Here is a 53,890-nt window from a genome sequence, read left to right as displayed (position 1 = left end):
CCTCTTCCACAATTTTATTTGTAGTTTTGCTGGTTGTTTCCTATCTTGGGTGCGTTTGTTTGGGGGGCAGTGGGGGGGGGGCGCGCGGGGGGGCCCCCCCCCCCCCGCGGGCCCCCCCGCCCCCCCCTTCTCGTTCTTGAGGTTTCCTTGACGCGTGGCGCGGCAAGTCGCCCCGAAAGCAGGCGGATTCGCTTTCGGGGCTGATTTCCCGGCGCCCCTCTGCTATTGCAGCGCCCAAACCCCGATAGTCACGCAATTCTGGATGCAACGCTGCTTACGCGATTTCCTCGAATTGCCCAGAAGGCAAAGGTGCCAGCCATGACCCGGACCGACGACAGCCGCTATCTGAAAGGCGGCCCGGTTGCCAAGCGCATCATCGCTTCGGTGCGCGAAGATGCCTTGATCGCGACGGCCGAAGGTTTTCCGCCGAAGCTGGTCTCGATCACCGTCGGCGATATCGCCGCGGTTGAAGTCTATGTGCGCAACCAGCGCGCCAAGGCTGAGCTTGCCGGCATCGGCTTCGAGGAACGGCGCTTCGCCGCCGACATCACCGCCGGCGAACTGGAAGCGGCAATTCACGGCCTCAACGCCGATCCGCGCGTCACCGGCATCATCATCCAGCGGCCGGTTCCGGGGCATATCCCGATCAAGACGCTGCAGGCCGCGGTGCATCCGCTGAAGGACGTCGAAGGCATGCACCCGGCCTCGATCGGCAACATCGTCTACAACCAGCTCGATCTGGCGCCCTGCACGGCAGCGGCCTCGGTCGAACTGCTGAAGGAAACCGGCCTTGAGCTGAAGGGGCTGGAAGTGGTCGTCGTCGGCCATTCCGAGATCGTCGGCAAGCCGATCGCCTTCCTGCTGATGAGCGAGGGCGCGACGGTGACGGTGTGCCACCACATGACGCGCTCGGTGGCCGCGCATGCACGGCGTGCCGACGCGCTGTTCGTCGCCGTCGGCAAGCCCCGGCTGATCAAGGCCGACATGGTGAAGCCAGGGGCTTGCGTCATCGATATCGGCATCAATTCGGAAATCGGACCGGACGGCGAAACCCGTATCGTCGGCGACGTCGACACCGACAGCGTCAAGGAAGTGGCGTCCTGGATCACGCCGGTGCCGGGCGGCGTCGGCCCGCTGACGGTCGCGATCCTGTTGCGCAACACCATGGTCGCGCTCAACCGCCAGCGCGCACTCTACCGCGCGACCTACGGCGTGCCGGATCAGATCGCGGCGGAGTAGTTTCGACTATTCGGCGGCGGTCAGTATCGAGTCGGAAAGGCCTTCCGGCTTCGGGCCGCCATAGGCCCAGTCCAGCAGCTTGATCGTGTGCACCACCGGCAGCCTGGCGGCGGAGGCGATCTGGGTGATGCAGCCGATGTTGCCGGTGGCGACAACTGAAGCGCCGGTCGCCTCGATGTTTTTCACCTTGCGGTCGCGCAGCTTGGAGGAAATCTCCGGCTGCAGGATGTTGTAGGTGCCGGCCGAGCCGCAGCACAGATGACCCTCGCGCGGCTCGCGCACGACGAATCCCGCCTTGGCCAGAAGCTCCTTCGGCTGGCGCGTGATCTTCTGGCCGTGCTGCATGGAGCAGGCGGAATGGTACGCGACGACCGTGCCCGGCTTGCGCAGCGGCTCAGGCAGGTCAAGGGCAGCCAGATATTCGGTGACATCCTTGGCCAACGACGATACCCGCGCGGCCTTTTCCGCGTAGGCGGGATCAAGGCGCAGCATGAAGCCGTAATCCTTGATGGTCGTACCGCAGCCCGATGCGGCGATGACAATGGCGTCGAGCCCGCCCTGGTCAATCGCGCGCGTCCAGACGTCGACATTCCGCCTGGCCGAGGCAAGGGCCTGATCCTCGCGTCCCATGTGGTGGACGAGCGCGCCGCAGCAGCCCTCGCCTTCCGGCACCACGACCTCGACGCCCAGTCTGGTCAGCAGCGAGATGGCGGCGTCGTTGATGGCGGGATCGAGCACCGATTGCGCGCAGCCGGTGAGGATGGCGACGCGGCCGTGCTTTGCTCCCTGCCCGGCATGCATACCAGGCAAGGCCTTTGGCGACGCTGGCGGAAGCGACGATGGGGCCAGCTTGAGCATCGCGGCGACCGGCTTCAGCGCCGGCAGTTTCTCGAACAGTCCGATAAACGGCCGGCCGAGCCCGGCCAGTTTCAAGGCCGCGCGGAAGCGGTTCGGGTAAGGCAGCACCAAGGCCAGCATGGCGCGCGTCAGCCGGTCGAGCAGCGGCCGCTTATAGGTCTGTTCGATATGGGCGCGGGCGTGGTCGACCAGATGCATGTAGTTCACACCCGAGGGGCAGGTCGTCATGCAGGCAAGGCAGGAGAGACACCGGTCGATATGGGTGACGATCTCCTTATCCGCCGGGCGGCCGTTCTCCAGCATGTCCTTGATGAGGTAGATGCGGCCGCGCGGCGAATCCAGCTCGTTGCCTAGCGTCACATAGGTCGGACAGGTGGCAGTACAGAAGCCGCAATGCACGCATTTGCGCAGGATCTTCTCCGATTCCGCGACATGCGGATCGGCAAGCTGGGCCAGGGAGAAATTGGTCTGCACGCAAAAATCCTTACTGTCCCAGAAGCCAGCTTTGCGGGTTCTTGACGGGCTGGCCGCGCTGCAGCGCCTGGATGCCCAGAATGCAGCGGGCGATAAACCAGACGGCGACGGCCAACATCAGCACGAAGCCGATCACCAGCATCATCAGGACCACCGAGATCAGCGCGTAGAGAAGGCCGATCCAGAACGTCCTGATCAGGAACGTATAGTGGCTTTCGACGAAGCCGCCGGCCTTGCCGCGGTTGATGTAGGCAAGCACGATGCCGACAATGACGGTGATGCCGATGACGAGGCTGGCGAGGTAGAGAATGTAGATGACCAGCGCGTTGGTCTGGCCCGGCTCCAGCCAGCGATCGGTCTGGCGTGGTGCGCTGCTCGATCCGAGGTCGGTATTGCTCATGATGCTGCTCCCTCCGTTGATCGGGCGAGAGTAGCAGAGCCGGCGCCCGGCGCCATGCGGCCGGGGTTGAGGATATTCTTCGGATCGAACTCGGCCTTAAGCCGCGCCGACAATGCCGCCAGATGCGGCGGCTGCGGTTCGAACACCGGCAGCGCCGCGCGATGCGGAGCGGAGGCGCGCACCAGCGTTGCATGGCCGCCGCCATGCTTGCGGATCAAGCCGCGCAAGAGATTCGTCTCCGGATCATCCTCACGCATCGACAGCCACACCAGGCCGCCCTGCCAGTCATAAAAGGCATCGACCGCCGCCTGCATGCGCAGCGCCATCACCATATGATGCGCCTCGGACGGCGCCATCGAGACGCGCCAGACCGGCCGCGTGCCGCTGTCTGCGAACGGCCGGCAATCACGGATGTCGCGCCAGATCGTCTTCGACGCCTCGCCGGCGATCTCTTCCAGCGGCCCTGCCTTGGCGAGCAGCTTCCGCAGCGCCTCGATACGATAGACGACCGACGGACCAAAACCTTCGACGCGCAGCAATGTCGCTGCATCGCTGCCGTGCTTACCGCCGGCGACCTTCGCGGCGATGCGCTCCGGCAGATGCGCGGCGCTCGACACTTCGGCGCTGGAGCCCAGTGCCAGCGCCATAGCGGCGACCGCGGCCTCGTCGAGGAGGCCGCGGATGGCCAAAGTGACTTCGGTCTCGGCGGCCGGCAGCACCTTGAACGTGACATCGGTCAGCACGGCCAGCGTACCCCAGCTGTTCGCCATCAGCTTCGAGAGGTCGTAGCCGGTGACGTTCTTGACGACGCGCCCGCCCGACTTGAAGGCCTCGCCGCGTCCCGAGACGGCGGCGACGCCAAGAATATGGTCGCGCGCGGCGCCGGCCTTCAGCCGCCGCGGACCGGACAGATTCGAGGCCAGCACACCGCCGATGGTGCCCCTGCCCGGATCGCCGCCGACCAGCGGGCCGTAATCGATTGGCTCAAACGCAAATTGCTGGCCGTTTTCCGCAAGCAGTCTTTCGATCTCGGCGAGCGGTGTGCCGGCGCGCGCCGAAAGCACCAGTTCGGCGGGCTCGTAGAGCGTTACGCCGGTGAGCTTGGACAGGTCGAGCGTATGCTCGGTCTGCAGCGGACGGCCGATGCCGCGCTTGGAGCCGTGGCCGAGGATTTCGAGGGGCGTCTCTTCGGCTGCCGCCCATTGGACGGTGGTGAGGACCTCGGCGGTGGTGGAGGGCGTGAAGGTGGTCATTGGCGAGCGCCTTTCCTCGCCCCCGCAGCGCGAGGGAGAGGTGGCTCGGGCGAAGCCCGAGACGGAGAGGGGGCCATCATAGAGCGCTGTCTCCCGTCTTCCTGGCAGCAAAAACAAACCTGAGGTCGGTCGCAACGACGTCTTCAGCAAACCGCCCTTCCAGCGCTGCGAGGATCGTCTCGCAAACGCTCCTGACATTCTTCAAAACATCGAAGCTCCAGAACCTCAGCACCGAGAAGCCTTCGCCGCGCATGAATTCGTCGCGTCGCCTATCGTATGAACTCTCCGCGTGCTGGCTGCCGTCCAGCTCCACGATCAGCTTTTGGCTTCTGCAGGCAAAATCCGCGAAATACGGACCGATGGGCATCTGGCGAACGAATTTGTATCCGCCCAGCTTTCTTGCCTTCAGTTCGTTCCAGAGGATCGCTTCCGCCTGATTGTCTCCGTGACGAAGTTCGCGCGCACGACAGATCTTTTCGGGCGAGCGGCGGCTTGGCTGAGAGGGCGTCCCCCTCTCCGTCTCGGGCTTTGCCCGAGCCACCTCTCCCCCGCTTTGCGGGGGCGAGGAACTTTGATCCCGCGACCCCATCAAAACCTCGGAATATCCGGAAACGCTACCTGGCCCCGATGCACATGCATGCGCCCCAGCTCCGCACACCGGCGCAATTGCGGGAAGACCTTGCCGGGATTGAGCAGATGGTTGGGGTCGAAGGCGCATTTGACGCGCATCTGCTGGTCCAGATCGATCTGGTTGAACATTTCCGGCATCAGGTCGCGCTTCTCGACGCCGACGCCGTGCTCGCCCGTCAGCACCCCGCCGACTTCGACGCACAGCCGCAGTATGTCGGCGCCGAAACTCTCGGCCTTGTCGAGTTCGCCCGGCACATTGGCGTCGTAGAGGATCAGCGGGTGCAGATTGCCGTCGCCGGCATGAAAGACATTGGCGACGCCAAGCCCGTATTTCTCGGAGAGGTCGCGCATGCCGGCGAGCACGCGCGGCAGTTCCTTGCGGGGAATGGTACCGTCCATGCAGTAATAGTCCGGCGAGATGCGACCGACCGCCGGGAAAGCCGCCTTGCGACCGGCCCAGAAGCTCAACCGCTCCTGTTCCGACTGCGAGATGCGGCAGGTGGTCGAGCCGTTCCTATAGGCGATCGCCTCGACGAGGCCGATCAAATGGTCGACCTCGACGCTAGGCCCGTCCAACTCGACGATGAGCAGTGCCTCGACATCGAGCGGATAGCCGGCATGGACGAAATCCTCCGCCGCATGAATCGCCGGGCGGTCCATCATCTCCATGCCGCCGGGGATGATGCCGGCGCCGATGATGTCGGCGACGCACTTGCCGCCCTGTTCGCTGGTTGGGAAGCCGATCAGCAGCGCGCGCGCCGTCTCCGGCTTCTTGAGGATGCGCACGGTGACCTCGGTGACGACGCCGAGCAGGCCCTCGGAGCCGGTCATGACACCGAGCAGGTCGTAGCCCTCCTGGTCGAGATGGCTGCCGCCGAGCCTAACCACCTCACCATTCATCAGCACCATCTCGATGCCGAGTACATTGTTCGCGGTGAGGCCGTATTTGAGGCAATGCACGCCGCCGGAATTCTCCGCGACGTTGCCGCCGATCGAGCAGGCGATCTGGGAGGATGGATCGGGGGCATAGTAGAAGCCCTCCTGCTCGACGGCGGTGGTGATGCCGAGATTGGTGACGCCCGGCTGCGCGACGACGGTTCGATTGGGATAGTCGATTTGAAGGATGCGGCTGAAGCGGCTCATCACCAGGAGCACCGCATCTTCCAGCGGTAGCGCGCCGCCGGACAGCGAAGTGCCGGAGCCGCGCGGCACGACGCGGATGTTGCGCTCGTTACAGTATTTCAGGATGCGAGAGACCTGCGCCACCGTTTCCGGCAGCACAACCACCAGCGGCAGCTGCCGGTAGGCGGTGAGGCCATCACTTTCGAAGGCGCGCATTTCGTTCGCCGCATCGACGACGCCCTCGCCCGGTACGATGATGCGCATATCGGCGACGATCTCAGCGCGCCGGCGTAGCGTTTCAGCATCTGGCTTGGGCATGGCTAGGCCGGACATCGGTCATCTCGCTTGACTGGTCAAAATCTTTTACCAGCTTGACGGTTTTGTTGCAAACGTTGCTTTGGTCGCATCGGGCGGCGAGCGTAATGCGGAGCTTCCGCAGCGGCAATCTGCCGCTGGCGCTCTCCTCTTCGAGATATTAGTCGCCCGGATGCTTCGCCGGCTCGGAATGCATCTTGCGCACCCGGCGCACGCCCCACCAGACCAGCAGGATGGCGACCGGAACGGAGGCGGCGGTGACGACTTCTGGCGCGAAGGCGTGACCGAAGATCGAGGCGCCCTTGGCGACATAGCCGATGAGGCCGACAACGTAGTATGACACGGCGGCCACGGACAGGCCTTCGACCGTTTGCTGCAGGCGCAGTTGCAGCCGGGCGCGGTTGTTCATCGACGCGAGCAGATCGCGGTTCTGCTTCTCGACATCGACATCGACCCAAGTGCGCAGCAGCGTGGTGGCGCGGGTGAGTTTTCGCGACAGATTGGCCTGGCGCTCCTCAACCGAGCGGCAGGTGCGCATGGCCGGCGCCATGCGGCGCTGCAGGAAGCCCGCCCAGGTGTCAAAGCCCTGCACCGGCTCTTCATCCAGCGCCTCCAGTCTTTCGGTGACGATGCCGTCATAGGCGCGGCTGGCGCCGAAGCGGTAAAGGCTGGATGCGGCGTCGGCCTCGAGTTCGGCGGCGAGCTCGGTGAGATCGGCGAGCAGCGTCTGGCTGTCGCGGGTTTCTACGGCCTTCATTTCCAGCGTGGTCTGAGCCAGACGGTCCTCGATGCGGCGGGCACGGCCGGACAGCGTCAATGCCAGCGGCAGGCCAAGCATGGCCAGCGTCCGATAGGTCTCGATGTCGATCAGCCGTTGCGACAGAGCGCCGGTGCTGGCCGGCGTCAGGCCGCGATCGAGGACCAGCATGCGGGTCAGGCCGTCGCCGTCCTGGCGGAAATCGGTGATGATGGCCGCGGCGCCCCGCTCGACCAGCGAGTAGCACAAGCTGGTCGGATCGAAGCTGGTGATCAGCCTTTCGCTCGCCTGCGTCCATTTGCGGATTTCGAGGCGGATGCCGGAAATCACCGTGCCCGGGGGCGAGAAGCCGTTGCCGAAGGGCGAATCTTCCTGCCCTCTGCCATTCTCGGCCAGCGGCCCCTCCCACAGATAAGTCGAGAATTCCGTATGCCGCTCCCAACGCAGCGAGCCCTTGCCCCATTTCATGGCGTGGTGGCGCGCGTTGCGCTCCGGCGCGGCGATTCCCAGCCGCCTCGAAAGCTCCGAGAGCACGGCATGGTCGACCGCGGAGCCGGCCTCGGTCATGAAGGAAAGCTGGATGAGCACGCGCGGCTTTTCGACCAGCGGGTGCGGACGGGCATGGACCTCGCCAATCGCGCCGGGCCGCCCCTCATGCGCCGGAAACCCCAAGACGCTGCCTTGGGCGCGCGGCTGGAATTCGAGACTGGACATCTCGTCGGACACGGCTGGTCCCCCTGTTTTCGACCCTTCGTGCAACCCGGCCGTCTTGCGGCAATCGGCGAGACGCGTAAACAGCAAATATCAGCATCCGGCGGTGACGACGCGTGACAAGCGATCCGACCAGATCGAGCGAATTGGATAAATAATTTGACCAGTTGGTGATCGACGCATTAGTCTGGGCGACATACGTTCCGTTCTCCAGGCGCCCCTTTGAGCGACATTTTCTCCAGGATCGAGCATTCGCGCACCGCCGACGAGGTGGTGCAGCAGATCGAGAGCCTGATCCTCGAAGGCGTTCTTCGCACCGGCGACCGGCTGCCGGGCGAACGCGAGCTGGCGCGCCAGTTCGACGTGTCGCGACCGATCCTGCGCGACGCGCTGAAGGCGCTGGAGGGACGCGGGCTGCTGACGACGCGCCCCGGCGGCGGCACGCATGTCGCCGACGTCATCGGCCAGCTCTTCACCAAACCGGTGACGGACCTCATTTCCATGCACCGCAAGGCGGTGACCGACTATCTCGAGTACAGGCGCGAGATCGAGGCGGTGGCGGCCGAGTACGCGGCACGACGCGCGACGCCGGAGGATCTTAAGCTGCTCGACCGCATCATGGCGCGCATGGACGAGGCGCACCGCACCGGCGACTTCGACGACGAGGCTGAGATCGATGTCGAGTTCCATCATGCGGTGTGCGAGTGCGCGCACAACATCATCCTGCTGCACACGTTGCGCTCCTGCTACCGGCTGCTGTCGGAAGGCGTATTCCAGAACCGGCTTCTGGTGTTCGGCGTGCCCGGCGCGCGCGAGGCGCTGCTCGAACAGCACCGAGCGATCCACACCGCGATCAAGGCCGGCGATCCGATCGCGGCGCGCAAGGCCGCGATGGACCACATCACCTATGTCGAGCGCTCGATGGCGGAAGCCGAGCGCAGCGGCGACTGGCAGCGCGTCTCCCGGCTGAGGCTGAGACAGCGCTCCGATGCCGGCGATATCGAACCCACACGCAAACGCTCCTAAGCACAGATTTAGCGGGGACCCATCATGAGCGAAATCCTCACCATCGCCGATCTCAAGGATCTGGCACGCCGCAGGGTGCCGAAGATGTTCTTCGACTATGCCGATTCCGGAGCCTGGACGGAGAGCACCTACCGGGCTAACGAAGAGGACTTTGGCAGGATAAAATTCCGCCAGCGCGTGCTGGTCGACATGAGCAATCGCTCGCTGGAATCGGCCATGATCGGCCAGAAGGTGGCGATGCCGGTGGCACTCGCGCCGACCGGACTGACTGGCATGCAGCATGCCGACGGCGAGATGTTGGCGGCACAGGCGGCGGAAGCGTTCGGCGTTCCGTTCACGCTATCGACCATGAGCATCTGCTCGATCGAGGATGTCGCCTCGGTGACCAAAAAACCGTTCTGGTTCCAGCTCTACGTGCTGCGCGACAAGGATTTCGTGCTCAACCTGATCGATCGCGCCAAGGCGGCGAAATGCTCGGCGCTGGTGCTGACGCTCGACCTGCAGATCCTGGGACAGCGCCACAAGGACGTGCGCAACGGTCTCTCGGCGCCGCCCAAGATGACGCTTGCCAACATCATCGATCTTGCGCTGAAGCCGCGCTGGTGCCTGGGCATCGCCGGCACCCCGCGCCGTACCTTCCGCAACATCGTCGGCCACGCAAAGGGCGTGGGGGACGTCTCCTCACTATCGTCCTGGACGAATGAGCAGTTCGATCCGCACCTGTCGTGGAAGGACGTCGCCTGGATCAAGGAGCGCTGGGGCGGCAAGCTGATCCTGAAGGGCATCCTCGACAAGGAAGACGCGCTGATGGCGGCCGAGACCGGCGCCGATGCGATCGTGGTCTCCAACCATGGCGGGCGTCAGCTCGACGGCGCGCCCTCCTCGATCTCGGTGCTGGAAGAAATCGCCGATGCGGTCGGCGACAGGATCGAAGTCCATATGGACGGCGGCATCCGCTCCGGCCAGGACGTGCTCAAGGCGCTCTGCCTCGGCGCCAAGGGCACCTATATCGGCAGGCCGTTCCTTTACGGCCTCGGCGCGATGGGCAAGGACGGCGTCACCAAAGCGCTCGAAATCATCCGCAAGGAAATGGATGTCACAATGGCGCTGTGCGGCAAGCGGCTCGTCGCCGACATGGGCAAGGAGCAGCTGCGTCGCTAGGTAGAGCCAAGATCGCACGGATCGGTTGCGTCGCTAGGGCGTTGTTCATCGATCGGCACTAGGCTTGGCTCAACTGTGCCGCGGGAACATGTCCACCTTGACCGAAACCGGCATCCACTACCTCGACGCGCGCGGGCCGGACGGCTTGCGGCTTTACGCCATCGGCGATGTGCATGGACGCCAGGACCTGCTCGCCGCCATGCACCGACGCATCGCGAGCGAACTGGAATATGCGTCCGGATCCGACTGGCGCATCGTCCATCTCGGCGACTATGTCGACCGCGGTCCGGATTCAAAGAGCGTCATCGATTTCCTGATCGAGGCGCGCAAGCGCGATCCGCGCAACATCATGCTCGCCGGCAACCACGATATCGGCATGCTCGAATTCCTCGCCGACGCCGAGCCGGACGGCCTGTTCATGAATTATGGCGGCATCCAGACGGCGCAGTCCTATGGCGTGGACCTCGTCCGCGACGCCCATTGGTACGGCAAGGCGGGGACCGTCGCGCGCGGACACGCCGCGCTGGTGAAAGCGGTGCCGCGCAACCATGTCGATTTCCTGCAATCGCTGACGTTTTCGGTCAGTTTCGGCGACTTCTTCTTCTGCCATGCCGGGATAAGGCCGGGCGTGCCGCTCGACCGCCAGAACCAGCAGGACCTGATCTGGATCCGCGATGCCTTCCACGATCACCAGGAGCTTTTTTCAAAGGTGATCGTGCACGGGCACACGCCCGTCCCGGAAGCCGAGGTGAAGGCCAACCGCGTCAATGTCGACACGCTCGCCTGGAAATCGGGGATGCTGAGCGCGCTCGCCATTAACGGCGGCGACAAGCAGATCATCGAGGTGCAAGGCAAAGCGCTCTAAGCGCAGTCCCGGCGCGGCCTGCTTCCGATTTTGATCGGGCTTAGTCGAGCGAGGCGGTGACGCCGTAGCCGTCGACGGCCCGGTGGTTGGTCGCTGCGTCGGCGGCATAAATGCCAAGGCCGCAGAGCACGATGGCAGACAGCATGACAAAAGACAGGAGAGCTGCTTTCACGGACGTCATCTCTGGTTAAGCTTTTTGCATCTGGGCACGAGGCGGTTACCAATGCGTTGAAACGATAAAATGCGTCTCAATGTTTCGACGAATTCGCGCTTCTAAGCAGATTCTGTATCGCCGGTGTGGCGGCTGGATCACACAAAAGGTTCATGGCGGTTGCACCGGCGATACAAAGCGCGCCCTCTTAGGGGAGCGGCCGGACACAAACCAAGAAAGAAGAGCGTTATCCCCAGGCGCAGGCGCTGAAGCGTGCCAATTATGCCACGCTGCGGTCGATGAGGGGTTCGACCATCAGATTGTCGCCACCCAGGCGCGGGCTATCGCCAGGCCGGCGGCGTCGGCGGCGGGCCCGTTGCGGGCTATCTCGTCATCGAGCTTGCCGGCCCAATCTGGATGGCGCTCGGCGATGAGCGATGCGAAGCAACTGCTCCAGTCGCGCGCCATCGGGGTATCCACCTCGAAATGGAACTGGAAGCCATAGGCCGCACGGCCGAGGCGGAACGCCTGGTTTTCGGCGACCACGCTGCCTGCCAGCCGCACGGCGTTTTCCGGCAGACCGAACGTGTCGTCATGCCATTCGAAAATGGGGAAGCTCTCGGGCAAGGCGCCCAGAACCGGGTCCGACTTCGCGTCCGGCGTCAGCGACACTTTGTGCCAGCCGAACTCGGTGGCGCCACCGATCTGGTTCGTGCCGCCGAAGGCGCGCGCCAGAAGCTGGCTGCCGAGGCAGATGCCGAGCACCGAGCGATCCTTGTCGGCGAAATCGCGCGTCAGGTCGATCAATGCGGGAAAGTAAGGGCAAATCTGATCGTCGAGCGCGTTCTGGGCGCCGCCGAGCACGACGATCGCGTCGTGCTCGCTGCTGTCCTGCGGCAATGCTTCGCCGTGATAGGGCTTGCGCAGGTCGATGTCGGCGCCGGCTTCCACGAGCGCGGCGCCGATCTGGCCAAGGCCCTCATTGTCGAAATTCTGGACGACCAAAACCCGCATCGAAAACCTGCTGACATTAAAATGCTGTGCCGAGCGATATCATGCAGCTCGCGTTTCAGCCAAGATGCGGCTCGAGAGAGAAAGCTATGCCACTGCAGAACCGGGTCGATCCCTTCGGCGTCATCCGTGCCGTGCCGGAGCGCGGCCGGTTCACCGGCAATCGTGGCATCATCCATGATCCGGAGACGAAAACGCTGCTGAAGAAGCGCTGGGCCTTGCAGGCCTGGATCATCTGCCTGTGCCAGTTTCGAAATGCGCGGCGCGAACCGATGGGCCGCAACAGGGGAGGAAAAGCCGGCTGGACCGAGTTGTTCTTCCTCGACGAGGTGACGGCATTGGCTGCGGGCCACCGGCCCTGCTTCTTCTGCCGGCGCGAGCGGGCGACCGATTTCGTGAGCCGTTTCGGCAAGGCCTTCGGCATCCCAGAGACCCGCGCGCCGATGGTCGACAAACAGCTGCACAGGGAACGGCTGGCTTCAGGCGGACAGCCGCCTCCCGTAACCGTGCCGGAGCTCAGGGACTTGCCCGATGGAGCGATGATCGCGGACGGCGACACAGCCTATGCGCTGCGTTCCGGCAGGGCACTTGAATGGTCCTTCGCGGGCTACGCCGGTCCAATCGCCTTCGATCGCTTTGCCGGACGGCCGCTGCGCGTGCTGACGCCGGCAGCCACCATCGCGGTGCTGCGGCAAGGCTTTGCCCCGGCCTGGCATCCGACCGCCGATACTTGACGATACCCGTCGCCTCGCCCATTGGTCGGCCATGCGCGCCAACTACAAAATGCAGCGGCTGTTCGTGCGGGACGATCTTGGGCCCGGCCTCGAATTCGACGCCGGACAGCAGCAAAGTCATTATCTCGCCCATGTGCTGCGGCTCGGCGAAGGCGCCGAGGTTCTTTTGTTCAATGGCCGCGACGGTGAATGGTCGGCTGCGATTGCCGCCAGATCCAAGAAGGCGGTCCGGCTGAAAGTGCTGGAGCTACAGCGGCCGCAGCCGCCGCTGCCCGACCTCGTCTATTGCTTCGCGCCGCTGAAGCAGGGCAGGCTCGACTACCTGGTGCAGAAGGCCGTCGAGATGGGCGCCGGCATATTGCAGCCCGTCATCACCCAGCACACGCAGGTGGCAAAGCCGGGCATCGAGCGCCTGCGCGCCAATGTCGTCGAAGCGGCCGAACAATGCGGCATACTGGCGGTGCCGGAAGTGCGCGAAGCAGAGAAGCTAGAGAGGCTGCTCGCCAGTTGGGACAGGAAGCGGCGGTTGATCTTCTGCGACGAGGACGCCTCGACCAACAATCCGCTGCCGGCCCTGCAAGCGGTAAGTGAGAAGAAACTTGCGCTTCTGGTCGGTCCGGAAGGCGGATTTTCCGAGGACGAGCGCAAGATGCTGAGGGCCTTGCCTTTCGTCACCGCCATCCCGCTCGGACCGCGCATCCTGCGCGCCGACACGGCGGCGGTGGCGGCACTTGCCGCGATCCAGGCGACGATCGGCGACTGGTAATCAAATCCTGTTGAGGCGTGGCTCAGGATTTTTTGCTTGATCGGCCGCGGGCATTTCGTCCATCTAGCGCCGGCGGCCGTCCGGCCTCTGCAGCACTGCGCCTCCTTTTCGTGGAGCAAAGGGCGCTGTAACACTTAAAAGACTTGCGCAGGACGTCCAGCGGAAATCGGTCCCGGTTTTCGGAAATCATGCGCACGGAGGGGCGAGATGGCGCGCGACACAACCGATACCCAGCCCATCGAAGGCATCGACGAACTGGTCGGCTATCTGGCTGCCGGCAACAAGCCGCGCGACAGATGGCGCATCGGCACCGAGCACGAGAAATTCCCCTTCTATATCGACGGCAACGCGCCGGTGCCTTACGGCGGCGAGCGCGGCATCCGCGCCATCCTTGAAGGCATGCAGCAAAAGCTTGGCTGGGACCCGATCATGGACGCCGGCCGCATCATCGGCCTCGTCGAGCCGACAGGACAGGGCGCGATCTCGCTGGAGCCAGGCGGCCAGTTCGAGCTTTCCGGCGCGCCGCTGGAATCGATCCACCAGACCTGTCGCGAGGGCAACGCGCATCTGGCGCAGGTGCGCGAGATCGCCGAGCCGCTCGGCATCCGCTTCCTCGGCCTCGGCGGTAGCCCGAAATGGTCGCTGGCCGACACGCCGAAAATGCCGAAATCGCGCTACGAGATCATGACGCGATACATGCCGAAGGTCGGCACCAAGGGCCTCGACATGATGTACCGCACCTGCACGATCCAAGTGAATCTCGACTTCGAGAGCGAAACCGACATGCGCCGCAAGATGCAGGTGTCGCTGAAGCTGCAGCCGCTGTCGACGGCGCTGTTTGCCAACTCGCCCTTCACCGAAAGCCGGCCGAACGGGCTGCAGAGCTGGCGCGGCGACATCTGGCGCGACACAGACAACCAGCGTTCCGGCATGCTCGAATTCTGCTTCTCGCCCGATTTCGGCTTTGCCGACTATGTCGAATGGGCGCTCGACGTGCCGATGTATTTCGTCATCCGCGACGGCCATTATCACGACATGACGCGCTACACCTTCCGCCAGTTCATGGCGGGCGCGGCGCACAATGAAATCCCAGACGGCCTGCCGACGATGGGCGACTGGGCAAATCACCTGTCGACCCTGTTCCCCGACGTGCGGCTGAAGCGTTTTCTCGAAATGCGCGGCGCCGATGGCGGCCCGTGGCGGCGCATCTGCGCGCTTCCCGCCTTCTGGGTCGGGCTGCTTTATGACGAGCAGGCGCTGGACGCCGCCGAGGCGCTGACCGCAAGCTGGACCTATGGGGAAGCACTGGCGATGCGCAACGCCGTGCCGGAGCTTGGCATCGCGGCGCCGTTCCGCAACGCCAGCTTGCGCGACGTCGCCCGCGACGTGCTCGCAATCTCCCGCATGGGACTGAAAAACCGCGGCAAGAAGAATCGCGACGGTTACGACGAGACGTCGTTCCTCAACACGCTGGATGAAGTCGTGTCGCGCGGCACCACCAGCGCCGAGGAGATGCTGTCGGCCTACCACACGCGCTGGGGCGGTTCGATCGAGCCCGTGTTCATGGAATATGCCTATTAACCGTCGGCTACTCGCTACGCGGTTGGTTGGCAAAAGCCGCTTCAATCAGTGATCGAAACGAACTAGTCTTTTCCGGCGAGGACACTGCCGGAGGAGACCCCATGCCTTCCCTGTTCGACATTTTTGCCCAAGCCCAGAATGGCGCCGGCATGCAGGCGCTGGCCCAGCAATATGGGCTTTCGATGCAGCAGACGCAGGCCGCGGTCCAGGCGCTGCTGCCCGCCTTCTCGCAGGGGCTCCAGCGCAACACCGCCGACCCCTACGGGATGGGCGCCTTCATGACAGCGATGGCGAGTGGGCAGCATGCCAAATATTTCGAGGACGCGACAAGAGCCTTTTCGCCGCAAGGCATCGATGAGGGCAACGGCATTCTCGGCCATCTGTTCGGCTCGAAGGACCTGTCGCGCGCCGTGGCGAGCCAGGCCGCGCAGGCGACGGGGCTCAGCCAGCAGGTGTTGCAGCAGATGCTGCCGGCCATGGCCACGATGATGATGGGCGGGCTGTTCAAGCAGACCAACAATCAATTGACCGGGGGGCAGATGCAGGCCGGCGGTTTCGGCGGCACCGGCAATCCGCTCGGCGAGATCATCGAGCAGATGATCCGACAGAGCGGCCTCGCGCCGGCACCGCAAACGCGGCAGGCGCCGGCGCCCAATCCTTATGGCGAGAATCCGCTCGGCAAGGTGCTGCAGGACATGTTCGGCGGAGGTGCGGCGCAGCCGCAAGGTCAACCACAGCAGGCGCCCAATCCCTATGGCGAGAACCCGCTTGGCAAGGTGCTGCAGGATATGTTCGGCGGCGGCGCGCAGTCGCAAGGCCTGCCCCAGCAGACGCAAAGCCCCTATGGCGACAATCCGCTCGGCAAAATCTTCGAGGAGATGTTGCGCCAGGGCGGCGGCTTCGGCGTGCCGGGCGGGCAGACGGCGCCGCAGCCGCCACAGCGCCAGCCGCAGCAGAGCGCGCCGCAACAGCCGCAGACCAACCCGAGCGGCCGGCCGCGAAATCCCTTCGACGACATCTTCGGCAAGATGTTCGAGACGGGCGCGCAGCAGCGCGACGAATATGAGAAGAGTGTCGGCACGATCTTCGACCAGTTCAAGCGCGACATGGATCGGCGGTAGGTCGCGCGCCGACCGCGAGGTCGTCATCCACGGGCGGAGCGACGCGAAGCGGAGCGTAGACCCGAGGATCCATGCCGTTACCTTCCCCGAAGGGTGCCGCGGAGCAGAATTCTGCACAGTTGCAGCACGTCAAGGGTCACGGCATGCCTGCGCTGCGTCGCTTCGCCCCTTGCTCCGCCCTAGAACGACGAACCAAAAGAAAAATGCCCGGTCCTGGAGGAGGAACCGGGCAATGTGCAGGCTGGCCGGCGGGGAACCGGCAGGGAGTGTGGGAGCCTGCATGAACTTGGTCGCGCCAAGCGGCGAAAAGGTTCAGCGCGACCGGAAATCCAGGGAAAAGCCGCCCTTCAGCCTATCTGACGGGCAAGGTCCTCGATCGTGTCGGCGCGCTCGCTGGCGATCGCGCGCAGCTTCGCAGTCGGATCGCGGCCGAACGGCACGGCGACGGCGACATGAAGGTCGCCGCGCGTCAGGCCGATATCGGCAAGCTCGGCGTCCGACATCTCGCCGAGGCGATAGAAGGCACGACGGTTTTTCCAGGCGCGGTAGCTGTTGGCGATAGCATTGACCACAAGCATCGCAACGGCCGGACGCGTGGTGATGCGCGGGGTCTCGGAGGCGAATTCAATCGTGGTCATGTCAGTCTCTCCTTCCAGGAGTCGAGCGGACGAAACCGGGCAAGCGGCGCCTTGGGAGAAGCGCCGCTACGGTTTCCATTCACATGCCTTCATGTGGACAATGGCAATTTGCCATCGTGCGATTGATTAATCCAACGAATGTTTTTAATCTCTAGCATCAACATCAATGATAGGTTGGACCGATGAAAGCGCCGCTCGACCTCGATCAGTTGCAAACCTTCATCTCGATTGCCGATACAGGAAGCTTCACCCGCGCGGCCGAAGAGGTGCATCGGACACAGTCGGCCGTGTCGATGCAGATGCGGCGGCTGGAGGAGCGGATCGGCAAGCCGCTGTTCGAAAAGGACGGCCGCACCAACAAGCTGACCGAGGAGGGCGACCGGCTGCTTTCCTATGCGCGGCGGCTGATTTACCTCAACCGCGAGACCTTGGCCGCCTTCGACGACCAACGCCTCGAAGGCACGATCCGCATCGGCACGCCGGACGACTATGCCGACCGCTTCCTGCCCGAGATCATGGCACGTTTCTCGCGCTCCAACCCTCGTGTCGAGCTGACGGTCGTCTGTGAGCCGACGCCGGGGCTGGTCGAACACATCAAGCGCGGCAATCTCGATCTTGCGCTTGTCACGCATAACGACACGCGCGGCCAGTCGGAGGTGGTGCGGCGCGAGCCGCTTTTGTGGGTCACGTCGGCCAACCACGCCACGCATGAACAGGAAACCCTGCCGATGGCGTTCGGGCGGCCGAACTGCATCTGGCGGCGCGCCGCGGTCGACGTGCTCGACCGGCAGAACCGCGACTATCGCGTGCTGTTCTCCAGCTTCTCGGCCACCGTCATCACCGCGGCCGTGCTGTCCGGCCTGGCAGTCTCGGTGCTGCCGGAATGCGCGCTCCGCCCCGGCATGCGTGTGCTCGGCGAAGCCGACGGCTTCGGCCAATTGCCGGACTGCCGCATCGGCATCATGCGCGGCCAGACCTCGCAGCCTGAGATCGTCGACGCCTTGGCCCGTCACATCGCCGAAAGCCTCGACAACATTTCCGTGCCGGTGAGTGAAGAGGCGGGAAGCTTCGACTTCGCCGCGCTCGCCTTTGCCAAGATGAAACGGGTCAAGGCGAACCAGATCATGCCTGGATGGTAGATCAGGCGCGAACGGCGGAACGCTCCTGGTCCGCTGACGAGATACCCGGCAAAGCAAGCAACTGGCCGGGCTCCAGCGGCGGCGACAGCAGATAGCCCTGCATCTGGTGACAGCCCATGCCGACCAGCAAGGCCTTTTGCGCGTCGGTCTCGATGCCTTCGGCGGCTACCTCGACCCTCAGGGTCCGCGCCAGCTCGATCAGCGTTTTGGCAATTGCGCGGGCGCTTTCGTCCTCTTCGAGCAGACGCACGAAGGAGCGGTCGATCTTCAGCTTGTCGATCGCGTGGCGACGCAGATAGCTGAGGGAAGAGTAGCCGGTGCCGAAATCGTCGAGCACGATGCGCACGCCGGATTGGCGCAGCGCGGCAATCACGGTGCCGATCGTGTCATTGTGCTCGAGCAAAACGCTCTCGGTGATCTCGAGCTGCAAGCGGGATGGGTCGAGCCCGGTTTCCTTCAGGATGCCAGCGACCAGTTCGGCAAAGCCGATATCGCGCAGCTGCATCGGCGAGATGTTGACGGCAATCCAGGGCAATCCGGTTCCGGCGGCGAAGCGGCAGGCTTCGCTCAGCGCCCATTTGCCAAGCTCGCCGATGAGGCCGCGCTCCTCGGCGATCGCGATGAATTGCGCCGCGGGCAAGGCGCCGTGCACCTCATGCCCCCAGCGGATCAGCGCTTCGGCCCCCAAAATCCGGCGGCCGTCGGCCGCGAAAACCGGCTGATAGGCGAGCTTTATGCCGCCGTCGCCATCCAGCGCCTTGCGGAGTTCCGACTCGACCTTGCGCTTGCGCAACAAGAGATCGTCCATGTCGCCGGCGAACACCTCGTAGCGGCCGCGACCGTTCTTCTTGGCCTCGTAAAGCGCGATATCGGCCTTGCGCAGCAGGTCGTCGGCATGCGTATCCGATCCGGTCGAGAGCGCGATGCCGATGCTCACGCCGACGAAGACCTGGTCGCCGATGAGCCTGAATGGCTCACGCAGCTTCATAAGCAGCCTATCCGCGATATCTTCAGCGCTTCCGGCGTGGGGAATGTCGTGCAGGATCACAGCGAACTCGTCGCCGCCGAGCCGCGCGACGGTATCGGCTTCTCGGATCGTGTGCTTGAGCCGCGCCGCCGTCTGGCGCACGAGCTCGTCGCCGGCCGGATGACCGAGGGTGTCGTTGATGTGTTTGAAGCGATCGAGGTCGAGGTAAAGCAGCGCCACGTGGCTTCCGTCCTGGCTGGCGAAGAGCAGCATGCGCCGCAGCCGGTCCTCGAACAGCGCCCGGTTGGGCAGGCCGGTGAGCGTGTCATGGAAGGCGAGATATTGCGCCTGGTCCCGGCTGGTCTGCAGCGCGGCCGAGGCGCGGCGCAATCGGCGCAGAAGGAACACCAGAACGCCGCCCGCCACGAGCAGCGCGATCGCCAAGGCCGGGGCGATCTTGCGTACCAAGGTGAGGCTAGGTCGCAACTGATCCCAGCCGATGTAGCCCAGGATGACGCCACGAGAGTCGACCAGCGGCACGGCGGCCGGGCCAATCGGCTCGGACAACGGTATCAGGCGCGCGCCATCGAGCAGGTATTCGGCCGCGATCTTGCCGATGACGGCATCGTTGATCAACTCGGCCGAGACATGCAGATATTCCGTGCCAGGCGCTTGGCTGACGCGATCCGTGCTCGGCATCAGCGGCATGACGCTCAGGATCGCGGGCTTCCCTTGGAGCGAAACAAGATCCTGCGCGACCATCTTGGCCGGCTGGCCGGAGGCGTCGGCCTTCGGCGGCTCAGCCAACATGCGGCGCAGCTTATCGATGGTTGGCCGCAGTTCGGGCTCATCCTCGCCGAAAGCCGACGCCGCGACGATCTTGCCCTCCCGCATGGCATGGATCGCATGGTTGGCGGCGTCGAGGATGTAAACCCGGTTGTGGCCGTAGTAGGTGTACATCCAGGTGCTGAGGTTCTCCTCGATCCAGGCCTGATTGCCGGCCCTCACATTGGTTACGGAATCGTCCCAGACGGTCACGCTTTCCTGCTCGCGCTGGACCGCGGCAATCTGGTCGTTCAGCCCATCGGTGATGAAAATCTTCTGACGTTCGAGCGAAGCCTCGTCGGCCTGATTGGCGGCGTAGAAGCCGAAGCCGACGACAATAGCCAAAGTGAAAGCAGCGAGCGTCAGCACGGTCAGCGTGACCTGGTGCGTCAACGGGCTGCTGTTGTGGCGTGCGCTCATGCGTTCCGGGCCGGCTCTCCTGCCGCCTGTCAAAGCAAATCGGGCTTAAGATCACGTTATAATATTAGAGGAGTTTCTCCCTGCTTGACGCCAGCCGATAAGCGTTCCCCAATCCGGCGATGAATGAAACAGCGACCGAATCACGCAGCAACGCCACCGAATACACGGTGAGTGAGATCTCCGGCGCGCTGAAGCGCACTGTCGAGGACGCCTTCGGCAATGTGCGAGTGCGCGGCGAGATTTCCGGCTATCGCGGCCCACATTCGTCCGGCCACGCTTACTTCGCGCTGAAGGACGACCGGGCGCGGATCGATGCCGTGGTCTGGAAGACCACCATGGCGCGCCTGAAATTCCGCCCCGAGGAGGGCATGGAGGTGATCGCCAGCGGCCGGCTGACGACCTATCCCGGCAAATCCAACTATCAGATCGTCATCGACAATCTTGAGCCGGCCGGCGCCGGCGCGCTCATGGCGCTCTTGGAAGAGCGCAAGCGCCGGTTACAGGCCGAGGGCCTGCTCGATGCCGGCCGCAAGCGGCGGCTGCCGTTCATGCCTAAAGTCATCGGTGTCGTCACCTCACCGACCGGTTCGGTGATCCGCGACATCATCCATCGCATCAAGGACCGGTTCCCGCTCCATGTGCTGGTCTGGCCGGTGCGGGTCCAGGGCGAGACGACGGCCAAGGAAGTGACCGCGGCAGTCAACGGCTTCAACGCAGTGACATGGGACGGTCCCATCCGCCAGCCCGACGTTTTGATCGTGGCGCGCGGCGGCGGCAGCCTGGAAGACCTTTGGGGCTTCAACGACGAAGGGCTGGCGCGAGCGGTGGCGGCGTCCGGCATCCCGGTGATCTCGGCCGTCGGGCACGAGACCGATACGACCCTGATCGACTTCGTCGCCGATATGCGCGCGCCGACACCGACGGGCGCGGCCGAGATCGCCGTGCCGGTCAGGGCAGATCTGGAGGCTACCTTAGCCAGCCTCGGCGCGCGGCTCAATGCCTGCGCCTCCCGGCACCTGGAGCGCAAGCGCCAGGCGGTCCGCGCCGCGGCGCGCGCGCTCCCTTCGCCCGACCAGTTGCTGGCAATGCCGCGCCGCCGCTTCGACGATGCGACCAGCCGTCTTGGTCGCGGGCTGACGGTGAATATCGAGCGCAAGCGGGCAACTCTGGAGCGGCAAAGACTGACGCCGGCGACCCTTTCGAGGCGCCTCAATGAAGCGCGTACGCTGACCGGCCGGGATATCGCGCGAGCGCGGGCGGCGTTTTTCGCCATCGTGCGCGAGCGACGCGCGCGCTTCCAGCGCAATTCGACGCGCCTGTCGCCTGCGCCGATCGTCCGGCGCCAGAAGCTGCAGGCCGATGCGCTGGCCGGACTGTCGCGGCGCCAAGACCAGGGGTTGGCGCGGCGTCTCGACAGGCTGCGCGCCGCGCTGACACAGGCCGACCGGCTGCTGTCGACGCTGTCGCACAAAGCCGTGCTGGCCCGGGGTTTCGCGCTGGTCAAGGATGCCGACGGCGCCGTCATCAAGCGGGTCGTGGAGCTGGCGCCGGGCGCGGCGCTGCAGTTGGAATTCGCCGACGGCACTGCCGAGGCCATCGCCACCAGCGGCGGCGCGCGGCCGAAGCTTGCCGGGAAATCGCCCGCGAAAGCCAAGGAGCAAGGCAATCAGGGCTCGTTGTTCTGAGGACCGCATGAGCTGCCACGACCCTCATCTTCGCACGCCTTCCGGCAAGCCGCGCCTGCGCTCCATCGGCATCGCGCTCGACGGCACGCCAGGCCGTTTCAACGCCATCACTGATGTACCGGGCGTATCGGTGGGCTACACGACGCTGATTTCGGGCGACGGTCCGCTGCGTGTCGGCAACGGCCCGGTCCGCACAGGGGTCACCGCGATCCTGCCGAGGCCGATTCAGGAACTCGCAACGCAGGTTTTTGCCGGCGTGTTCAGCCAGAATGGCAATGGCGAGCTGACAGGAACACATATCATCGAGGAGACCGGCGCCTTCAACTTCCCGGTCACCATCACCAACACGCATTCCTGCGGCGTCACCCGCGACGCCACGCTGCGCTGGATGCACAAAGTGCTGCCGGCCGCGCTGGACACAGGCTGGGGCCTGCCAGTGGCGGCCGAGACCTATGACGGCTTCCTCAACGACATCAACGGCCATCATGTGAGCGTTGAGCATGTCGCGGCGGCGCTCGACAATGCTGCTGGCGGCGCCATCGAGGAAGGCAGTGTCGGCGGCGGCACCGGCATGATCACCTTCGGCTTCAAGGCCGGATCCGGCACCGCCTCGCGCGTCGTCGAATGGCAGGACAGGCGCTACACGCTAGGCGTGTTCGTGCAGTCGAATTTCGGCAAAAGGCAGAATTTCACCATTCGCGGCCGGCGCATCGGGCAGGAGCTTGTCGGCCCGGCGATCCGCGAGGCGACGGCACGCGCCGAAAAGGGTTCGATCATCGCCGTCGTCGCCACCGACGCGCCGTTCCTGCCGCACCAGATGAAGCGGCTCGCTCGGCGCGTGCCGCTCGGCATCGCCATGACCGGCGGCTATGGCTATCACAGTTCGGGCGATATCTTTCTGGCGTTCTCGACCGCCAATCCAGAGGCGGCGCCTGGCGCTTCCGGGCGCATCGGACGGGCGGAGTTCATCCCGGACGTCGACATCGATCCGTTCTTCGACGCGGTCGTGCAAAGCGTCGAGGAGGCGATCCTCAACGCGGTGGTTGCCAATGAGGATATGACGGGACGCGACGGCAATTTCGTACCGGCGCTGCCGAAGGACTGGTTGAAGCAGATGTTTGGCTAAGAGGTGTCGCCTGCCCGCGCCGGCACGGGCATTTTCACTCCGCCGCCTTGTCAGGCATTGCCTCGCTGCTGCCCTCTTCGGCGGCTTCCTCGAGGCGCGACGCGATCAATTCCTGGATGTCGCCGACCTCTTCCTGGATGTCCTCGAGCAGAATGCCTGCCTCGGCGGCTTTGGCGCAGCACTCCTTTGCCAGAGTCTCGGCCTGCTCGATCTTGATCGGCGAATGCTGGCATTGGACTTTCTCGCCAATCCATCCGCGCAAGAACTCGATCGCATGTTCACTCATACTGCTTCTTCCCTGGCGGCAAAGCCGGTTGGTAGCCATGAACGTCCGCACCCTGCAAAGGACGCGTGCCCATTCGAACCGAGTCGCCCTCGACCGGCAAGACATCTTGCCCACAGGACAGGAGAGCTTGCCCATAGGACAAGACATCTTGCCCAAAGGACGCAGAGCCGCAGGAATGGAGGGGTTCGAGGTGCACGTTCAGATCATTGAGAATGATGGAATGGTGAGCCGGGATCGACGGAAGGCCGCCGTTGTTGTTATTGCTTGCCTTTTTCTAACTTTGACAGCGCATTTGTATCACAAACCGTATCGCAGCTTCCCGGTCGATGCTGCCCTGGCCTCAGCCGGAGCAGGCGCTATATAGTGGTATCCTCATGCAATGTCGACTCGGGCTCCGCTATCCGGGCGGCTACCTCCCCAGAAGATTGCGCTCGACGGCTCTGAGATGCGTCAGCGTGGCATCGCTGGCGCCTTCGGAGGCGCGTGGCAGGACGCATCCGGGGCAGGTGCTCGCTGCAAACAGATGGCCCCCTCTGAAAGCGAACGTATCTCCTTCACCAGCATCGGTGATCAGGGTTGGGGTTAATCCGCGTCAGCCAACAATCGCAATCCGATACCTGCGTCGAGGACAAAACGCTGACAGGGTTCGTCGTCGGAAGCGTCAATGAAGCTCTCCATATGTTTGAAGCCGACCTTCGCCAGTATCCGCAACGACGCCAGATTGCGCGCCGCCGCCTCGGCCGTCACCTGTTCAAGCCTCAGAGTTTCGAAGGCGTAGCGGAGGACTTCGCGGACCGCCTCGCTGCCCAGTCCGCAGCCCCAATGTGCACGCGCCAGCACAAATCCCAACGCGGCCGCCTTGGCGCCGCTTGCGCTGAAGGACAGGGTTATCGTCCCGATCGCGTCGGATACTCCTGGTTGGTCCATGGACCATTGAATCGCCTCACCGTCAGCGAACCGCCGACGGGAGCGGGCGAACCACCTCTCGCCTGCCCTCATGTCTTCGGGAACGGGATCGCCGGCAAGAGAGGCGGATTCGACATCCGTCGCGCGCGCAAACCATGCCGGGACATCCCTTTTGCTCGGTTCTCGAAGCAGGAGTCTCGGTGTCGTGAGCTTGGGAAATCGGACTGCTTCCATGGAGGAGCATTGTCGACCTGAGGCGGCACGGATGCAACGGCGTCGGCAGGCCGGCGTCCAACAACCAAGCACGGCCGGTGAGCCACCGGACACCGAGAGAGCGAAACCGGAGGATTATCTTGACGTGAACGGCCCGGAAAGATGATGTCTGCGCAGCAAGGTCGAGAGCCGGTTCGCCGCCTCGGCGAAGAGTTCGCCTTCCGAGAAGAGCAGCGCCTGACGTTCTTGCGCGGACGCAGCCAGAAGACGCTCCCAGAAGTCTGCCACGACGGCGCTCACACGGGCCAAGTCGGCGGCAGCCGGCTGGTCCTCGGCGAGTACCGCCAGGTGCCGAAGAGTGATACCGCCGATACCGGGCGGGACCTTCGCACCCATATCAACAAAACCCGGAGGTAGCGATCCTTTCAGGTTGTAGATGCGGTGCTCGCAGATAGCCGCAAAGATCTGATCGACCGCCTGCTTGGCGCCCGCGACACGGGAAGGATGATCTGTGTCGGCGGCGGCGTGAGGGAGAAGCTCCAGTCGCTTGCCATATTTTTCGACAAGTCCGAGGTAAGGCAACATCGGTCCCGAAAGCGTGCCGCCGTCCCTGAACAGGTCCGCATCGATCGCCGCATGGGAAATGCGCCCTGATGCAAGCGCGCGCTCCAGCGCTGCAACATCGACCAGCTCGCCGCGATCATAGTTGATGAGCACGGCGCCTTGGTCGAGCAGGGAGAGGACGTCATCTCCGATCAGTCCGGCGTTGGCGTAGCGTTGCGCGCCGGGATCGAAAGCACCCAGCCCAAGGTGGACCGAAAGCGCGTCGGCGCCGCGCGCCGCCTCTTCCATGGTTGCGGCGTAGTCGAAGCCTTCCAGCTCGATCCATTTTTGGTGACGGGGACGCGCATGAATTGCGACCCGTATGCCGAATGCCTGGGCGAGCCTGGCGAATTCCCGGCCGATGTTGCCATAGCCGATCACGGCCAGTCTTTTGCCTTCGAGCTTCTCGGTCGGGTAATGGCGCAGGTCCTTTCCCGTATCGAACTGCCCGCTAGCGACCAGGGCGTTGAGCTTATCCACTGGCAGGTCCGGCCTGACTTTCAGCAGCGCCTTCATGGCCATCTGAGCGGTGGCGCGGCTGTTGATGCCGGGCGTGTTCATCAGAGGCGCTTCGCCGCCGTCTCCGCTGCCTCCACCCCAGGATGCCGAGCCCATATTGCCGGTGCCGGCGCCGATACGCACGCCGCCGAGGCGGAACCTGGTCTCCGCCGGAATGAAGGTCGCGGCGGCAATGACGGCGTCGTAGCAGCCGTCGCCGGTCTCTGCCAGCAATTCGTCGCGCGTGCTCAACTGCGGCTGGTAGAAGAAATGCAGCTTGCCGGGGTCAAGGGCGCCGGACTTGGCGATGCCTGTCTGGTGGAACACGCCACCCTTGGCTTCGATGTAGGCCTTGACCTCGCTATGGTCGGGATTGCCATCAGCCCCAAACCGGAGCCCGACAAAATCGCAGATCAGAATATTGGCCGATGTCATGACGCGTCGTTTCCCTGCAGCTGTCTCCAGCTACTCCAATCCATTGCTAGATGGAGCGACGTGAAGCGGCATATCCGGGTCGCAAGCGAGAGATTTGCCGCACGAGCCTGGAACCTGTCGGCTCTGAAACGACGATAGGTCGACCATCAGTCTAGTCGGCCGGAAACGGCGAGATTCCAGGTTCGACAATCTCGTTTCCCTCGGCTGTCGAAGAACGGCCCCTCTTCGACAGATGAAAGATTGCCATCGCTGTGTACTTGGAGCGGTGCGCCTTCCATCCAGAACCGGCCACCCGCTCCAAGTCTTTCTGCTTCCTGCCAGTCCTAGCCGTGCCGGATTTCCGTGCCGAGCACTTTCAGGCATTCCCGAATGAAGGCGGCGAGAGCCGTCCAGCCTTTGGCCGAAACCATCGTGCCGTCGACATAAGCCTCCGTGGGTGACAGGTCGATATAGGTGCCGCCGGCGAGTGTCACTTCCGGCTCGCAGGCCGCCAGTGCACCGACCTTCTTGCCGCGCACGACGCCATCGACCGCAATCAAGATCTGCACGCCGTGGCAGATGGTGAAGATCGGTTTCTTCGCTTCGTGGAAATGGCGCACCATGGCCTGAATGCGCTTATCGGTGCGGATATACTCCGGCCCGCGACCGCCGGCGCAATAGACGGCGTCATACTGGTCGAGCTGCTTCTCCGCGTCGGCGAACGTCTTGTTGATCAGGGCATAGTGGCCGAGCTTCTCGGTATAGGTCTGGTCGCCCTCGAAATCGTGCAGCGACGTCTTGATCACGTCGCCGGCATTCTTATCGGGGCAAACGACGTGGACTGTGTGGCCGACGGCTTCCATCGCCTGCTGATAGACAAAGATTTCGTATTCTTCGGTGAACTCACCGGTCAGCATCAGTATCTTCTTGGCTGGCATGATTTGTCCTTTCGATTTTGGGAATGCCAAGGCGCTGCCGCGCCCTGGCTGTCGCAAAGTTGGGTTTGCCGATTGTCAGAAGGCAGAATCCGGGAAGTAGTATTCCTTGGCACGTGACGGCGCCGCGCTGCTTGGAAAGGCCCTCGGCGCGCAGCACCGCGGGGCCAACCGGAAGACCGGCTGCGGGCGCAACAGCGCTATCTCCGTCGATGCGAGCGGCAATGGACATGGAAGCGGTTACCCGAAGGCGGGCAGGAGGCGGTCCCGCGAATTCTCGATGTGCACTTGCATCGCCTTCTCGGCGGCATGCGCGTCGCCTGCCGCGAATGCGGCGAGAATCGCCTCGTGCTCATCCAGCGCTTCTTCGGTGACGCGCGAGTGATACATCAGGCGGAAGATGTGGAAATGCGTATGCTGGTGATTCAGCGTCTCGCGGATGAGCTCGTTCTGCGCGAACTCCATGATCTTGTCGTGGAAGATCGCGTCCTGCCGCGCGAAATTGGAATAGCGCAGGCGCTCGTCCTTGCCCACCCGCCGCGCCATCACGCCTGCCGCTTCCTGCAAGATCGCAAGGCGCTCTTCATCCAGCGCCGCCGTAGCCTTGGCGGCCGCAGCGGGCTCCAACAGAAGGCGCAGTTCGTAAAGTTCATCGAACCGGCGCCGCGTGATTTGCGGGGCCGCGCGATAGCCGATCAAATGCGTCTTGACGACCAGGCCCTCGCCTTCCAACCGCCCGAGCGCTTCGCGGATAGGCGTGTGCGAAACGTCGAATTCCCTGACAAGGTTATCGACGGTAATGCGCGATCCCGGCGGAATCTTCAGCGACATCAATTGCGCGAAGATTGCTTCGTAGACATCGCCCGCCAAGCTGTTGGCGCGCTGGATGCGACCGCTTGAGCGAGCTTCGGTTTCAGCCGTCAGGTCGGGACTTTCCATCGGTTACCTCTTGACAGGGGCAAGCCCTAACATGATGCTCCGGCCAATTCAATAGGATATCCTATACGATTTTATAGAGGATACGAGCTGATGGGCTAGGAACCGTATCGCCGCACTCAACCACGCGGGTAAGAAGCCGACAAAGCACCAGCTTCCGAGCTGAAGGCCCCATTGATGAACACGACGTTTTCCATCAGTCTCTTTCGAAAGATCGCTGTCCATGATCCTTTTTGCAGCCGCGCGCCTGCCGCGTGAAATCCTCTTCGGCAAGGGTCAGCGCCATGCGCTGCCTGCCATTGCCGGACGATATGGCCGGCGCGCATTCATCTGCACCGACGAACGGCTCGCCGGGACGTCAGAGTTCATCGAAATGCTCGATGGGCTGAAGGCTGCCCGGATCGACACACTCGTCCACGACCGCACCTTGCCGGATGTGCCGCGCGACAGCGTCGGCGTCTGTATCGCGGAGGCGAAGGGTTTCGAGCCGGAGATGGTGATCGGCGTCGGAGGAGGCAGTTGCCTCGACATGGCCAAATGCGCCGGGCTGCTCCTCAGCCATGGCGGCAAGCTCCAGGATTATTATGGTGAGTTCAAGGTGCCAGGCCCCACCCTTCCCCTTATCGCGGTGCCGACCACGGCTGGCACGGGCTCCGAAGTCACCCCCGTCGCGGTGATCTCCGACCCGGAGCAAACGCTGAAGGTCGGTATCTCCAGCCCGCATCTCATCGCCGCGGTGGCGTTGTGCGATCCCGACCTGACGGCGAGTTGTCCTCCATCGCTGACAGCCATTGCCGGCGCCGACGCGCTGACGCATGCGATCGAGGCCTTCACCGCCGCAAGACGCGGTGCAGATGCCGATCTGGCGCAACGCCATGTCTTCGTCGGCAAGAGCGCGCTGACCGATCATTTCGCCCTTCTGGCGATCAAGCTCCTGGGCCGAAGCCTCGAAGCAGCCTATCGCGACGGGTCGAATGAGGACGCGCGCGCCGATGTCATGATGGGAGCGTTGGCCGCCGGCTGCGCCTTCGGCACGGCGGGAACCGCCGCCGCCCATGCGGTGCAGTATCCGGTCGGCGCGCTCACCCACACGCCGCATGGCCTGGGTGTCGCGACGATGCTTCCTTATGTGATGCGCTACAATCTGCCGGCCGCAAGCTCGGAGATCGCGGAAATCGGAATTGCGCTTGGCCTGCCGCGCCAAGACCGCAACGCCGCTCAGTTGGCCGATGCCACAATCACGGAAGTCGCGCGACTGTTCAACGCGATCGGCATCACACGAACGCTGGCCGACCTCGGTCTCCCCGAGGACAAGATCGACTGGACGGCGGAACAGGCGCTCGGCATCGACCGGCTGATCAAGAACAATGCCCGCCCCTTCGACCTGCCCGCGATGCAGCGTCTGGTCAGGGCTGCTTATCGTGGCGACATGCCGGCCGCGGCAATGTGAGGGAAGGAGCCCGTTACCAATGAACATTTCCCACCTAACATTCGATCAGGATTCCGACTTGTCCGAATACATTCCGTTCTCGCAAGGCCTTTACATCGGCGGGAAATGGCGATCCTCCTCCGACGGCCGCGTCATCGAAGTGGTCGACCCGTCGACCGAGGCTGTGATCGCCGCGGTTCCGGACGCCACGCTCGCCGACGCCGCGGCGGCGGTCGAGGCGGCGGCACAGGCAGCGACCAGCTGGCGCGAGACCCCGCCGCGCAAGCGCTCGGAGATCCTGAGGCGCTGCTTCGAGCTGATGACCGAACGTGCAGAGACCTTGGCCACGTTGATTTCGCTGGAGAACGGCAAGGCCCTGCGCGATGCGCGCGGCGAAGTCGCCTACGCGGCCGAGTTCTTCCGCTGGAACGCCGAGGAAGCGGTTCGCATCAGCGGTGAGTTCGGCCTTGCGCCGTCGGGCGCGAACCGGATCGTGGTCGACTACCAGCCCATCGGCATTTGCGTTCTGATAACGCCGTGGAATTTCCCGGCGGCGATGGCCACGCGCAAGATCGCGCCGGCGCTTGCCGCCGGCTGCACCGTCATCCTGAAGCCGGCCAGCGAGACGCCGCTGACGGCCTACGCGCTTGCCGCCCTCTACGAGGAGGCCGGGGTGCCGCCCGGCGTCGTTAACGTCATCACCACCTCGAATCCGAGGCCGGTGACGGCGGCCATGCTGGCCGACGCGCGGGTGCGGAAGCTCTCCTTCACCGGCTCGACCGGCGTCGGTCGCTTGCTTCTCGCCGAAGCGGCGAAGCACGTGATCTCGTGTTCGATGGAACTTGGCGGCAATGCGCCGTTCATCGTGCTCGACGATGCCGATCTCGAGGCGGCACTCGACGGCGCGATGATCGCCAAGATGCGCAATGCCGGCGAAGCCTGCACGGCAGCCAACAGGCTCTATGTCCAGGCGGGCATCCATGACGCGTTCGCGGAAGGCCTGCGCAAACGCATGGCGGCGCTCGCCATCGGCCCGGGCACGGATTCGGAGACCGAATGCGGGCCGATGATCACCAGGAAAGCCGTGGACAAGATCGATCGGCTCGTCCAGGACGCGGTCGCGCGCGGGGCGAAGGTTCTGTGCGGCGGCGCGCTCGCCGAGGGCCGAGGATTTTTCTATCCGCCCACGGTTCTGAGCGACGTGCCAGCCGACGCCGTCATGGCTCACGAGGAGATATTCGGTCCAGTGGCACCAATCAGTCGCTTCGGGGACGAGGCGGAGGTCATCGCAAAGGCGAACGATACTGAATATGGCCTTGCAGCCTACATCTACACGCGCGACCTTGCGAAGGGCATGCGCATGGCGTCGAAGATCGAGTCCGGCATGATCGCGCTCAATCGCGGCCTGATGTCGGACCCGGCCGCGCCCTTCGGCGGCGTCAAGCAGAGCGGGCTTGGGCGCGAAGGCGGGCAGAAGCACGGCATCGCCGAGTTCATGGAGGCGAAATACATCGCCGTTACGATCTGATGAGATAGATGGCGCAAGATCCATTCCGTATTCGCGACCATGTCCCCGAGTTCGACGATATCGTCGCCGAGATCGCACGGCGCAGCGCCGAGACCAGGGCGAAGGTTCCGATGGCCGCCGACGTGCCTTATGGACCGGACGGCACGGAAACCGTCGACCTGTTCTTCCCGCAAGGCAAACGCGATCGCCTGCCGGTGCACATGTTCATTCACGGCGGTTACTGGCGCATGTTCTCCAAGCGCGACTATTCCTACGTGGCAGACACCGTCACCAGCGCCGGGGCGATTGCCGTGATCGTGGATTACGCGTTGATGCCGAGCGTGAGAATGGCGACTGTCGTCGATCAAATACGCCGCGCTGGACAATGGACATATGACCGCATCGCGAGCTATGGCGGCGATCCCGACCAATTGACGGTAAGTGGCCATTCCGCCGGGGCGCATCTCGCAACGATGCTCTTTAACGACAACACCCGGTCTTCAGGCATCAAAGGCGCGCTTCTGCTCGGCGGTATCTACGATCTAAGACCGTTGCAGCAGTCGTTTCTCGCGGCTGAGATCGCGATCACCGACGACGAGGTTGAGCGGTTCTCGCCGATCGATCACAGCTTCGATCCGGACGTGGCGGTCGCAGTATCCGTCGGCGCCGAGGAAACGCCGCCCTTCCACAGCCAGGCCGCCGCTTTCGCGGGGAATCTCGAACGGCAAGGGCTGGTCGTTTCACGCACGAGCCTTGCAGGGGCCAACCACATGAGCAGCGTCCGCGACCTCGGCATCGCCGGCACAGGGGCCGCATCATCCCTGGCTCGCCTGCTGGGCGTATGAAGGCCATATCGCCGGAAGTCGGCAGGTCCGCCTTCGTCGACATCACCATGCACCGATATGACGCCTCGACGGGTTCATTCAGGGGGCTCGTTGTTTGTATAAAGGACGCGCCCGCCAACGCGGCGCCGCCAACCGCTATCCCTGTCACGCATAACAGGAAACATTGAATGCCGGAATTTTCATTTACGTCGTCCAGTCCCGGCGCCTGGCGTGATGCGCCATGGCACCGCGCCTGGCTCACGAAGCAGGCAGATATCCTGTTCGACCTTTTCGATCCGGCCGCCGTCAACCCGCGGGGCGGCTTCTTCGATCTCGATCCAACAGGCAAGCCGCTGCCGGGCAAAGCCGTCAGGCCAATCCACACCACTGCCCGGGCCGTCCATTGCTACGTCATCGCCAGTCTGCTCGGTCGGGAAGTGACCGCATGATCGACCATGGAATGCAGTATCTCTGGCACTGCCATCGCGATGCAAAGCATGGCGGCTACATGTGGTCGCTCGACGACGACGGGCCCAAAGACACCATCAAACAGGGTTATGGCCACGCCTTTGTGCTGCTTGCCGCATCAAGCGCGAAGCTGGTGGGCCACCCTTTGGCCGACGGGATGCTGGCAGACGTCACGACGACCCTGAACGAGCGGTTTTGGGAAGAGCAGCACGGCGCCATAGCCGAAGAGTTCGAGCGCGACTGGGCGCCGACGCGCGGCTATCGCGGCCAGAATTCCAACATGCACCTGACCGAGGCGTTGATGGCCGCCTATGAGGCGACCGCCGATCAGGAATACCTGCGCAAGGCGGAGCGCATTGCGGACCTGATCATCAACCGCTGTGCCCGCGAGTGCGATTTTCGTGTCGCCGAGCATTTCGATGAGCAGTGGGCAATCGACCGTTCCTACAGGGCGGTCAACGAGATGTTTCGTCCGTCGGGGACGACGCCGGGTCATTGGCTCGAGTGGGCGAGGCTGGCCCTGCAGCTGTGGGTGCTGGGCGGCAAAAAGCACGACTGGATGCCGGAAGCCGCGGAGATGCTGTTTCGGCGCTCCGTGGAACTGGCATGGGATGGAACCAAAGGCGGCTTTTTCTACACCCTCGACTGGGCTGACAAGCCGTCGTTCCGCTTCAAACCCTGGTGGCCGATTGCCGAGGCCGCGGGTGCTGCCTCATTCCTGGCGGAGCATCGCCCAAGCGCCTTCCATGAAGAATGGTACCGGCGCATCTGGAATACCATCGCCGAGGTCTATATCGACCGCGAGCATGGCGGATGGTTCGAAGAACTGGATGAGGACCTGCAGCCGGCGCATTCGCTGTTTGTCGGCAAAGCCGACTTGTACCACGCCCTTCAGGCCTGCCTGATACCGCTTTATCCGGCGCAGGGGAGCCTGACGAACATGATTCGTCAATGTTATGACGCTTCCACCGCGAAGGCTTCCATAGACGGCGACGTGTAAATCCGGGTTCGAAAAGTGCGCGGTTTAAGGAAAATCAATACATTAGCAGGCAGGCAGCGACCAAGATCGTGCTCTTCGCGCTTTCGTACCTGCCATCCGTTTTGCACCACAATAGGGCACAATTTGTGAGGCAAATTGCAAGCAGACACGAAGCTTACAATCGAACTGCCCGATTTAAATCGAACAACCAGCCGCTTACGCGAGAAGGCGATGGTACCGTTGGCTGGGCTCGAACCAGCGACCCCCAGATCCACAATCTGGTGCTCTAACCAACTGAGCTACAACGGCCCGCCTGCCTGAACTGGATCAAGGTGAAAGCTTCCTCTCCGTGATCCGCTCTGTCTTTCGGCGATGCGTCCAATACGGGCTATCGGATTCTAATTCAAGGCCCTTAATAAGGCAAAGGACGGTTGTCCTCGTCGGACCTGTCATAAGCAAAAGAAAAGGCCGGCGGGAGGAGGTGCCGGCCTTTTCCTGTTACGAGCCAGCGGGAGGAGGTGCTGGCTGGTCACCCCGGAAACGGAGGGAGGAGGTTCCATTCCCGGGTATCTGATTGCTCAACCCTATCGCATAACTATTTGTCTGACGAAATGCGACGTTTTGATGCATCGCAGGGTTGTGCCAGAAAATTAGGCGGCCTTGACGTCCTTCATCGCCTTCTCGAAGGCGCTCTTGATCGGCTTGGAGACATCCTCGGCCGCCTTGGTGGCTGCGGCCTGAAACTCCTTGGCCTGCTCCACGGCCATTTCGGCGCGCTTGCGCAGGAAAGCGGTCTGCAATTCGACGACTTCCGAAAGGGTCTTGGCGCCGACCAGGGCTTCAAGATGCGAGAAGCCGGCTTCGGCATTGGCGCGCAGCGCTGCGATCGTCTTGAGCGAAACGTCGCTGGAGACGGCCTTGGCGGTCTCGTAGGTCGACTCCAGAACCTTCTGGGTCTCCTCGGCGCCGGTCTTCAGCTTGGCATAGGCCTCTTTCGACTGCTCGACGCCCTTCTCGGCAAAGGCGCGGATCTGATCGGTGGCCTTGGAAGCGTCGAAGCTCGGGAATTCCACGTTTTCGATGGTCTCGGCAGCGGTCTTAGCGGTGGTCTTGGACATTTTCCAACCTTTTCGGGATAGCGGCTTTGACAGAAAGCCGTCTCGTTCATGTATGGTGGCAGTATAGAGAATTTTTTTGTGCATCGCAACATCTTTGTTGCACTGCACCATAAAATCTTCCCTGACGGCAACCGTAACGTCAGTCCTGGGCCGTTAACCAAGAGCCCAGAGATTTCGACCTATGCAAGCCAAGGCTTGTGGACCTTCGGACCGCGGGCTTTTATTAACAAAGCGTTAACTGAAATGCTCCGGAGGGTTGCCCAGCGCATGCCGCCTGAAAACTACTCCTTCCTCGACGTCGCCGTGCTCGACGCGGTGCGCCAGCGCTTTGCGGCCGGAGACGCCCTGACCATTTTGTCAGCCGACCTCGAGCAGGTGATCTGGGCGAACGGACCGGGCGCATCGGTGTTCGGCTATCCGGATATCGAGGCCATAATCGGCGCGTCGGCGCGGCTGCCGCTGATTGCCAGGCGGCAGATCATGGCGACCAGCGGTTTTCCCGAGATTGGCAACGACCGCGCCATCACGGTGAGACTGGCGACGGGCATGGTGAGCCGGGCAGTGGGTTTCCTGGCCAGCGCCGTGACGATGCCGGACGGCGAGAAGGCAATCATGCTGGCGGTGCCGGCGGCGCAGACCAGTTCACGCAGCGCCGGCGAGATTGCCAGCCGCGCCATCGGCGGTTTCACGGAGGCAGGCCATTTCATCGCCTTCGTCGACGCGCAGGGCGATGTCGAGGCGGCTTCGGACGGCTTCGCAGCGCTCGGCATCGAGCCGCGGACCCTGGCTGCGCTGGTAGCGGATGTCGCAAGCAGCGGCGACCGTGTCGTGAAGCGCCTCGTGCCTGGCAGCAGCACTTCCTACCCGGCCGGTTTCGCCCGGCTCACCGACACGCGGCACCTGCTGGTGGTCATCGATGAGGACCAGCTCGACGGCGACCAAAGCGAACAGCCGGCCGCCGGCCAGGGCGATCGGACCCATGACGAGCAAGTCGCGGCGCCAGGCACCGTGGCGGCCACGCTGTCGGGTGAAAGCCTGACCGCCGAGCCCGAACCCCGGCCGGTCCAGGACAACAGCCCCGCGCCGGCCTTGACGGCTGGCGAACAGGCCAAGCTGGTCCCGGAGCCCTCTGAAGGCGATGCACAGACTGACGCTGTAAGCCGGACCAATCATCAGGCGAATGCCGCCGAGCCCAGCCAACAGGCCGCCGGCCCCGAGGCCATGGACGTCGGCGCCGGCCACCACGACCGTTGGTATTTCAACGCCGGGGACGATGACGCCGTGCAGGCTCTACCGGCAGTGCCGGCGAAGAATGTGCCGAAGGAAGCTGTCGCGGCCGAAGGCCTGCGTCGGGGTATTGGCGAGACGGCGGCGCGCGAAACCGTCACGCCGTCGCAGCCAGCCCTGCCCCGCGCCATCGACCGCTCGGCGCCACCTTTGCGCTTCGTCTGGCGCACCGACGCCGAAGGCAAATTCAGCGCGTTGTCGCCCGAGTTCGCAGACATCGTCGGCCAGCCCGCCGCCGATGTGATCGGCCGCCGCTTCAAGGACGTCGCCACCACTTTCGGCCTCGACGTCTCGGGTGAGATCGCCGGTCTGCTCGAACGGCGCGACACCTGGTCAGGCCGATCGGTTCTGTGGCCGGTGGCCGGAACCGATCTCAAGATACCGGTCGATCTGGCGGCGTTGCCCGTCTATGGCCGCAGCCGTGCTTTCGAGGGTTTTCGCGGCTTCGGCGTCGCGCGTAGCGCCGACGCCGTGACCGATCCGGAGGCGCTCGGCATGGCGCTGGTGCCTAATGCCGCGCCTGCCGGGAGCGAGCCGTCGGTCGAGCAGCCAGCCGCAGAGCAGGCGAAGCCGGAGCAGCCAAAGCCCGAAGATCCATTCCAGGGCGAAGTGCCGGCGCTGAGCATCGTGCCGAAGCCGGAGCGGCGCTTCGCCGACAAGGTGATAAGGCTGGCCGAGCATCGTCAGCCGGCCAACGACAAGCAGCCGGGGAGCGACACGCCTGCAAATCAGAGGAGCCTGTCGATCCTCGAGCGCAGCGCGTTCCGCGAGATCGGCGAGCGGCTGCGCAAGGATAGTTCCCTGCCTGCCGAGCCGGGCGCCGCCGAAGCCGGCAAGCAGGCCGATGCGGTTGTTGCCGGCAAGGACGAGGCAACAGCGAAGGAGGCCGAGGCAAACCAGCCAACGACGCTTGAAGCGGCGGCGGACGAGAACCCCGCGCTGGAGGCGACGCCGGCACCCGCGCCGGAAGCCTCGGAAACGGCGGACGCCAAGGCCGACGCGGAGACCGCGGAAGCACAGACCGAGGCGGAAGACCAGGAAGACCTGGCAAGGCTCGACGGTATCGATGACGCCGCCGCGACGGACGACATCGGCCGGACCGGGATGCCGGCCGCTTCCGGCTCGCTGCTCAGCTACGCCGATGGTGAGAAATCCGGGGAAGAAGCCGGCGTCGAACCTGCTTCCGAGGACAGCCAGGCAGTGGTCGCCCGTCAGGCGGCCGAGCGTGCCGATGCCGAGCCGCGGCAGCCGGACGAACGGCCCGTCGCCGAAGAGCCGGCGCGCGATGCGACGGCGGACGACGACAGCATGACCGCCGACGATTTCCGCGATGCGGAAGACAGCGAGGATTGGGCAGACTCCGACGTCGACGCGGGGACGGCCGCGGAAGAACCGGAAACGGTAACGCCGGCGCGGCCACGGCTGAACGTGCCGCCACTCAAGCTCGCAGGCTTTGTGCCCTCCGCTTTTTCGACCGGAGAAGAAGCCAAAGCGCCCGATACGTCCATCCTCGCCAGGCTGCCGGTGCCGCTGCTCATCCATTCGGGCGACGAGCTCCATTACGCCAATGATGCCTTCCTCGAACTCACCGGCTACGATGCGTTGGAAGACCTAGTGGATGCGGGGGGCCTGGGCGCGTTGTTTGCCGATCCCTATGCCGAAGATGCCACCGCGGACGAAAGCGACCACTCGCTGAAGCTCAAGAGCTGCCAGGGTCAGGAGTTTCCGATCGAAGCCCTTCTTCGCTCCGTGCCGTGGCGGGGCGGCAAGGCGCTGATGCTGGTGGTGCGGCGCTCCGGCGAGGACGATGCGGCGCATCTCACCGCCGCCAAAGACGAACCGGCGCTGCAGCCAGACGTGCCGGAATTGAAATCGCGCATCGCCGAGATGCGCACCATCATCGACACCGCCACGGACGGCGTCGTGCTGATCGGCCGCGACGGCAACATCCGTTCGATCAGCCGGCCTGCGGAAGCTCTTTTCGGTTTCGACAGCGACGAGGTCGCCGGCAAACCCTTTGCCTCGCTGTTCGCCATCGAAAGCCAGCGCGCCGCGCGCGACTATCTCGCGGGCCTGTCGGAGCCGGGCGTCGCGAGCGTCTTGAATGACGGCCGCGAGGTCATCGGCCGCGAGGCGCAGGGGCGTTTCATCCCGCTGTTCATGACCATCGGCAGGCTGCCCAACGACAGCGGCTTCTGCGCCGTGGTGCGCGACATCACGCAATGGAAGCGAGCCGAGGAAGACCTGACGCAGGCACGCGCGGTTGCCGAGCGCGCCTCCTCGCAGAAGACCGATTTCCTGGCCCGCATCAGCCACGAGATCCGCACGCCGCTCAACGCCATCATCGGTTTTTCCGAGCTGATGGTGGACGAGAAATTCGGTCCGATCGCCAACGACCGCTATCGCGACTACCTGCGTGATATCAACCGGTCAGGCAATCACGTGCTCGATCTGGTCAACGATCTGCTCGACATCTCCAAGATCGAGGCCGGCCAGCAGGAGATGGATTACGAGGCGGTGTCGCTCAACGACACGCTGGCCGAGACTGTGGCGATGATGCAGCCGCAGGCCAATCGCGAGCGCGTCATCATCCGCTCCAGCTTCGCCTCGCGGCTGCCGGAAGTGGTGGCGGATTTGCGAAGCGTGCGCCAGATCGCCCTCAACATCCTGTCCAACGCCATCCGCTACACCCAGGCCGGCGGCCAGGTGATCGTCTCGACCGCTTACGAAGCCTCAGGCGATGTCGTCATGCGCGTGCGCGATACTGGCATCGGCATGACTCCGGCCGAGATCGAGCAGGCGCTGAAACCGTTCAAGCAGATCAATGCGCTGAAGCGCGGACGCGGCGATGGAACGGGGCTTGGCCTGCCCCTCACCAAGGCCATGGTGGAGGCGAACCGCGCCCGCTTCGCCATCACCTCGACGCCAGGCGAAGGGACCCTGGTCGAGGTCGCCTTCCCTTCGACGCGCGTGCTTGCCGAATAAAATCGTCCTGGATCAGTTTCGGCCAAAGAAAAAGGCGTCCGAGAGGACGCCTTGGAAAATGGGATGCTGTCACAACGGGGCTTGAGCTGAACCTCAGGGGACGAGGAACGGGATTTCTCCCTCAAGTTACACGCGACTATCGAGGTCGTCCCTTAACAAGTCCTTACCGGACTGCGGAAAAATTTACGAATGTGTACCACCCGTGAAATCTAGGTAAATTCGCTGTACCGATTTCGTTAACCATCCCATCCGTCAGCCCGCTAGCTGCGGCAGGTCGCGGAACAGTTCCAGCGCTTCCGGGTTTGCAAGCGCTTCCTTGTTCTTCACGGCCCGGCCGTGAACCACGTCGCGCACCGCAAGTTCGGTGATCTTGCCGGATTTCGTGCGCGGGATGTCGGTGACGGCGACGATCCTGGCCGGCACGTGACGCGGGCTGGCGCCGGAGCGGATCCTGGCGCGGATGCGCTTTTCCAAATCCTCGCTGAGGCTCACGTCGGCTGCCAGCCGCACGAACAGCACGACGCGCACGTCATTGTCGAAGTCCTGGCCGATGCAGAGCGCCTCAAGGATCTCCGGCATCTGCTCGACCTGGTTATAGATCTCGGCCGTGCCGATCCTGACGCCGCCCGGATTGAGCGTTGCGTCCGAGCGGCCGTGGATAATCATGCCGCCATGGGACGTCCATTCGGCGAAGTCGCCATGGCACCAGACATTGTCGAAACGCTCGAAATAGGCCGCGTGATACTTCTTCCCCTCCGGGTCGTTCCAGAAGCCGATCGGCATCGACGGGAAGGCCTTGGCGCAGACAAGCTCGCCCTTCTCCTGCCGGATCGGCTTGCCGTCATCATCCCACACGTCGACCGCCAGGCCGAGACCAGGTCCCTGGATTTCCCCGGTCCAGACCGGCTCGGTCGGCACGCCGAGCACGAAGCAGGACACGATGTCGGTGCCGCCCGAGATCGAGGCCAGATGCACGTCCTTCTTGATGCTGTCATAGACGAAGCGGAAATCCTCTGGCGACAGCGGCGAGCCTGTGGAGGAGATAGTGCGCACGCTCGACAGATCGTGGCTCGCGATCGGCTTCAGACCGGCCTTGCGAACGGAATCGATGAACTTGGCCGAGGTGCCGAAGTAGGTCATCTGCTCGGCATCGGCGAAATCGAACAGCACATTGCCGTCAGGGTAGAAAGGCGAACCGTCATAAAGCAAAAGCGTAGCGCCCGAGGCGAGGCCCGAGACCAGCCAATTCCACATCATCCAGCCGCAGGTGGTGAAATAGAACAGGCGATCGCCGTCGAGCAGGCCGGCATGCAGGCGATGCTCCTTCACGTGCTGGACCAGCGTGCCGCCGGCCGAGTGCACGATGCATTTCGGGATGCCGGTCGTGCCCGAGGAGAACAGGATGTAGAGCGGATGCGCGAAGGGTAGCCGCTCGAAGCTGACCTTCCTGGCAGCAAAGGGCGAGAGCGCCTCTTCGAGCGCGGCCGCCTTGTCGATTGTGGCGGCGACGTCCTGAGAGGTGCCGAGATAATCGACGATCAGCACCTTACGGACGCTCGCGAGTTTCTCGGCCACGGCGCGGACCTTGTCGGCCACCTCGATCGCCTTGCCGTTGTACCAATAGCCGTCCGGCGCGATGAAGACGACCGGTTCGATCTGGCCGAAGCGGTCGAGCACGCCCTGCTCGCCGAAATCGGGAGAGCATGACGACCAGACCGCGCCGATAGAGCTTGCCGCCAGCATCGCCGCGATCGTTTCGGGCATATTCGGCATCATGGCGGCGATGCGGTCGCCGGCCTTGACACCAAGCGATAGGAAAAGCTGCTGCAGCCGCGAGGTCAGCGCATGGAGCTCGTTCCAGGAGAGCCTGCGCTCGACCTTGTCCTCGCCGCGAAAGACGATGGCCGGACCGTTGCCGGTTTTCTGCAAAAGGTTCTCGGCGAAGTTGAGCCTGGCGTCGGGGAAGAAGCTGGCGCCGGGCATGCGCTCGCCGTCGACAAGGTTCCGCTCACCCTTTTCGCCGACAAGATTGCAGAAATCCCAGACCAGGCTCCAGAAGGCGCCTCGATCCTCGACCGACCAGCGGTGAAGTTCCGCGTAGCTTGAGAAAGCCTCCCCGGCTTTTGCTGCCGCGGCTTTCATGAACGCGGTTAACGGCACCGCATCGATCCGCTCCTGCGTCGGGGTCCACAAAGGTGTGTCGGCGGCCATGATCGCTCCTCCCAAAGTGCGTCGCGTTCGAGCCAGTTAAGCTCAACATCGCCTATGCCATCGTCCCAAAAACGGCGCGCAACCGTGGACCAGGGTCGTGTGGTTCGCTTATGCATACTGCAGCGCAGCAGAGCAAGATTTTGTTCGGCTGGTGCAGGACCGGCGCCAGGCAAATGCCATCGCATGGCCATAAAGACTTGAAAAGCGTCGGCGCTCGGTTACACCCGTCGGGCGATTTGTCGGCAACGAAGCATACGGGGCGAAATGCCATCATCTCTGATCCGGCGCGGGGTGTGGGCGATCGGCGTTGCCGTGCTCGTCATCGCGCTCGCGGTCGCGGCACTGCCGCTGATTGCCTCGACCCGCATCGTGCGCGACCGCATCGCTTGGGAATTGAGCGCATGGAGCGGCTTCAGGGTCACGATCGACGGCTCGCCGCGCATCGAGGTTTGGCCGAAATTCCGGGCCATCCTCAGCGACGTGACCCTGTCGCAATGGACTGAGACCGACGCGCCACCGGTGGTCGAGGCCGATCGCGTGGAAGTCAATCTCTCGGCCATGGCAGCCTTGCAGGGCGACGTCGCCTTCTCTACCGCAAGGCTGGTGCGCCCGACGATCAGGGTGCAGCGCATGGCGAGCGGCTTCTATCTGCCACCGCTTCCGAGCGGGGGGCGCATCACGCGCTCGATCGATACCGCGCGCGGTGTGGTCACCGCCAACCCGCAGAAGCCCGACCTAGGCAGATTGCCGTCCGATCCGTTCGGCACCGTCGAGTTCCGCGATGGCCGTGTCGTGACCACGACCGACGGCAAGGACACCGAGATCCTCAGCAGCCTGAGCGGCCAGGTGAATTGGGAAGCGATGAACAGCGATGCATCGGTGACCGCAGCCGGGATCTGGCGCGGCGAACCCGTGCAGCTCGATTTCTCCTCGGCGAAACCGCTGGTGCTGTTTGCCGGGGGCGCCGCCCCGGTCACCCTCTCCTTCAAGGCCGCGCCAGCGACCTTCTCCTTCGACGGAACAGCCTCAATGTCGGACAATGCCTATCTGGATGGCCAAGCCAAGTTCGCCGCGCCGTCGCTGCGGCGCGTTCTGGAGTGGTCCCAGGCCGGCCTCGCGCCGGGCGCCGCGATCGGTGCGGTCTCGGTCACCAGCAAGGTGAACGCCTCGGCGGGCCGCGCGAAATTCGAGAACACGACCGTCACGCTGAACAACAATCCGGGCATGGGGGCGCTGGATTTCTCCTTCGCCGAAGGGCGCCCGGTGATTGCCGGCACGCTCGCCTTCGACACGTTGGATCTGAGATCTTTCCTGTCGGCCTTCACGCCCGTCGCGCCCACCGGCGAGGCCGGCCCCGGCGACATCGACACCAGCTTCGCCGACCGCATCAATCTCGACCTCAGGCTGTCGGCGGCGCATGCCATGGCGGGACCGGTGCAGCTCGCCGATGTCGCGGCGACCGCGCAAGTCAAGAACGGCCTTGCTGTCTTCGACATCTCCGACGCGTCAGCCTTCAACGGCAATATCCAGAGCAGCCTGCGCTTCGACCGCAAGCCGGAGGGCACGCAGGTGGAGCTGCGACTGCTGGCGTCGGATGTGGATACGGGAGCCTTTGCCAAGGCGGCGGGAATGACACGCCTCACGCCCGCCGGCACCGGCACGGTGTCGGTCATCCTCAAGGGACCGGGCAAGGCCTGGAACTCCATCTTCGAGAATGCCGACGGATCGTTCTCGGCGACTTTTGGGCCCGGCACGCTCAACGGGCTCGACCTGCCGGCCTTCCTCAAGCGCAACCAGCAAGGCGGCTTCTTCGCGCTCGACGACGTCGCCAATGGTTCGCTGCCTATCGACGGCGCCGAGATCAAGGCAAGCATCTCGAAGGGCGTGGCGCGCCTCGACAAGGCCGAGATCAATGCGCAGAAATACAAGATCTGGCTGTCGGGCATCGCCTCCTATGCCGGGCGCGGGCTGGCGCTCTCGGGGGGCGTTGTGCCGAACGGACAGCCGGCGCAGCAGCCCCAGCAGGCCAACGGCCAGGCGGCCAGTCCGCCTCCCGCCCCGCCGAACCAGTCGCTGTTCTTCGTCGGCGGCAACTGGAGCGCGCCGTTCATTTCGCCGATCGCTCCCGGCATCTCGGGCCAGTAGATTTGGGGGCGCAAAGGCCCCCGCTTCTTGATTCAACCGCGCTGCGCGGCCTGCTCGTCGAGTTGGCGCTGGATCTCGCGACGCTTGTTGGCGATCGAGGCGATGATGACGCCGATCGCCACGACCGCGATCAGGATGGTGCAGGCGGCGTTGATTTCCGGCGTCACGCCGAGGCGCACCTGGCTGTAGATCTTCATGGGCAGCGTCGTCGCGCCGGGACCCGAGGTGAAGCTCGCGATGACCAGGTCGTCGAGCGAGAGCGTGAAAGCCAGCATCCAGCCGGAGATGATCGCCGGCAGGATGACCGGCAAGGTGATCTGGAAGAAGGTCTTCACCGGCGGCGCGCCGAGATCCATCGCCGCCTCCTCGAGCGAGCGATCGAACGAGACCAGCCGCGACTGCACGACGACGGCGACGAAGCACATGGTGAAGGTGATGTGCGCGAGCGTGACCGTGAAGAAGCCGCGGTCGAGCCCGACGGCGACGAAGAGCAAGAGCAGCGAGAGGCCCGTGATGACCTCCGGCATGACCAGCGGCGCGAAAACCATGCCCGAGAACAGCACTCTCCCCCTGAAGCGCGTGTAACGTGTCAGCGTGATGGCGGCGAGCGTGCCGAGCACAGTCGCCACCGTCGCCGAGATGACGCCGACGCGCGCCGTCACCCAGGTGGCGTCCATCAGGCCCTGATTGTGGAACAGCGACACGTACCATTTGGTCGAGAAGCCGCCCCAGACGGTGACGAGCTTCGATTCGTTGAAGGAAAAGACGATCAGAAGCACGATCGGCAGATAGAGGAAGGCAAAGCCCAGCACGATCGAAGTGATGTTGAAGCGGCTCCAGGTCGAGTTCATCTGCCCTGCTCCTGTGCCTTTGCCTGCGCCTGCTGAAAGAACATGATCGGGATGGTCAGCACCAGAAGCAGGATGACGGCCACCGCCGAGGAGACCGGCCAATCGCGGTTGGAGAAGAATTCGTTCCAGAGCGTCTTGCCGATCATCAGCGTCTGCGAGCCGCCGAGAAGGTCAGGGATGACGAACTCGCCGACGGCCGGGATGAACACCAGCAGGCAGCCGGCGACGACACCGGGCAGCGACAGCGGGAAGGTGATCTTCCAGAAGGCGCCGATCGGCGGGCAGCCGAGATCCTCCGCGGCCTCGACCAGCGAATAATCCATCTTCTCAAGCGACGAATAGAGCGGCAGCACCATGAACGGCAGGTAGGAATAGACGATGCCGATGAAGATCGCCGTGTAAGTGTTCAAGATCACCAGCGGCTGGCTGATGATGTGCAGCGACATCAGCAACTGATTGAGCAACCCTTCGGGCTTGAGGATGCCGATCCAGGCATAGACGCGGATCAGGAAGGAGGTCCAGAAGGGCAGGATCACCAGCATCAGCAAGGTCGGACGGATCGTCGCCGGCGCCCGCGCCATGCCGTAGGCGATCGGATACCCGACGATCAGGGTAAGTATCGTCGATATCGCCGCGATGATCAGGCTCGTCACGTAGGCGTTGAAATAGAGCGCATCCTGGGTGAGCCAGGTGTAGTTGTCGAAGTTGAGCTCGCGGAAGCCGGCGAAGAATCCCGAGATGCCGTCGCTGAAGTCGAGCACCGGCGTATAGGGTGGCATCGAGATCGCCGTCTGCGACAGCGAGATCTTGAAGACGATGATGAAGGGAATGAGGAAGAAGAACAGCAGCCAGAGATAGGGAATGATGATGACGAGGCGGCTGACGAAGCCCTTCGCCAGCCTCGCCGGCAGTGTTGTGGTTTCCGTCAATGGGGCGGCAGTCGCTGCGATATCGGTCATCTCAGCCTCCTACCTGGTCAACACGACGCCGGCATCGGGCCGAAAGGAGACCCAGGCGCGGTCGTTCCAGGTGAGCGGATCCTCGGTCACACGCGAGGCGTTCAGCGCGCTCGCCCGCACGATCTGCCCGTCATCGAGCTTGATGTGATAGACGGTCATGTCGCCGAGATAGGCGACGTCATAGACCTCGCCTTCCAGCGCATTGACGGCATTAGCGGGCTTTTTCGAGGAGACCTTGATCTTTTCCGGCCGGATCGCGAAGACGATGTCGGAGCCGGCAGCGGCCTTGCCGCCATTGTCGACGACGATCTGGGCGCCGGTCGTGCCGGTGATACGCGTCGCATCTGCCGTGTGCTCGGCAACCTTGCCCTCGAACATGTTCACGTTGCCGACGAAATGCGCCACGAAACGCGAGGTCGGCGCCTCGTAGATCTCGGCGGGCGTCGCGACCTGCATGACTTCGCCCTTGTCCATGATGGCGATGCGGTCGGCCATGGTCATGGCTTCTTCCTGGTCATGTGTGACGACGACGAAGGTGAGGCCGAGCTCCTGCTGCAGGTCCATCAGCTCGAACTGCGTTTCCTCGCGGAGCTTCTTGTCGAGCGCGCCGAGCGGTTCGTCGAGCAGCAGGACCTTGGGCCGCTTGGCGACCGAGCGCGCAAGCGCAACGCGCTGGCGCTGACCGCCCGAGAGCTGATGCGGCTTGCGCTTGGCGAACTGCTCGAGCTTGACCAGCTTCAGCATCTCGGCGACGCGCTTTTCGATATCGGGTCCCGGCATGCCTTCCTGCTTGAGGCCGAAGGCGATATTCTTCTCCACCGTCATATGCGGGAACAGCGCGTAGGACTGGAACATCATGTTGACCGGGCGCTTGTAGGGGGGGATGCCGCGCAGATCCTGCCCGTCAAGCAGGATGCGGCCCGCCGTCGGTTCCTCGAAGCCGGCGAGCATCCTGAGCAGGGTCGACTTGCCGCAGCCGGAAGCGCCGAGCAGAGCGAAGAATTCACGCTCGAAGATGGTCAGCGACAGATTGTTGACGGCGGTGAAGTCACCGAACTTCTTGGTGACCTTGTCGAACTGGATATATGGCTTGGCGTTCGGGTCGTTCCATGGCGCGAAATCCCTGCGGATGCTGCCAAGCGATTTCATGATCCCCCCTCCGTTACTTTTTTGATTCCCCAAAAGAAAGTGACCCCGGCAGTTGGCTGCCGGGGTCGTGTCGCAATGCTTACTGACCGGTGACGATCTTGGTCCAGGTGCGCGTGATGACGCGCTGTGTCTTTGGATCATATGGCTTAACGGTATAGAGCTTCTTGATTGTCTCGGCATCTGGATAGACCGAAGTATCTTCCAGGATCGCCTTGTCGATGAACTGCTGCGAAGCCTTGTTGCCGTTGGCGTAGAGCACGTAGTTCGACGACTTGGCGATGACTTCGGGAGTCATCATGTAGTTGATGAACTCGAGCGCTTCGGCGACATGCGGCGCGTCCGCGGGGATCGCCATCTGGTCGAACCACATCTGCGCGCCTTCCTTCGGTACCGAATAGCCGATCTCGACGCCCTGCTTGGCTTCCTGGGCGCGGTTGCGCGCCTGGAAGACGTCGCCCGACCAGCCGATCGCCAGGCAGATATCGCCATTGGCCAAGGCGTTGATGTATTCGGACGAATGAAACTTGCGGATGTAGGGGCGGACCTTGAGCAACGCTTCCTCAGCCTTGGCAATATCATCCGGCGAGGTGCTGTTGGGATCGAGGCCAAGATATTTCAGCGCCGCCGGAATGATGTCGGCGGGAGAATCCAGCACATAGACGCCGCAATCCTTCAGCTTGGCCAGCTTGTCCGGATTGAAGAAAACATCCCAGCTGTCGATCTTGTCGGTGCCGAGCGCGGCCGTCACCTTCTTGACGTTATAGCCGAGGCCGACCGTGCCCCACATGTAGTTGACCGAATATTCGTTGCCCGGATCGTATTTGCCGGTGCGTTCGGAGATGACGTCCCACATGTTCGAGATGTTCGGCAGCTTCGACTTGTCGAGCTTCTGGAACACGCCCGCCTGGATCTGGCGCGCAAGGAAATTGGCGCTCGGCACGACGACGTCATAGCCGCTGCCGCCGGCCAGCAGCTTCGTCTCCAGGATCTCGTTGGAATCGAAGGTGTCGTAGACGACCTTGATGCCGGTCTTCTTGGTGAAGTCGTCGATGATCGAGCTATCGATATAGTCCGACCAGTTGTAGACGTTGACGACGCGGTCTTCGGCGTGGCCGCCTGCTGTGAAAAGCGTCAGAAATACCGATGTCGCCGAAAGCCATAGAGCTTTACGGATCATGATGTTCTCCTTTGGTGAGTGTTCCCTTGCCGGCCCGTCGCGATAGGAGCGCGGGGCGGCGTTGGTTTCAGATTATTGAGCGTTCCGGGGGGCAACAAGCGCGACCCGTCGGCGCTGCGCCGGACCGCCGGTCGGTAGTCAAAGACCTCCGGCAGCCTGCCCTTGTAAGGTGTCCGGGCAGCGTCAGCGGCGTTCGCCGTGGCGTGGGCAGAGATACGACGATGTGATCCGGCCTTAGTCAGGCCGGCAGAGACACTTGGCAAGATACGCCTGTCTTGTTGTTGCCGTGATCGCAGCCTGCCCGGCCGGCAGCGGGGTTGTCAATGGGGAAGGCTGCCTAAAGCGCGCCGCGCTGAGAGGGATTCAGGCGACGGCTTTAGGTCTTTGTTTTGATGCATGTCGTTCTCCCAAAACCGCTGCGCACGTTTGGGCGACATGCACTAACGTCAATTGGGTGACGGCAGACCGGTGATGCCGGGACGCGCGGGCCGCGCCTGGCGTTTGAACTCCAGGCCGATATGGACGAGCAGCGCCGTGACCACGACGGCGCCGCCGATGATGGTGCGCACCGATGGCACCTCGGAATGGACGAGCCAGACCCAGATCGGCCCGAGGATCGGCTCGAAGGTGCCGAGCAGCGCCGCGATCGCCGCCGGCACCAGCCGCGCGCCCATGGCGAAGAAGGCGAGGCCAACGCCAAGGTTGATGACGCCAAAGGCGAAGAGAAAACCCATGTCGCGCGCGGACACCGCAAATTCCGTGGCCCGGGCGGCGGCAAAGATACCGGCAAGCAGCGCACCGAGACAGGTGGCCGGCACCATGCGCACATGGGAGAAGCGCCGGGTGATCACGGTCGCGAACGAAAACATCACCGCGATCAGCAGCGCCAGGCCGTCGCCGATCGGCGAGACGGCGCCGCCCAGGGATTCAGAGACCATGATGGCGACGCCGGCGATGACCGCGGCGATGGCAATCCAGGTGGCCTGGCTCACGCGCTCGCGAAACAAAAGCCAGGCAAGCAAGGCAGCCAAAAGTGGCACCCCGGCTTGCATCAGGAGGATGTTTGCAACCGTCGTATAGGCGAGCGCGACGATAAAGCTGGTCGAGGCCGTGGCAAAGCAGAAGGCCACGCCGAGACCAGGCATGCCCATATCGCGGAACAGCCTCAACGTGCCCCGCCAGCCGTCGCGCCAGACCATGAAGGCGACGAGGAAGGCCACGGCCCAGGCAGAACGCCAGAACACGACGGTCCAGCTGTCGTCGACATGGATGAAGCGGGCGATGGTGCCGCCGAAACTCCACATCAGCGCCGAAAGGAAGACCAGCAGCATTCCGATCCGCTCCTCGCGCGGCGAGACGGCAGGCAAGGGCGGCGAGGCGGTATCGGTCATGGCAGATGGCTGTCAGCGAGTTGGGTTCGACACGATGCACCAAGGACGACAAGAAACTGAGTCTCAATCGCGTAGCGCAAAGGCGTGAAACCGGCGTGATCCAGCGTCCGGCGACGCTTGGGGCACATCCGCCGCCGTCATCCCTGGAAATCGAAGGCGCTGAGGCCCGTCACCATCTCGTCGAGACCGAGCGGGCGCGTCACCGGTGGCTCGGCGCGGGCAAGGCAGCCGACGCGTTCGCAAAGCCGGCAGGCGGGACCTACCGGCGTGGCGAAACCCTGGCCGGGCTTGCCGGTGGCTCCGGCCGGCAGCGCGGCACCATAGACGATCTCTTCGCGGAAGCCGATATCGCAGCCAAGCAGGAGCGCAGTGCGGCGCGGTCGTTCGGAGAAGGCGCCTTGCGGGCCCTCCAACGTGCGGGCGATGCACAGGAACTCGGCGCCGTCGGGCATCTCCACCGCCTCGACCAGGACCTGGCCGGGCTGCGAGAAGGCCGCATGGATGGGAAGCTTGGGGCAGCCGCCGCCGAAGCGGCTTTGCGGATAGCCCCGGCTGCCGGCCTTGCGGAAGCGGTTACCGGCATTGTCGACTTCCAGCATGAAGAACGGCACGCCCGCCGCGCCCTGTCGCTGCAGCATGGTCAGACGGTTGGCCGCCTGTTCGAAAGAGACGCCGAAGCGGGAACGCAAGACATCGACATCATAGCGCGCGCGAACGGCGGCGGCGTGAAAGGCCTGATAGGGCATCATCAACGCATGCGCGGCATAGCGGCCGAGCTCGAAGCGGGCGAGCCGGCGCGCCTCGTCGGTGCCGAGCTTCAGCCCCTGTATCTCGCCCGCGACGGCCACCGACATGCGCATCAGGCTCGCCTCCATGGCGACCTCACGCAGCTGATCGAAGGGCGACAGACGCTCCGACAGGAACAGGCGCTGCGAATGGCGGTCGTAGCGGCGGCGCCAGTTGGGCATGGTGGCGACCGGCAGCACCTTGACGACGATGCCGTGCTCGCGCCTCAACCAGGCCTTGAGCGCGCCGAACAGATCGTCGCCGGGCTCGAGGACCGATGTGAAAGCCTCCGCCTCCTCCTCCAGCGCAGCAAAGTGGTTCGGCCGGCGCTCGAACACTTCGTGTACTTCGTCGGCGGGCAGGCGCGCGCCCGACAGCGCGGTCGCCCGACCCTCCTTCGCCAGGAGCTCGTTGAGGTCGGACAGACGCTCTGCCTGCTCGCGATAGGCGCGAAAGAGCTTCACCATCGCCGCCGAGGCATTGGGCGCCGTTTCGGCGAGATCGATCAGCTCCTGATCGCCAGGCAGCTCGCCGGCAAGAAGAGGATCGCTGAACGCTTCGCGCAAGGCCGCGATCGAGCCTTTTGTCTCTCCCTGCAATTCATGCGGATCGACCTTGTAGACGGAGGCCAGCTTGAGGATGAGCTGCACCGTAAGCGGCCGCTGGTTGCGCTCGATGAGGTTGAGGTAGGAGGGCGAGATGCCCAGTCCCTCGGCCATTGCCGTCTGGGTCAACCCTCTAGCGTTGCGCAGCCGGCGCAGTCTCGGCCCGGCAAAGATCTTCTGGTCGGCCATCCCTTCCACTCTTGACAAGAATTTACACGCGCGTCGGAGCCGATGTTCACCTTGCAGATTTTACAATCATGACAAATTTACAGAGCCTGCCTGTCAATGGCAACACAGCTTTTCCTCTATTTTTGGCGCTGCATGCCGGTTTCTCTGGTGTATTTCGCGCTGCAATGTAAACGATGTCACACGCAGACGTCGCGGGACATGCCTTTGCGATGCGGCGCTGAAGCAGTTTTCAAACGATCCGGAGTGACCAATGACCGATTTTTACAACCTCGTCCCCTCCGCACAGGAAGGCCGTTTCGACGGCATCGAGCGCCCCTATTCGCCAGAGGATGTGAAGCGGCTGCGCGGCTCCGTGCAAATCCGCCAGACACTGGCCGAGATGGGCGCGAACAGGCTGTGGAGGCTGATCCACGAGGAGGATTTCGTCAATGCGCTGGGCGCGATGTCCGGCAACCAGGCCATGCAGCAGGTTCGCGCCGGGCTGAAGGCGATCTATCTCTCGGGCTGGCAGGTGGCCGCGGACGCCAACACCGCTTCGGCCATGTATCCGGACCAGTCGCTTTATCCGGCCAATGCGGCACCGGAACTCGTCAAGCGCATCAACCGCACCCTGCAGCGCGCGGACCAGATCGAGACATCCGAAGGCAACGGGCTTTCGGTCGAGACGTGGTTCGCTCCGATCGTCGCCGACGCCGAAGCCGGCTTCGGCGGCCCGCTCAACGCCTTTGAGATCATGAAGGCCTTCATCGAGGCAGGTGCCGCCGGCGTCCACTATGAGGACCAGCTGGCGTCGGAAAAGAAGTGCGGCCATCTCGGCGGCAAGGTGCTGATCCCGACCGCGGCGCATATTCGCAACCTAAACGCGGCGCGCCTGGCGGCCGACGTGATGGGAACGCCGACACTGGTCGTGGCACGCACGGACGCGGAAGCGGCGAAGCTCTTGACCTCGGATATCGACGAGCGCGACCGGCCTTTCGTCGACTACGACGCCGGCCGCACCGTCGAGGGCTTCTACAATGTGAGGAACGGCATCGAGCCTTGCATCGCGCGCGCCGTGGCCTACGCGCCCCACGCCGACCTGATCTGGTGCGAAACCTCGAAGCCGGATTTGGCGCAGGCCAGGAAGTTCGCGGAAGGCGTGCACAAGCATCATCCGGGCAAGCTGCTCGCCTACAATTGCTCGCCGTCGTTCAACTGGAAGAAGAACCTCGACGACGCAACCATCGCGAAGTTCCAGAGGGAGCTTGGCGCGATGGGCTACAAGTTCCAGTTCATCACGCTGGCTGGCTTCCACCAGCTGAACTTCGGCATGTTCGAGTTGGCGCGCGGCTACAAGGACCGCCAGATGGCGGCCTATTCGGAACTGCAGCAGGCCGAGTTCGCGGCGGAAGCCAACGGCTACACCGCGACCAAGCACCAGCGCGAGGTCGGCACCGGCTATTTTGACGCCGTCTCGATGGCGATCACCGGCGGCCAGTCTTCGACCACCGCCATGCATGAATCGACCGAGCACGCCCAGTTCAGGCCGGCGGCCGAGTAACGGACAACCAGAGGAACGCCCGCAGGGCATCTACATCGAGGAGAAGACCAATGGCATCGATAAGCCGCGTCAAGGAAAGGGCGGAAGAGCAATCGAGCGCGATGAGCGTCGACCAGCAGGCGACGATCCGCATGCTCGCCAACGATCTGCACAGGCTCAACCAGTCGGTCATGAAGGCCGTCGAGGCCGGCGTCTCGGTGGAGCTGGTGCGCTCGGCCAGGCACCATGGCGGCGACGGCAACTGGGGTGACCTGCTGATCCCCGTGATCGTCACCCATCAGAGTCATACCTGACGTTACGTCAACAAGTCTCGGCGAATGTCTCCCGCGCGTTATACGTTCGGGAGACTATTGCGTTTTTTCAACTTGCCTGCGCCGCCAAGATATACCACTTGCTGCGAATACCAGAATTCCTTGCTATATTTTCGACATCGGCCGTTTCAGCTTGACACAGGCGATGATCTCAACCAATTGTGCATCAGGTTTCAACCCTGCATTGAACCGGAGTGCCCGCCCGCCGATGTGCCCCGCCGATCGCAACGATTCCAAAAGACACCTGACACCGGCAGCCCGCGCCGGCGCGATGGCGGCGGACTTCTCCAAGGTACTCGTCGTCGGAAAATCGTCAATCAACCGGGTCGTGGTGTCGAAAATCGTCGAGAAATCGGGACTGAAGCCGATCTCGGAACCGCCCGAGGCTGCCGAGAAGACGCTGGCAGGACATTTGCCCGGCGCGGTCATCCTCGACGGCGGCCCCGACAACAGGGATTGCGACCGGCTGATGTCGGCCATCGACGCGTTGCGGCGCGTCTCCGGCAAGCCGCTGCCCGCGGTTATCCTGCTCTCAACCAGGAATGGCACACCTGAGAGCCTTGGCCTGTCGAGCCTGGTCGATGCGGTGGTAGCCAAGCCAATCACGCCCGAGAGGCTGCAACCGGTGGTCGATCGCCTGACAGGGCGCGGCTAGGTAGCGCGTTCAACCGGCCTTTGCGATAGCCTCGACAAGACTTGGCAACTCGCCGAGATCGGCAATCTGGCGGAAACGCGGAGCCTCGACAGGCGCCTCGGCATGTTCGACCGCCCAGGTCAGTTCGTGCGGCACATGAATGCCCCAACCGCCGGCCTCGATGGCGGGAACCACGTCCGACTTGAGGGAATTGCCAACCATCATGCTGCTCTGCGGACCACGGCCATGGCGGCTGAAGATGCGGGCATAGGTGGCGGCGCTCTTGTCGCTGACGATCTCGACGGCGTCGAAGAGATCACCCATTCCCGACTGCGCAAGCTTGCGCTCCTGATCGAAGAGGTCGCCTTTGGTGATCAGGACCAGATGGTAGGAGCCCGCCAGCTTCTCGACCGTCTCGCGCGCATGCGGCAGGGGCTCGATCGGGTGGTTGAGCATCTCGCGGCCGGCAGCCAGGATCTCGCCGATGATCGAACCAGGCACCTCACCGCCGGTGATCTCGACCGCAGTCTCGATCATCGACAGGGTGAAGCCCTTGATGCCGAAGCCGTAAAGGGCGAGGTTGCGCCTTTCCGCCTCGAGCAGTCTTGCCGCGATATGCTCATGGTCGCCGTGCTCCGCCAGCATTGCGGCAAAGCGCTTCTCGGTCATGCGGAAGAACTGCTCGTTCTGCCACAGGGTGTCATCGGCATCGAATCCGATTGTGGTCAAATGAGAGTTGGGACCGTTCTTCATGACGGCCGGTGTACCTGCTGTTGCGGCGCGCCGCTAGCCTGAAGAGGGATGCCAGCTTGTCCCGCCTCCCCTTCCCTTCCCCCGCGGCGCACGGCTATAGTCCGAAATCCGCAACACAATCTGGTGAATGATGCCGCCTGAGAAAAAGGAAGTCCGTCCGTCAAGCCGGGGGGGACGCGCCCGCACGCCTGCCTTCTTGAAAAACGAACGCGGTGTAAAGAACTGGAAGGAGGCCAGCGCCTGGCTCGAATGGCGCGGCATCGAGGATATTGAATGCATCACGCCGGACCAGGCCGGCGTCGCGCGCGGCAAGATGATGCCGTCGAAGAAATTCACCTCCAACACCTCGCTGGCGCTGCCGTCGGCCGTGTTCATGACGACGATCTCGGGCGGCTATCCGGAGGACGGCAACGGCTTCCATTATCCCGAGGATGACGGCGACCTGAAGCTGCTTCCCGATCTTTCGACGCTGACCGTCGTGCCGTGGGAAGAAGACCCGACGGCGGCGGTGATCTGCGACCTCGTACACCAGGACGGCCGATCTGTGGAGTTCACGCCGCGCAACGTGCTGAAGCGGGTGCTTGCCGCCTATGACGAGCGCGGGCTGAAGCCGGTGGTGGCGCCTGAGATCGAATTCTACCTGGTGCGCAAGAACCCGGATCCGGACTATCCGCTGACGCCGCCCGTCGGACGCTCGGGGCGGCCGATCGGCGGCGGGGGGGGGGGGGGGGGGGGGGGGGGGGAAGTGGGGGGGGGGGGGGGGGGGGGGGGGGGGTGGTGGTGGGGGGGGGGGGGGCGCCCCGGGGGGCGGGGGGGGGGGGGGGGG

The 53,890-nt window shown here is 63.8% G+C and carries 43 protein-coding genes, 1 tRNA gene and 2 pseudogenes; 21 read left to right on the top strand and 25 right to left on the bottom strand.

The genetic code is table 11. The annotated features are described in order from the left end of the window. The first annotated feature begins 318 nt into the window (after positions 1–318). Positions 319–1,239 carry a bifunctional 5,10-methylenetetrahydrofolate dehydrogenase/5,10-methenyltetrahydrofolate cyclohydrolase gene (locus P9272_RS17565; RefSeq protein WP_128256740.1) on the top strand — a complete coding sequence of 307 codons (921 nt, stop codon included), beginning with the start codon at positions 319–321 and terminating at the stop codon, positions 1,237–1,239. Between the two features lie 6 nt (positions 1,240–1,245). On the opposite strand, the gene glcF is transcribed toward P9272_RS17565, so the two are convergent. The 6 genes from glcF to P9272_RS17535 all read right to left on the bottom strand — a co-directional run bounded on the left by glcF (position 1,246) and on the right by P9272_RS17535 (position 7,774). Continuing rightward, entirely contained in the window at positions 1,246–2,571 is a 1,326-nt protein-coding gene (gene glcF / locus P9272_RS17560; RefSeq protein WP_278161481.1) for a glycolate oxidase subunit GlcF, read from the bottom strand. Between the two features lie 10 nt (positions 2,572–2,581). Next, on the bottom strand, positions 2,582–2,971 hold the full coding sequence (locus P9272_RS17555) for a hypothetical protein (RefSeq protein WP_128256742.1): 390 nt from the start codon (positions 2,969–2,971) through the stop codon (positions 2,582–2,584). Further along, on the bottom strand, positions 2,968–4,224 hold the full coding sequence (gene glcE / locus P9272_RS17550; RefSeq protein WP_278161479.1) for a glycolate oxidase subunit GlcE: 1,257 nt from the start codon (positions 4,222–4,224) through the stop codon (positions 2,968–2,970). Before glcE ends, P9272_RS17555 begins: the two co-directional genes overlap by 4 nt. A 76-nt stretch (positions 4,225–4,300) precedes the next feature. After that, on the bottom strand, positions 4,301–4,765 hold the full coding sequence (locus P9272_RS17545) for a DUF559 domain-containing protein (protein ID WP_278161478.1): 465 nt from the start codon (positions 4,763–4,765) through the stop codon (positions 4,301–4,303). A 47-nt stretch (positions 4,766–4,812) separates the two neighbouring features. Next, on the bottom strand, positions 4,813–6,309 hold the full coding sequence (locus tag P9272_RS17540) for an FAD-linked oxidase C-terminal domain-containing protein (RefSeq protein ID WP_128256745.1): 1,497 nt from the start codon (positions 6,307–6,309) through the stop codon (positions 4,813–4,815). A 142-nt stretch (positions 6,310–6,451) separates the two neighbouring features. Then, complete coding sequence (locus P9272_RS17535) at positions 6,452–7,774, bottom strand: DUF3422 family protein (RefSeq protein ID WP_278161477.1); 1,323 nt, start codon at positions 7,772–7,774, stop codon at positions 6,452–6,454. Between the two features lie 207 nt (positions 7,775–7,981). On the opposite strand from P9272_RS17535, the gene P9272_RS17530 reads away from it, so the two are divergent. From P9272_RS17530 to P9272_RS17520, 3 genes are all read left to right on the top strand, one after another. Beyond that, positions 7,982–8,785, top strand: coding sequence for an FCD domain-containing protein (locus tag P9272_RS17530; protein ID WP_128256747.1), 804 nt, complete (start codon positions 7,982–7,984; stop codon positions 8,783–8,785). 24 nt (positions 8,786–8,809) lie between these two features. Further along, complete coding sequence (locus P9272_RS17525; RefSeq protein ID WP_128256748.1) at positions 8,810–9,946, top strand: alpha-hydroxy acid oxidase; 1,137 nt, start codon at positions 8,810–8,812, stop codon at positions 9,944–9,946. 97 nt (positions 9,947–10,043) lie between these two features. Then, positions 10,044–10,811 (top strand): metallophosphoesterase, encoded by a 768-nt coding sequence (locus P9272_RS17520; RefSeq protein ID WP_278161543.1) that lies wholly within the window; start codon positions 10,044–10,046, stop codon positions 10,809–10,811. A 40-nt stretch (positions 10,812–10,851) separates the two neighbouring features. On the opposite strand, the gene P9272_RS17515 is transcribed toward P9272_RS17520, so the two are convergent. Together P9272_RS17515 and P9272_RS17510 are read right to left on the bottom strand one after the other, a co-directional pair. Next, the gene (locus P9272_RS17515) at positions 10,852–10,983 is read right to left on the bottom strand and encodes a hypothetical protein (protein ID WP_263498119.1); all 132 of its coding nucleotides are present in this window, start codon (positions 10,981–10,983) and stop codon (positions 10,852–10,854) included. 294 nt (positions 10,984–11,277) lie between these two features. After that, on the bottom strand, positions 11,278–11,976 hold the full coding sequence (locus tag P9272_RS17510) for a type 1 glutamine amidotransferase (protein ID WP_128256749.1): 699 nt from the start codon (positions 11,974–11,976) through the stop codon (positions 11,278–11,280). An 86-nt stretch (positions 11,977–12,062) separates the two neighbouring features. Here P9272_RS17510 and P9272_RS17505 point away from each other — a divergent pair, with 86 nt between their 5' ends. From P9272_RS17505 to P9272_RS17490, 4 genes are all read left to right on the top strand, one after another. After that, positions 12,063–12,707 (top strand): hypothetical protein, encoded by a 645-nt coding sequence (locus P9272_RS17505; protein ID WP_278161476.1) that lies wholly within the window; start codon positions 12,063–12,065, stop codon positions 12,705–12,707. Positions 12,708–12,738: 31 nt separating this feature from the next. Continuing rightward, positions 12,739–13,473, top strand: coding sequence for a 16S rRNA (uracil(1498)-N(3))-methyltransferase (locus P9272_RS17500; RefSeq protein ID WP_278161475.1), 735 nt, complete (start codon positions 12,739–12,741; stop codon positions 13,471–13,473). 207 nt (positions 13,474–13,680) lie between these two features. Continuing rightward, a complete protein-coding gene (locus P9272_RS17495; RefSeq protein WP_278161474.1) occupies positions 13,681–15,054 on the top strand; it encodes a glutamate--cysteine ligase in 1,374 nt (457 codons plus the stop codon). Positions 15,055–15,155: 101 nt separating this feature from the next. After that, positions 15,156–16,175 carry a DUF937 domain-containing protein gene (locus P9272_RS17490; RefSeq protein WP_278161473.1) on the top strand — a complete coding sequence of 340 codons (1,020 nt, stop codon included), beginning with the start codon at positions 15,156–15,158 and terminating at the stop codon, positions 16,173–16,175. Positions 16,176–16,522: 347 nt separating this feature from the next. Here the strand turns inward: P9272_RS17490 and P9272_RS17485 are convergent, their stop codons facing one another. Next, positions 16,523–16,813 (bottom strand): DUF1127 domain-containing protein, encoded by a 291-nt coding sequence (locus P9272_RS17485; RefSeq protein WP_278161472.1) that lies wholly within the window; start codon positions 16,811–16,813, stop codon positions 16,523–16,525. 182 nt (positions 16,814–16,995) lie between these two features. Between P9272_RS17485 and P9272_RS17480 the strand changes: the two genes are divergently transcribed. Next, positions 16,996–17,952 carry a LysR substrate-binding domain-containing protein gene (locus tag P9272_RS17480; RefSeq protein ID WP_042640974.1) on the top strand — a complete coding sequence of 319 codons (957 nt, stop codon included), beginning with the start codon at positions 16,996–16,998 and terminating at the stop codon, positions 17,950–17,952. Position 17,953: 1 nt separating this feature from the next. Here P9272_RS17480 and P9272_RS17475 read toward each other — a convergent pair whose 3' ends face one another. Continuing rightward, positions 17,954–20,164, bottom strand: coding sequence for an EAL domain-containing protein (locus P9272_RS17475; RefSeq protein ID WP_278161471.1), 2,211 nt, complete (start codon positions 20,162–20,164; stop codon positions 17,954–17,956). Positions 20,165–20,283: 119 nt separating this feature from the next. Here P9272_RS17475 and xseA point away from each other — a divergent pair, with 119 nt between their 5' ends. Continuing rightward, positions 20,284–21,849: an exodeoxyribonuclease VII large subunit gene (gene xseA / locus P9272_RS17470; RefSeq protein WP_278161470.1), complete on the top strand. Its 1,566-nt coding sequence runs from the start codon at positions 20,284–20,286 to the stop codon at positions 21,847–21,849. 7 nt (positions 21,850–21,856) lie between these two features. After that, complete coding sequence (locus P9272_RS17465; RefSeq protein ID WP_278161469.1) at positions 21,857–22,975, top strand: P1 family peptidase; 1,119 nt, start codon at positions 21,857–21,859, stop codon at positions 22,973–22,975. Between the two features lie 34 nt (positions 22,976–23,009). On the opposite strand, the gene P9272_RS17460 is transcribed toward P9272_RS17465, so the two are convergent. From P9272_RS17460 to P9272_RS17440, 5 genes are all read right to left on the bottom strand, one after another. Next, complete coding sequence (locus P9272_RS17460) at positions 23,010–23,261, bottom strand: DUF768 domain-containing protein (RefSeq protein WP_128256758.1); 252 nt, start codon at positions 23,259–23,261, stop codon at positions 23,010–23,012. Between the two features lie 582 nt (positions 23,262–23,843). Beyond that, entirely contained in the window at positions 23,844–24,401 is a 558-nt protein-coding gene (locus tag P9272_RS17455) for a GNAT family N-acetyltransferase (RefSeq protein WP_278161468.1), read from the bottom strand. A gap of 114 nt (positions 24,402–24,515) precedes the next feature. Next, a complete protein-coding gene (locus tag P9272_RS17450) occupies positions 24,516–25,916 on the bottom strand; it encodes an NAD(P)-dependent oxidoreductase (RefSeq protein WP_278161467.1) in 1,401 nt (466 codons plus the stop codon). A gap of 323 nt (positions 25,917–26,239) precedes the next feature. Then, the gene (locus P9272_RS17445; RefSeq protein ID WP_278161466.1) at positions 26,240–26,833 is read right to left on the bottom strand and encodes a DJ-1/PfpI family protein; all 594 of its coding nucleotides are present in this window, start codon (positions 26,831–26,833) and stop codon (positions 26,240–26,242) included. A 237-nt stretch (positions 26,834–27,070) separates the two neighbouring features. Continuing rightward, positions 27,071–27,769 (bottom strand): GntR family transcriptional regulator, encoded by a 699-nt coding sequence (locus P9272_RS17440; protein ID WP_128256760.1) that lies wholly within the window; start codon positions 27,767–27,769, stop codon positions 27,071–27,073. Positions 27,770–27,989: 220 nt separating this feature from the next. Between P9272_RS17440 and P9272_RS17435 the strand changes: the two genes are divergently transcribed. The 4 genes and pseudogenes from P9272_RS17435 to P9272_RS17420 all read left to right on the top strand — a co-directional run bounded on the left by P9272_RS17435 (position 27,990) and on the right by P9272_RS17420 (position 32,994). Beyond that, positions 27,990–29,216, top strand: coding sequence for an iron-containing alcohol dehydrogenase (locus tag P9272_RS17435; RefSeq protein WP_278161465.1), 1,227 nt, complete (start codon positions 27,990–27,992; stop codon positions 29,214–29,216). Between the two features lie 19 nt (positions 29,217–29,235). After that, complete coding sequence (locus P9272_RS17430) at positions 29,236–30,723, top strand: NAD-dependent succinate-semialdehyde dehydrogenase (protein WP_278161464.1); 1,488 nt, start codon at positions 29,236–29,238, stop codon at positions 30,721–30,723. Between the two features lie 110 nt (positions 30,724–30,833). After that, entirely contained in the window at positions 30,834–31,547 is a 714-nt protein-coding gene (locus P9272_RS17425; RefSeq protein ID WP_347404055.1) for an alpha/beta hydrolase, read from the top strand. Between the two features lie 167 nt (positions 31,548–31,714). Next, positions 31,715–32,994, top strand: a pseudogene (locus P9272_RS17420) (AGE family epimerase/isomerase). Positions 32,995–33,205: 211 nt separating this feature from the next. Here the strand turns inward: P9272_RS17420 and P9272_RS17415 are convergent. Both P9272_RS17415 and P9272_RS17410 read right to left on the bottom strand, forming a co-directional pair. Then, positions 33,206–33,282: transfer RNA gene (locus P9272_RS17415), tRNA-His, on the bottom strand. A gap of 341 nt (positions 33,283–33,623) precedes the next feature. Further along, on the bottom strand, positions 33,624–34,091 hold the full coding sequence (locus tag P9272_RS17410; RefSeq protein ID WP_128256765.1) for a phasin: 468 nt from the start codon (positions 34,089–34,091) through the stop codon (positions 33,624–33,626). A gap of 267 nt (positions 34,092–34,358) precedes the next feature. Here P9272_RS17410 and P9272_RS17405 point away from each other — a divergent pair, with 267 nt between their 5' ends. Further along, positions 34,359–38,363 carry a PAS domain S-box protein gene (locus P9272_RS17405; protein WP_278161462.1) on the top strand — a complete coding sequence of 1,335 codons (4,005 nt, stop codon included), beginning with the start codon at positions 34,359–34,361 and terminating at the stop codon, positions 38,361–38,363. Positions 38,364–38,615: 252 nt separating this feature from the next. On the opposite strand, the gene P9272_RS17400 is transcribed toward P9272_RS17405, so the two are convergent. Further along, entirely contained in the window at positions 38,616–40,574 is a 1,959-nt protein-coding gene (locus tag P9272_RS17400) for an acetoacetate--CoA ligase (RefSeq protein WP_278161461.1), read from the bottom strand. 264 nt (positions 40,575–40,838) lie between these two features. Between P9272_RS17400 and P9272_RS17395 the strand changes: the two genes are divergently transcribed. Beyond that, on the top strand, positions 40,839–42,719 hold the full coding sequence (locus P9272_RS17395; protein WP_278161460.1) for an AsmA family protein: 1,881 nt from the start codon (positions 40,839–40,841) through the stop codon (positions 42,717–42,719). 32 nt (positions 42,720–42,751) lie between these two features. On the opposite strand, the gene P9272_RS17390 is transcribed toward P9272_RS17395, so the two are convergent. The 6 genes from P9272_RS17390 to P9272_RS17365 all read right to left on the bottom strand — a co-directional run bounded on the left by P9272_RS17390 (position 42,752) and on the right by P9272_RS17365 (position 49,826). Further along, entirely contained in the window at positions 42,752–43,570 is an 819-nt protein-coding gene (locus tag P9272_RS17390) for an ABC transporter permease subunit (RefSeq protein ID WP_041008830.1), read from the bottom strand. Continuing rightward, positions 43,567–44,529 (bottom strand): ABC transporter permease subunit, encoded by a 963-nt coding sequence (locus P9272_RS17385; RefSeq protein WP_128256769.1) that lies wholly within the window; start codon positions 44,527–44,529, stop codon positions 43,567–43,569. Before P9272_RS17385 ends, P9272_RS17390 begins: the two co-directional genes overlap by 4 nt. Before the next feature lie 9 nt (positions 44,530–44,538). Then, positions 44,539–45,678, bottom strand: coding sequence for an ABC transporter ATP-binding protein (locus P9272_RS17380; protein ID WP_278161459.1), 1,140 nt, complete (start codon positions 45,676–45,678; stop codon positions 44,539–44,541). Between the two features lie 79 nt (positions 45,679–45,757). Continuing rightward, on the bottom strand, positions 45,758–46,855 hold the full coding sequence (locus P9272_RS17375) for a polyamine ABC transporter substrate-binding protein (RefSeq protein WP_128256771.1): 1,098 nt from the start codon (positions 46,853–46,855) through the stop codon (positions 45,758–45,760). Between the two features lie 446 nt (positions 46,856–47,301). Beyond that, positions 47,302–48,246 carry a DMT family transporter gene (locus P9272_RS17370; RefSeq protein WP_278161458.1) on the bottom strand — a complete coding sequence of 315 codons (945 nt, stop codon included), beginning with the start codon at positions 48,244–48,246 and terminating at the stop codon, positions 47,302–47,304. Positions 48,247–48,383: 137 nt separating this feature from the next. After that, positions 48,384–49,826 carry a short-chain fatty acyl-CoA regulator family protein gene (locus P9272_RS17365; RefSeq protein ID WP_278161457.1) on the bottom strand — a complete coding sequence of 481 codons (1,443 nt, stop codon included), beginning with the start codon at positions 49,824–49,826 and terminating at the stop codon, positions 48,384–48,386. A gap of 250 nt (positions 49,827–50,076) precedes the next feature. Here P9272_RS17365 and aceA point away from each other — a divergent pair, with 250 nt between their 5' ends. The 3 genes from aceA (at position 50,077) to P9272_RS17350 (ending at position 52,332) form a co-directional block, all read left to right on the top strand. Further along, positions 50,077–51,366 (top strand): isocitrate lyase, encoded by a 1,290-nt coding sequence (gene aceA / locus P9272_RS17360; protein ID WP_128256774.1) that lies wholly within the window; start codon positions 50,077–50,079, stop codon positions 51,364–51,366. Between the two features lie 50 nt (positions 51,367–51,416). Then, positions 51,417–51,659, top strand: a complete 243-nt coding sequence (locus P9272_RS17355; RefSeq protein ID WP_042640947.1) for a hypothetical protein — start codon at positions 51,417–51,419, stop codon at positions 51,657–51,659. A 226-nt stretch (positions 51,660–51,885) separates the two neighbouring features. Beyond that, positions 51,886–52,332 carry a response regulator gene (locus P9272_RS17350; protein ID WP_128256775.1) on the top strand — a complete coding sequence of 149 codons (447 nt, stop codon included), beginning with the start codon at positions 51,886–51,888 and terminating at the stop codon, positions 52,330–52,332. A 9-nt stretch (positions 52,333–52,341) separates the two neighbouring features. Here the strand turns inward: P9272_RS17350 and P9272_RS17345 are convergent, their stop codons facing one another. Continuing rightward, positions 52,342–53,064 (bottom strand): HAD family hydrolase, encoded by a 723-nt coding sequence (locus tag P9272_RS17345; RefSeq protein WP_278161455.1) that lies wholly within the window; start codon positions 53,062–53,064, stop codon positions 52,342–52,344. Positions 53,065–53,194: 130 nt separating this feature from the next. Between P9272_RS17345 and P9272_RS17340 the strand changes: the two are divergent. Then, a pseudogene (locus P9272_RS17340) lies at positions 53,195–53,890 on the top strand (hypothetical protein); the annotation flags it as partial.

This window comes from Mesorhizobium sp. WSM4976 (assembly GCF_029625685.1).
GTDB lineage: Bacteria > Pseudomonadota > Alphaproteobacteria > Rhizobiales > Rhizobiaceae > Mesorhizobium.
This window is presented reverse-complemented; position numbering and strand designations above follow the sequence as displayed.

What these genes read in the sequence shown, in the direction of transcription:
- P9272_RS17565 (WP_128256740.1), top strand. Translation starts at nt 319, where the DNA reads ATGACCCGGACCGACGACAGCCGCTATCTGAAAGGCGGCCCGGTTGCC.
- P9272_RS17555 (WP_128256742.1), bottom strand. Translation starts at nt 2,971, where the DNA reads ATGAGCAATACCGACCTCGGATCGAGCAGCGCACCACGCCAGACCGAT.
- glcE (WP_278161479.1), bottom strand. Translation starts at nt 4,224, where the DNA reads ATGACCACCTTCACGCCCTCCACCACCGCCGAGGTCCTCACCACCGTC.
- P9272_RS17540 (WP_128256745.1), bottom strand. Translation starts at nt 6,309, where the DNA reads ATGTCCGGCCTAGCCATGCCCAAGCCAGATGCTGAAACGCTACGCCGG.
- P9272_RS17525 (WP_128256748.1), top strand. Translation starts at nt 8,810, where the DNA reads ATGAGCGAAATCCTCACCATCGCCGATCTCAAGGATCTGGCACGCCGC.
- P9272_RS17510 (WP_128256749.1), bottom strand. Translation starts at nt 11,976, where the DNA reads ATGCGGGTTTTGGTCGTCCAGAATTTCGACAATGAGGGCCTTGGCCAG.
- P9272_RS17505 (WP_278161476.1), top strand. Translation starts at nt 12,063, where the DNA reads ATGCCACTGCAGAACCGGGTCGATCCCTTCGGCGTCATCCGTGCCGTG.
- P9272_RS17500 (WP_278161475.1), top strand. Translation starts at nt 12,739, where the DNA reads ATGCGCGCCAACTACAAAATGCAGCGGCTGTTCGTGCGGGACGATCTT.
- P9272_RS17495 (WP_278161474.1), top strand. Translation starts at nt 13,681, where the DNA reads ATGGCGCGCGACACAACCGATACCCAGCCCATCGAAGGCATCGACGAA.
- P9272_RS17490 (WP_278161473.1), top strand. Translation starts at nt 15,156, where the DNA reads ATGCCTTCCCTGTTCGACATTTTTGCCCAAGCCCAGAATGGCGCCGGC.
- P9272_RS17485 (WP_278161472.1), bottom strand. Translation starts at nt 16,813, where the DNA reads ATGACCACGATTGAATTCGCCTCCGAGACCCCGCGCATCACCACGCGT.
- P9272_RS17480 (WP_042640974.1), top strand. Translation starts at nt 16,996, where the DNA reads ATGAAAGCGCCGCTCGACCTCGATCAGTTGCAAACCTTCATCTCGATT.
- P9272_RS17475 (WP_278161471.1), bottom strand. Translation starts at nt 20,164, where the DNA reads ATGAGCGCACGCCACAACAGCAGCCCGTTGACGCACCAGGTCACGCTG.
- xseA (WP_278161470.1), top strand. Translation starts at nt 20,284, where the DNA reads ATGAATGAAACAGCGACCGAATCACGCAGCAACGCCACCGAATACACG.
- P9272_RS17465 (WP_278161469.1), top strand. Translation starts at nt 21,857, where the DNA reads ATGAGCTGCCACGACCCTCATCTTCGCACGCCTTCCGGCAAGCCGCGC.
- P9272_RS17460 (WP_128256758.1), bottom strand. Translation starts at nt 23,261, where the DNA reads ATGAGTGAACATGCGATCGAGTTCTTGCGCGGATGGATTGGCGAGAAA.
- P9272_RS17455 (WP_278161468.1), bottom strand. Translation starts at nt 24,401, where the DNA reads ATGGAAGCAGTCCGATTTCCCAAGCTCACGACACCGAGACTCCTGCTT.
- P9272_RS17450 (WP_278161467.1), bottom strand. Translation starts at nt 25,916, where the DNA reads ATGACATCGGCCAATATTCTGATCTGCGATTTTGTCGGGCTCCGGTTT.
- P9272_RS17445 (WP_278161466.1), bottom strand. Translation starts at nt 26,833, where the DNA reads ATGCCAGCCAAGAAGATACTGATGCTGACCGGTGAGTTCACCGAAGAA.
- P9272_RS17440 (WP_128256760.1), bottom strand. Translation starts at nt 27,769, where the DNA reads ATGGAAAGTCCCGACCTGACGGCTGAAACCGAAGCTCGCTCAAGCGGT.
- P9272_RS17435 (WP_278161465.1), top strand. Translation starts at nt 27,990, where the DNA reads ATGATCCTTTTTGCAGCCGCGCGCCTGCCGCGTGAAATCCTCTTCGGC.
- P9272_RS17430 (WP_278161464.1), top strand. Translation starts at nt 29,236, where the DNA reads ATGAACATTTCCCACCTAACATTCGATCAGGATTCCGACTTGTCCGAA.
- P9272_RS17425 (WP_347404055.1), top strand. Translation starts at nt 30,834, where the DNA reads ATGGCCGCCGACGTGCCTTATGGACCGGACGGCACGGAAACCGTCGAC.
- P9272_RS17410 (WP_128256765.1), bottom strand. Translation starts at nt 34,091, where the DNA reads ATGTCCAAGACCACCGCTAAGACCGCTGCCGAGACCATCGAAAACGTG.
- P9272_RS17405 (WP_278161462.1), top strand. Translation starts at nt 34,359, where the DNA reads ATGCCGCCTGAAAACTACTCCTTCCTCGACGTCGCCGTGCTCGACGCG.
- P9272_RS17400 (WP_278161461.1), bottom strand. Translation starts at nt 40,574, where the DNA reads ATGGCCGCCGACACACCTTTGTGGACCCCGACGCAGGAGCGGATCGAT.
- P9272_RS17395 (WP_278161460.1), top strand. Translation starts at nt 40,839, where the DNA reads ATGCCATCATCTCTGATCCGGCGCGGGGTGTGGGCGATCGGCGTTGCC.
- P9272_RS17390 (WP_041008830.1), bottom strand. Translation starts at nt 43,570, where the DNA reads ATGAACTCGACCTGGAGCCGCTTCAACATCACTTCGATCGTGCTGGGC.
- P9272_RS17385 (WP_128256769.1), bottom strand. Translation starts at nt 44,529, where the DNA reads ATGACCGATATCGCAGCGACTGCCGCCCCATTGACGGAAACCACAACA.
- P9272_RS17380 (WP_278161459.1), bottom strand. Translation starts at nt 45,678, where the DNA reads ATGAAATCGCTTGGCAGCATCCGCAGGGATTTCGCGCCATGGAACGAC.
- P9272_RS17375 (WP_128256771.1), bottom strand. Translation starts at nt 46,855, where the DNA reads ATGATCCGTAAAGCTCTATGGCTTTCGGCGACATCGGTATTTCTGACG.
- P9272_RS17370 (WP_278161458.1), bottom strand. Translation starts at nt 48,246, where the DNA reads ATGACCGATACCGCCTCGCCGCCCTTGCCTGCCGTCTCGCCGCGCGAG.
- P9272_RS17365 (WP_278161457.1), bottom strand. Translation starts at nt 49,826, where the DNA reads ATGGCCGACCAGAAGATCTTTGCCGGGCCGAGACTGCGCCGGCTGCGC.
- aceA (WP_128256774.1), top strand. Translation starts at nt 50,077, where the DNA reads ATGACCGATTTTTACAACCTCGTCCCCTCCGCACAGGAAGGCCGTTTC.
- P9272_RS17355 (WP_042640947.1), top strand. Translation starts at nt 51,417, where the DNA reads ATGGCATCGATAAGCCGCGTCAAGGAAAGGGCGGAAGAGCAATCGAGC.
- P9272_RS17350 (WP_128256775.1), top strand. Translation starts at nt 51,886, where the DNA reads ATGTGCCCCGCCGATCGCAACGATTCCAAAAGACACCTGACACCGGCA.
- P9272_RS17345 (WP_278161455.1), bottom strand. Translation starts at nt 53,064, where the DNA reads ATGAAGAACGGTCCCAACTCTCATTTGACCACAATCGGATTCGATGCC.